The following is a 53,404-nucleotide window of genomic DNA, read 5'->3' on the forward strand; positions in this document are numbered from 1 at the left end:
GTCTGCCGCAATCCGGTTGTCGGAAACCAGTTTGAAGTCGATTTTACTTTTGGGCTGGAGGTTATTGAGCACAAGGTTCAGGTTCTCACGGTCCGTTTCCAAAAAGCCCAACTCCGAAATGACGATACCGTTCATGTTGGACCGGGTGAAATGAAAGCACGAGTTGAGTTCATTGGCTTGCAAGCGTTTTGCTTCGTAGTATGCTCCCATTAAAACCAGCATAATGAAGAACACAACGCTTAAACCAATGGAATACATAACCGCCTTTTCGTCCGAGTATCCCAGTCCCCATAATACCGTCAAAAAAATTACCGTCAGGAAAATCCAAATAGATACGATCATGGAAGTATGGTTTCGAAGGATCCTGTAATAAAGCAGCTTCCTGATCCTTAAATCCAACAGGTATAAAATCTGCCCGGCTTTACGTATTAGTGCATCCATTTTCTGTTTTCTTTGTTTTCAACAGCCCTGGTGACGAAAGATTAAACTTAATAAATAAAACAAATGCTGTCAAATGAAAATTGCGCCGGTGGTGCGGGTTGGTGGATTTTGGGTTGAATTGGGTGGGGAAAAATTTGGAGAATGATGGAGAATAAAGAGAACTGAATGCATATTGGTTTTAGTTAACTAATTTATTTGCCGGGATATTTGTCAATTATTCAATATATCTCTTGAATCATTGAATTAAGAGATTATCTTTGTCGAAAATAAAACGAAGAAAATGAAAGGACGTGAATTCAAAGATGCCATGTACGATGGGCTTGCAAAATTGATGAAAGCCCTGGCCAACCCCGCTCGATTGGAAATCATCGAGATGCTTTCTCAAGGTGAAAAGAGCGTGGAAGGGGTTGTGGCAGCCACCAACCTGACAGTGGCCAACGCCTCGCAACATTTGCAAGTTCTAAAAAACAACAACATTGTAAAATCGAGAAAAGAAGGACATTACGTTTATTATTCCCTTGTGAATAGCGAATTTCTGGCGCTTTACCAGCACATTACGAAATATGCCACTACCGAAATTGCCGAACTGGAAAAAACGTTGAACCGGCAGCGTGAAGACAATAAAGCACTCAACTCGGTAAGCCTTGACGAACTGGAAACGATGATTCACAACAAAAATGTGTTGCTGATGGATGTCAGGCCCTCGACAGAATATGAGTTCGACCACATTACCGGGGCGGTTTCCGTGCCGATGAAAGAGTTGTTGTGCTGCCTGAAAGATTTTTCGAAAGAGCAGGAAATTATTGCTTATTGCCGCGGGCCATTTTGTGTTCTGGCCGATGAGGCGGTGAGGGTACTTTCCGAAAACGGGTTTAAAGTCAGGAGATTGGACGAAGGTTATCCGGAATGGAAAATGAGGCAACTGGAAAAAGAAAACCGGTAAAATTCATCAAGCTAAAAATTTCTCACAATGAAAAAATGCCTGGCCATATTCGTTGTTGTTGTGTTCATTTCGCCCAATAAAGGTGAAGCTCAAAGTAAAATTGAAATTGGTTTTTGGACCCAGGCCTGTTACCAACAGGTTGAAAATGGAAAAGGAGACCACAACCTGAATGACTTCATGCTCCGCAGAGGCTATCTTTCAGTCAAAGGTCAGCCCACTGCCTACCTTAGCTTTTTTACCCACATTGCTGTTGACCGGTTTGGCCAAGATGGCTTGGACAATCCGTCAATGGGGCTTGGCACGGGTTTGACTTTCCGTGATTTGTGGATCACCCTGGACCTGGATGAAAGTTTCAAGGTTCAGGCAGGCAGAATGTACGTTCCACTTACCCGGAACTACGGTACCACGTCCACCAAGTCGCTTTTAACCACCGACCTTTCGTTTATGCAAGGTGGAATTCGAGGCGGGATTTTTTATACCAGCAAAGTGGGGAGGGATGATGGAGTCACTATCTGGGGCAATCCGTTCGATGGCTTATTTCAGTACCGGTTAATGGTTTCCGAAGGAGTGGAAAGCAGCATCAACCCGGAAGATAATTTGCGTGTGGTTGCCCGAGGGGTTTTCAATCTGCTGGAACCCGAAACAGGCTGGTTTAACCAGGGGACTTACCTTGGGCAGAAAAAAGTGATGAGTATTGGCGCTGCTTTCGATTCGCAAAACAACCTTACCCTGAATAACGAGCCGGGACAGGACAATTTTATATGGACCATGGATGCGTTTTTTGACCATCCCGCCGGCAATGGTGCGGTAACAGCAGAAAGTGCTTACATCAACCTTAAAAACAGTACCCAGGCGAACAATTTTGCGCAGCTTGCCCCTTCCGATGATGCCGATTTTTTTTACATCCAGGCCGGCTATTATTTTAATACGCCGGTTGCTGTGGGAAACATCCAACCCTATTTCCGATACGAAACAGTTTCAATAGAACAAAAGGATAATACCAGCATTTTCAGCGGCGGGCTCAATTATTATCTCAAAGGGCACAATGCTAAACTCAGTCTGGATTATACAATGATTGATTATTCAGAATTTGAAAACCAAAATATTTTTACCGTCCAATTGGCAGTAGGAATCTAAATTCAAAAAGAATGAGCGTACCAATTTATCTTGATTACAACGCCACCACGCCCATCGCTCCGGAAGTGGCAAACGAAATATTACCTTACATTCACTCGCATTTTGGAAACCCTTCGAGCAGTTATGCCATTGGAAGGAACAACAGGGAAGCCATTGAAAAGGCGCGAAGGCAGGTGGCAAATCTTATCGGCGCGTTGCCCGAAGAAATTATTTTTACCAGTGGTGGCACCGAATCGAACAATCACGCCATCCGGGGAGCTGTTTTGGCAAATCAGCAAAAAGGCAAACACATGATCACATCGCAGGTGGAGCACCCGGCAGTGACGGAGGTTTGCAAATCCCTGGAAAAACAGGGTTGCGAAATTACCTGGCTCCCGGTTGATGCCTTCGGGAAAATAAATCCGGCAGACGTTGAAAACGCGGTGCGTCCTGATACCGTGCTGATTTCCATCATGCACGCCAACAATGAAGTGGGCACCATTCAGCCTTTAAAAGAAATTGGAGAACTGGCCAAAAAGCATGGCGTGATTTTCCATACCGATGCTGCCCAATCGCTTGGAAAAATTGAAACCGATGTCAATGAACTGAATGTTGATTTGCTCTCGATTGCGGGACATAAATTGTATGCACCAAAAGGAATCGGTGCTCTGTATATCCGGAATGGAGTGAAACTGGAAAACCTGATTTTTGGAGCAGGACAGGAACGTGGATTGCGCCCCGGAACCGAAAATGTACCTTATAGCGTTGCACTGGGCAAAGCCTGTGAATTGGCCAACAAAAATCTGGATGGGAACAAACAGCATCTGTTTCAAATGAGGCAGCGCCTGTTGGATGGGTTAAAAGACAAAGTGCGGACCGGAATAAAGCTGAATGCCGACCTGGATAATTGCCTGCCCAATACCTTGAGCATTGCCTTTGAAGGAGTGGAAGCACACACGCTGGCGTCATTTATCAGCAGCCGGGTGAGTTTTTCCACCGGTTCGGCCTGCCATGCCGATTCTGTTGAAATATCGTCGGTGTTAAAAGCCATGCAAACCGACCGGAAAACAGCGGCCGGAACAGTACGAATTTCAACGGGAAAATTCACCACAAAAAAAGAAATAGACCACGCTATTGAAGCCATTTCAACAGCTGTAAATCAACTTAGTCACGCAAAATAACCTTTAAATGATACATGCAATGAAAAAAATAATTTTCTCTCTCGCCATCGTTTTACTGTTTCTGTCAAACGGCTTTTCGGCATCGGGTAATTCGAAACCTGAGCAGTATTCTCCCACATCCATCGGAATGGTGATTTATTCCAACGATATTGAAACCGTATGGAATGCTTTCAGGCTCGCCAATCACTCAATAAATCAGGGTGACACGGTTCAGGTTTTCCTCCTTGCAAAAGGGGTGGAAGTTGATAATCTGGTGAAAGAAAACGAAGATTTGGAAGAACAGGTGGACAAGTTCCTGGAAAAAGGAGGAAAGATTCAAGGCTGCGGGACTTGTTTGCAAAGCCGCAATATGGATGGACCCCAAATTTGCACTTTTTCATCGATGGCCGACTTATACGGAATCGTGAGAAAAAATAAAATCGTATTAACTTTTTAAAAGCAAATTATGCTACAAAAATTGATGAAGGCAGCCATGCCAGCGGAAAAAATGATTGAGATGTTTACCCATAATATTTCAAGTAAACAACCCATAGAAAAAGTAACGGAAAAAGTACAGGCAGCGTGTGAAGAAAATAAATTCGCATTGCTTCAAACTTATATTTATCACGAAATAGTTGAAAGCAAAGGTTTTCCAATCAACCGCAAAGTTTGGGTGTATGAAATCTGCCAGGCTAAAACAGCTGCAGCAATGTTAACCGGATTTCCCCATTTCTCCATTTTCATGCCGTGCAAACTGGCTATTTATGAAAACAACGGGGAAACCATAATCTCAACCATGAATATGGGAATTATGCTCGATGCAATAAAATCCAATCCTGAACTATTTGCTGATGCCAACACCATGTTCAGAAAATTAAAAGAATTGATGGAATCCATCTCATAGAATATTATTTATACATCATTTAAAAATACATTAAAATGCAGAAAATTTTGATTTTAATTAACGACGGACCTTACGGAACAGAAAAAGCTTATAACGGAATCCGCTTGGCGAACCAACTGAACAAAGCCCACGAAGATGTGGAAGTTCGGATTTTCCTGATGGCCGATGCAGCGTCCTGCGCCGTAGCCGGGCATACTACGCCCAACGGCTACTACAACATCGAACGAATGATGAAGTACTCCATTAAAAAAGGCGCCAAAGTAAAAATTTGCGGTTCTTGCGCCGATGCCCGTGGATTAAAGAATGCTGAGCTTATTGAAGGAACTGAAATCAGCACCATGGCCGAATTAACTGAATGGGTAGCAGATAGCGACAAAGTGATTACCTTTTAAAAACTTGGTGATGAAGCAAAATCCGTTCGACACGCTTACTTCAGAATACGAAGCCTGGTTTGTTGAAAATAAAGTCCTTTTTCAATCGGAGCTGCTCGCCTTGAAGCAAGTGGTTCCGGCTGATAAAAAAGGAGTTGAAATTGGTATTGGCAGCGGCATTTTTGCCGAACAACTCGGTATCCGGTTTGGCATTGACCCATCAGAAAAAATGTTGGAATATGCCCGGCAAAGAGGGTTGGAGGCGCAAAAAGGTGTTGCCGAAAACCTGCCTTACGAAAACGACTCCTTCGACTTTGCTTTGTTTATTACCTCCATGTGCTTTATTGATAATCCAGACTTGGCTGTGAGAGAGGCATACCGAATTCTGAAAAACGAGGGGGAAATAATTATAGCAAGCCTGGATAAGGAAACCCGTTTTGGAAGATTTTTGGAAAGCGAGCAGAAAAACAGCCAGTTTTACAAACATGCCCACTTTTTCTCTGTCCCCGAAGTCATCGAGCTCCTGGAGAATAACAAATTTAGGGTTACCCAAACCGTTCAAACCCTTGAAGATCCGGCGACACAACGAGTCGAAAATCCGGTAGAAGGTTATGGGAAAGGCAGTTTTGTTGTCATTAAAGGGGTGAAAGAACAGTCAGGAATCAGCATGCTCACAATTTTTTGATGAAACTCGAATTGCTCCATCGCAAATTTCGACCAGTGGGAGGTAACCAGTAAGGAAGTAATAAGCTTTTAATTCTCTCTGGCGACTTTATGTGTGAGAATACATTTTTTCGCATGACTTTGTGCCTATAGCCGAATTTCTTTGCATTTTAAAAACGTTAACCCACCCAATACAGTTATTTGCATTTGTAAAATATGCAGCATCATGACAATGAGTCACGGATAGGCTGTTGAATAGTGTCTTCCTGTAGATAACGGGGATAGAAGTATTTTTTTGGAAAAGCTGGTTGAACAGGCTTAAACTTACGCGAATCTTCGGACGGTCTAACAGCTTTCACCTACAGTCCAATTTTGTTGTACCCATGTTGTACCCGGGCCAAAAAAAAAGGAGCTAGATATTGGTCTAACTCCTTGATTTTCAATCTGTCGGGATACCAGGATTCGAACCTGGGACCCCCTGCTCCCAAAGCGTCTGGTCGACCTTTGTAATTGGCTGTATGCATGATAGTTGAAAAATACATAATTAGTTGTTCAAAGATATTTCAAGTACGACTCGTATTTTTGTGGTCTCCGATGATCCGTTTTAACCGGATTATTTCATTCTCCTGCAATGCAATTTCCTGCTCCATTGCGCTATTCTTTTGTAATGCTTCCTGCAGTTGTTTTCTCAGTGAAGCAATCATGATATCTTTAGAATCGACTGTATTTCGACTGTTCATTTAATTCAGTATTAATACATTATTCATCTTCGATTCCAGGTCGTAGAAATAGACCCTTCTTATTTCTTTGATCTGATCAACAACCGAACACATATGATTCTGCTTATTATCCTGCAAGGCATAAAAAATACGAGTTTTATCACAGTGCGATTGATACCGTTGGCCATCGAACTCAACAGCTGAACCCCGCCAATCTACAACTCGCCAAAAAAGAAGATTGAAATACTCCCACTTTTCTAAGAGCTCCTCTTCCCTCTCGATTGATAAAACATTTGGATTACCCGGCTTGAAGTTTTCAAACTCACGAGCAAGATTCAAAACCCGTCTAAAGTATTTCGACCGACTTTGAGGAAATAATATCTTGATTTGAAAGCTATCCATCTTTCTCCTTGTTCTTTTCAAATGTTTCTATGAGCCGATCAGGGATCTTTACCTTAGGCCGCTTATAAAAATAAGCCTCATCCAATAGATCAAACATATCCTCAGGCATTAACCTGAAAAGATCAGTCTGGTAGTATTCGGAAACTGACACTCTCATCGCACCCTGATTATAACTTCTAATTAATTAATTCAATGGCCAGACCACTTATTTCAAAGTCTGTAGAGCCACTATGCCCGGTACTTGTCAACCTTATATTAATGACGCCGTCTGCTCCAATTTCTTTAGCTTCGTCGTATAAAAGGTCAAGCACTTCTTGAACCTCCCACTGCTTATATTTTCCCTTCTTAATAGTGTATGAAGAATAAATAGGATTTTCATCCGATCCGACTCCTGGATTATCTATCTGATTTGGAGATTTACCATCTTTGGTTGTATAGCCTGATTCGCATTCAATCATAATATCACCAAGTGCTTTGTATGATTCCCCAATTGTAGTTGTACTCATCAAAAAACCTTGATCAGCATAAGGTCTGAAATCAAGGAGATAAGTATTTTTCGAATAATATTTAGTTGTTGTGCAACTTGTAATAGTTATAAAAACTGTAAAGAAAAATAGTAAAAATAGTTTCATAGTAATTTTGGTTATTTATATGTTTTAAAGTTGCTTTCTGGTAATCTTTCCTTTTATTGTATAAAGGTTAAGAATTGATTCTTTCGGAATAACAGTGTCCCCTTTGAAGTTCGGATTGGATGCTCTAAGGATAATTTTGTCCTCATCATCATGAGGATAAAGCAATTTTACTGTCTTCATATTATTAGCAATCTCGTTTGTGATTATCAAATAAGCTTCACCCCAAAGTATTATATCTGGATTATCTACCTTTTTAACTGCAACAATTTCACCGCTAGCGTAAGTTGGGAACATGCTGTCTCCCCATACAGGGAGGTAGGCAGTACAATCATTAAATGGCTTAAAATCTACGTAAAACTCTGGCTCTTCCATAACGTCGGTAAAGCTTTCTTTTATTGATGCTGTAATGTCTATATCATAATAGGGAACAGCCTTTATAGTTGTGGTATGCAGAAGTTCAGGTGGTAGTTTGTCAATATCAGGTAAATAATCTTCATTTATCATTTTACCCTTCCCGGTGACAAGCCAACCTGAATTTAGTTCTTCAAACGCGTTTGATATATCCTGAATTATATCATAGGAAGGTTTGGCTCCATCTTTCTTCAACCGATTAATTTTTTCAGGCGAATCATATCCAAGGTTCTTTTTTGCAAATTCAGACACATTCTTAATGTTGTAGAATTCAATTATTTGCAAAATTCTTTCAAAGAAGTTTGAGTTATTTTTCAATTTTGTTTGCATTTATCAAACTTGTTTGTTTATCTTTACACCAAGTAAAAACCAAGAGCGCACCGCTCAATAGTTTTTACAAGATCAAAAAACGGGAGGCAATCCACGACGGCAATCTGAAAATTGCCTCCCTACTTGATTATTCAATCAATAAGATTCAATAACCAATATTCAAATATAATGAATAAACAGAATGTAAATCCAAAAATCCGCCCAAATGTTGAAAATCTACCATTTGTGGAGTATTACAATGCGCTAAAGGATGAGCCAAAAACAAACCCCAACAATCCATTAACACCGCTTGACGAGTTTCTTTTTGTTGCTGCTCAAAAAACAGGGAAACACCCCGGGAGCATTCGTAGGTGGGCATATGGCACAGCTAAACCTAACCTTCTGGAAAAACAGGCAGTGGCCAGGCTCCTCAAGTGTGATGTAGAACCTCTTTTCCCTGAAAATTAGGCATTATGAAACCACAAAACAGATCAACTGATGCAAGCCTAACCTCTAAAAGGAGTCAATTCATCAAGTCTATGGGCGAAGAGGCTTATTTGAAATCGTTCGAAAATCATCTCAAAGAGCAGCAGCTGACCAACGAGCAAAAATTTGAAGAGTACTACAGAACCAGACAAACAATCATCAGCTGACATGAAAAACATTGAATTTTACATTACCCCAAAAGGAGACGTTATGATTCACTCTGAGAAAGGCGTTAGACAGCTCAAAGTAAGCGATAGGCAGTTCATCTCATCAATGATGAACATTATAGATGAATTCTATCCCCAATCATTAACAGCTTTATCAAAAGTTTATGAGAAGCTGAAGTCAGTACCTGGGTTTTATGAATTTCACATCGCTCGCAGATTCATCAAATGCAATTTTGGAAAGTATGACAGTATATTGGATATTGACCAGTTCGGGAGCCTGAATTTTGAGGAAATAGAGTGTCCGCTTAGGGGAGAATGTCCGGTTGAAGGAATCGTTTGTAAGCCGAAGTTCAACTCTAAGCTTACAGATAGAGAACTTGATGTAATGCAGCTCTATTATGAAGGAATTAAACCGGAGGAAATAGCTGAACAAACATGCCTCTCAGTATCAACAGTCAAAACCCACAAACGAAATGCATTCCGAAGAGTGAATGTTCACTCAATAGCTGAATTCTTTTCCTACGCAAAACAGCACAATTTATTCGAACATTAACAGCACAGCCCTGCGAAGCGTCGCAATGGTGTTAAGAACATATTTTTTCAACTCGCTTATCTCAACTCAAATTAACAGTGCAAAATGGATGATAAAATTGACAAAAAGGTAGAAAAGGCTTTTGCAATTGGAATACAAGTAGGAGTCATCAATCTAGCCAAAGAGCTTGGGCTCATAGAAGAAAACATTAGTGAAAAACAAGCAAATACAATCTATGGAGAAAAACAAGTGAAAGAATGGCGCAGAAAGCGCTGGATAGTCGGTTATCCATCCGGCAATAAAACAAGAGCAAAGTATTACTACAAACGATCTGAATTAGAAACCGCAAGCCGGATGCTTGACATGCAAAATGTTATACCGGCCACAAAAATCAAGCAAATTATAGAAAACAGATAGTCTCAGTAAAAATCAAAAGAATCAAATCATGAAACAGGTAAAAATTAAAAAGCTGATCCTTCACAATTTCAAAGGGATCAAGGATTTCGAGACCGTTTTTAACGGTACCACCAAGATTTTTGGTGACAATGCCACCGGAAAAACAACCCTTGTTGATGCCTTTACATGGCTTCTATTTGGGAAAGACTCAACAGGGAGGAAAGATTTCTCTATCAAAACATTTGATGCGAACAACCAACCGATTCACAAGCTAGACCACGAAGTTGTCTGTGAATTTGATGTAGATGGTGAGGATATGATCCTTAAACGTGTTTATCGCGAGAAATGGGTTACCCGTCGCGGATCAAGCGAACCGGAGCTCCAAGGCCATGAAACGCTATTCTACTGGAACGATGTGCCAATGCAGGCCGGTGAATTTCAAAAGAAAGTCGATCAGGTTATTTCGGAGGATACTTTCAAAATGCTTACATCTCCTTTCTACTTTAACACCCTAAAATGGCAGGACAGAAGAAGCATTTTAACGACCATTGCCGGAGATGTGTCCGATCAGGATATCGCATCAGGAAACCTTGAGTTTTCGGCTCTCATTGAAAATATGGGAAATAAAACCCTTGACGAATTCAAAAAGGAGCTGGCAGCCAAAAAGAAAAAGCTGAAAGACGAACTGAAGCAAATTCCTGCTCGAATTGACGAGGTTACCAGAAACACGCCTGAAGCTAAAGACTGGGCTTGGATTGAGGACGAAATTAAAACGGTTGAGAAAAACATCGCTATCATCGATGAGCAGCTTCAGGATTCATCAAAAATTTTTGACGATTTCTACAAAAAGAAACAGGAGCGCCAACAAAAGATCCATGTAATAAAATCAAAAATCTCTGACATTGAACATGAAGGCCGGTTGAAATTCAATAATCAGGTCAAAGAGAAAAATGAATCAATTGAAAATGCGAAATCAGAAATCCAAAGGATCAACAGAAAAATTGAAACCGGAGCCAAAGAAATCAAAGATCTGCAGGAAAGGATTAAGACCTATCAGGATGAGCAGAACCGATTGCGCCAAGAATGGGGAAAAGTAAATGAAGAGGAATTTCCAGGGTTCGGCGATGAAGGCAATTTCAAATGTCCCACATGTCAGCAAGACCTTCCAACTGAAACTATCGAAAGCAAAAAAGCTGAAATTAAAGTGAACTTCAATGCTGAAAAAGAAAGAAAGCTTGCCGATATATCAGCTCAAGGAGTAGGCTACAAGATAAAAATTGAGAATACACAAAAGGATATTGGACAGCTTCAGTCTGTAGACTATGAATCACAAATTAAAGCTCATGAGGCTGTCATTAAAGAATGGCAGGAAAAACACCTTGAGTCTGTTCAAGCATTGATTTCTGGAAATGTTGACTACGAGCGATTGAAGAAGGAACTTGAAGAATTCGAGAAAGAACCAGTTGAAGAAGAAGCTCCGAAGGTTGACAACTCAGGCCTGAAAGAAAAAAAGACAGCTCTCAATTCTACTCTTGACGGATTAAAAAAGAACCTAAACTCAAAGTCACAGATTGAAACCGCTGACAAACGGAAGAAACAGCTTCTGGATGAGGAAAGAAAATACTCTCAGCAGCTGGCAGAATTGGAACAATCCGAATTCACAATACAGGAGTTCACGAAAGCCAAGGTTGATCTACTTGAAGCAAAAATCAACAGTCTATTTGAAGGTGTGAGATTTCGGATGTTCGACACACAGCTGAATGGGGGACTGATTGAGTGCTGCGATACGATTATTGATGGCGTGCCTTGGCTTGATGCGAATAACGCTGCAAAGATTAACGCAGGAATAGAAATCATCAACGTGCTTTCAAAACACTACGAACAAGTCGCTCCTATATGGATCGACAATGCGGAAAGTATCACCAAAATTACGGACTCAGAGGCTCAAAAGATCGAACTATACGTCTCAGAAGCTCACAAAGAATTAGAAGTCGCATAATTAAAAATCAAATCAAATGAAAGCTGAAAGTAATGAAGTGGCGGTAAGACAACAATCCGCCCCAGTACAATTTAATTTTTTTGACAATAACCACTTCGCAACAATGCAAAGGGTTTGTGGTATGTTCTCTTCAAGCGAACTGGTACCTAAAATGTATCAAACAAGTGAGGTTGGCAAGGAAAAAGCAGTGGCAAATTGCATGATCGCAGTTGAGACCGCTCAACGCATCGGCGCCAGTCCACTAATGGTCATGCAGAATATGTATATAGTACATGGCCAGCCAGCATGGAGTGCAAAATTCTTAACGGCTACGGTTAACGGTTGCGGTCGGTACAACTCCATTAAATACAAATGGGAGAATCTCGGAAAACTTGGGAAGGTTGAATATACAGATTATGAGTATAAAAACAACCGAAGAGTGCCAGTTACCAAGCATTTTGACGCATCCGGACTGGATAATTGGCAATGCATTGCTTATACGACCGAAAAAGGAACCAATGAAAAATTGGATTCAATTCCTGTTTCTCTTGAAATGGCCATTAAAGAAGGTTGGTATACAAAATCCGGTAGTAAATGGCAAACCATGCCAAAACTGATGCTTCAATATCGGTCTGTTACTTTTTGGACTCGTGCATACGCACCGGAGCTTTCCATGGGAATACGAACAGAAGATGAAGTTAAGGATATTATCGATGTTCCTTATGAAGAAGTCAAGGAAACCGAAAAAAAGAAGAACGCTAACCAAAAGGAGGTTTCTATTCCTGTAAATGAACCAGAATCCAGTAAGTCTGGAAAGGCGGAAGATACAAAAGAATCTCTCTCTCAAGTCACCGTGAAGTCAATTGATGAAGCGAAAAAATTCTTAGTGGATGATTTGGGAGTGTCACAGACTGCAATCGGTGATGAAGCTTCTATTTTATCAATAGCCAAGGAACATGACATTGAGTTAACAATCGAAAAACAAACCGGCCCCGGATTTTAAGCTATGGAATATCATTTTAAAGTTGAAACCAAAGAAGCTGGGCAAAGACGCCCATATGGTGATTCTTATTATCACTATATCGTCAAGAACGAAAGTAAAACCCAATATCATGAATCTATAATTAAGAATTTCTGTGTTGGCTTTTTGAAGCCTGCTATATCAGAAAAACTTAGAAGAGAGCGTATGGAAAAAGAGGGTTTTGGATCAGCGACATTTGCCTCCTACTGGACTGTTTTTAGACAGATTGATGATAGAACATTTGAATACAAAGTTACTCAACCTTCAACGCATTAATAAGCTATGGAAAAGAAGTTTTCACAAGGATTGTGGGAAAGGATTGGAAACACAATAGTTGTCGGTAAAAAGACAATTGCTGTAGCTACTAAATGTGATCCTAAATCAAATTATGCAAGGGATGGCAAATACCCCTATAATTTCGATGAGGTGGAAGCCAATGCAAAACTACTTTATTCAGCTCCTGAACTTCTAGAGTGTTGTTTGACTGCCAAAGCAATGTATGAAGCTCAAGGAATAACTGAAGATAGTAGAATTGGTGGATCACAACTCAAAGAATTGAATTTAGTCATCAAAAAAGCGACAGAATGAAACTCAAAGTACTCGGAAGCTCCAGCAAGGGCAATAGCTATCTACTTGAATCTTCATCTGGTCAAATACTGGTCCTTGAGGCCGGTATTCGGCTGGCGGAGATAAAAAAGCAAATTGAATTTAAAATCATGGACATTATCGGTTGCCTGATAACTCACGAACACGGCGATCATGCCGCATACGCCAATCAGTTCACCGAAGCTGCGATTGATGTTTATTGTTCGAAAGGAACAGCGACCAAATTCAAGCCACATCACAGGATTAATACAATTACGGCTTTGGATTCCGTGCGCATAGGAGAGTTCAAGGTAGTCCCTTTTAACGTGATACATGATGCTGCTGAGCCTTTCGGGTACTTAATCAATCACCCGGAATGTGGTACGACCCTATTCCTTACTGACACTTTCTATTCTGAGTTCACATTCAAGGGCTTAAACAACATCATTCTTGAAGTGAATTACGATGTGGATATTCTTGATGCAAATATAGAATCAGGACGCTTAGCTCCATCGATTAAGAGTAGAATAATTACCAGCCACATGAGCATTCAAACAGCTCTGGAATTGCTAGAAGCAAATGACCTTTCAAAGGTTAACAACATCGTCCTAATCCATCTCTCTGACGGCAACAGCCATGAAATCAACTTCAAAAAAGAAATCGAAGTTGCGACGGCTAAAACTGTAACTGTTGCTGATACCGGAACTGAAGTATTACTCAATAAGACACCATTTTGATCATGATGTACAGATTCTCACTAAGAAATCAAGCAAAAATTGCAAAGGCTTTGGGTGAAGACTATTTAAAGCTATTACTCGACTCTTTAGAGGCGTACTTCTGTGATAGAACTTCTCCTATTGATGAAGTAGGAGAAGTAAAAGACAACAAGACAACAGGCCGCATTTACATCTTTATTCCATCTGTTGCAAGCAATTCTGAAATAGAGTTTCAGTTCGCAGTGATACGAAAAACTTTCGACGTGTATAACCTAGCTTATTATAGTTCAGTGGGCTAAACCAAATATATTATGGACAAACTTATCAAATTACAAAGCAGAATATTCTCATTACTATTCTTAGTTCTAGGTATCGCCGAGTTTATCGGATTCCTTTTAGAGGGGAAAAAGCATTGCCTATATGCCTTCTTGTTCATGATGATGCTGGCACTAATATTACATATTGACTACAAAAGAAATTAATAAATGCCCACGGACGGCTCAAACCCGGAGTTCTAACAATTCATAGCTAATGTACTTTACGGTTGTTAAGTCATTGGCATATCGACAAGACAGCCTCCCAGGACCATGGGAGGCAAACGGAGTGGTGGCGAAATTGGTAGCCGCTGAAGCAATATGCTGCAATCACCCATGATGAGAGGGGAACTTGTTTGGGACTTTCATAAGTAGAACAACCCTCGTGCTGGTTCAAGTCCAGCCCACTCCACAATCACATTAACCAAAAAACTATGAGCAATTTCAAAACTATTGATGTGCACGGCAAAAAGCACGTGGTAAAGAACGCGAAAAGGGTTACATCACATTTCACAAGTAACGGTGAAAAGACTGAGTTAATACCCGAGGCCAATTACAGAGGAACCGGCATGTGTCTTTGTGGTATTCTAGGCGCAAAGCAAAAACTATCCGACTTCATATACAACTACAAATACAAAGGGAAAAAGCAGATAGTATGAAGCTAACAATTACACCTCCACAGCAAATCATTGAAGAGCTCACATCTATTGACAGCTTTCTTAACATCACTCAAAGTGAGGATGCTGAAGAAGCACAGGAAAGAGGTAATCAACTGTCTACCTACATGGCCAGAACAGGCAAACTATTGGCCGATGCGAAACATCATTTGAATACAGCCTTAAAAAGTGACTTGATGGAAGTTCTACGCGATAATGCAAAACGGGCTAACGTCAGCCATAAGGCAACAAACACGCTCATTGACTGCCTGTGTAAGGATCAGCGATATCTCGTTGACTGGGCAGAAAGAAACAACCGCTCAGCAACACATCAGCTCGACTGGTGTCGGACAGTAATCAGTAAAGCAAAAGAAGAAATGCGCCTTGCAGGAATGCAACGGACTTAATACTAAAATTTATGATACGAGTAAAGAAAGTGATCCTTCGCAATACTTCTATTATGCTGAAGGACGAAAAAAACTTAGAAGAATTCAGGGGGCAGCTGGCGGAGTTGCTTGATGTTGATTTAACTCAAGTAACATTCACTCACGATGAACTGGCAGGATACCTGGAGGAAGATGATCCTTGTTTGAAAACAATCAAAAAGCTTAAAGAAGCGCCTGTTAATAAAAATGTCTCATAATCAATTAATAGAAATTAATATGGAAAACGTACGTAACGAAATTAAAAAAGTAAGCCTCAAGAATGAGAGGCTTGATGTCACCTTCTCGCAAGAGTTTTTGGAAGATAACTATTCCGATGAAGTCACCAGAAAATGCAGCCAAATAGTGCATGCTGACTTTAAAGCGGCACTAGACACGCTTAAAAAGCACCTTGTAATAATCTGTGAGCAGCCAGAGGCTAACGATATTCTTGATGCTGGAGTCGATAACTACGATGTCGAAAAGCTGGATAATTATGTTGTTACAGGTTATTCAACCGGCGGATCTGATGAAGATGCCGGAGTTACTATCATCGGACAAAAGCTCCTTAAATCCGGCAAAGTAGTAAATATCAATGCTCCATTCACTAAATATGAGGACTTTGACACATACAAACACGGAACTGAATTGAGTGGGGATATTTATTCCTGTAACAATGAAGTTGTCGAATATCTTTTCAAAGGGAAATGGGGAATTAAACAGCAGGAGTTTGACTTTGACGTTCCCGATGAAGCCATGACCGAAACGACTTCAGATACAGAAGCTGCCTAAATCAAAAAATCATGGATATTAAACTCGAATCAACAGGCAACTATACAGTCAGCTTTAATTATAAGCCAGGATTGGTTAATATGGTTAAACAGATTCCGGGAAGATCTTTCAATCCAAAAACTAAAAATTGGATTGTACCAAGAACTTCAAAACCTCACTTAGAGGCCATGGCAAACCGGATAGTAAGCTTCGAGAGAGTAAGGTGGGTGAATGGTAGGGTCGTGGAGCAATTGCCAGGAAGGGATCTCAAGATTCCAGAAATGCCAAAACTGAATATTGACCATGGGCTTAAAATTGAGCCCTATCCTTATCAACTAGAAGGAATAGCCCGAGGACTTGAGTTAAAAAGGTTCATGAATACTGATGAACCAGGCTTGGGAAAGACTTTGCAGAGTATTGCAACGGTAAACATAGCAGATGCTTTCCCCTGCCTGGTTATTTGTCCAAGCTCTTTAAAGATAAACTGGGAACGCGAGTGGCATAAATTCACAGACAAAAAAGCGATGGTGCTGACAGATAAGGTCCGTGATAACTGGCCTTTCTTCTGGAAGACAGGATTACACCAAGTGTTTATCGTAAACTATGAAAGTTTGAAAAAATATTTCGTTAGTTATATCAAACCATCAAAGCGGTTCACCCTGCGCGATGTTGTGTTCAACGAGTCAGTAAAGCTATTCAATTCTGTTGTTATCGATGAGAGCCATCGCTGCAAATCTACTTCCACCCAACAAGCGAAGTTTGTCAAAGGTATAACGAAAGACAAAGAGATGGTCATCGAATTAACGGGCACCCCTGTTGTAAACAAACCTAAGGATCTAGTATCACAATTATCGATCTTAAACAAATTGGAAGAGTTTGGCGGATATAGATACTTCGTACAACGTTATTGCTCCGGGCCAAACGAGGCATCAAATCTCAAAGAGCTTAACGCTCTGCTTTGGCAAAAATGCTTCTTTCGCAGAGAAAAGTCAGCTGTATTGAAAGACCTCCCGGATAAGATCAGACAAGTGCTTACGAATGACATAACAAACCGAAGAGAATATAAGGAGGCTGAACGCGACCTTATTCAATACCTCAGGAAATATAAGGAGGCTGATGATGACAAAATCCAGAAAGCGCTCAAGGGTGAGGTTATGGTTCGAATTAACATCCTCCGTCAAATTTCTGCCAGAGGAAAGGTTAAAGCTGTTTCCGAATTCGTGAAGGACTTCATGGAAGAAGGACAAAAAATTGTACTATTCGCGTCACTACATGAGGTGGTTGATCAACTGAAGAGTATTTTCCCAAGTGCAGTATCTGTAACAGGCCGAGAGACATCAGAACAGAAGCAAATGGCTGTAGACGCATTTCAGCGCAATCCAAAAACAAATATCATTATTTGCTCCATTCGTGCAGCCGGTGTTGGCTTAACTCTTACGGCTGCTTCAAACGTCGCTTTTGTTGAATTCCCTTGGACTTATGCCGACTGCTGTCAATGTGAGGATAGATGTCATCGGATCGGCCAGAAAGATAGTGTTACCGCTTATTATTTCCTTGGAAAGAATACTATTGATGAAAAGGTCTACAAGATTATCCAGATAAAGAAAAACATTGCAAATGCTGTAATGGGAGCGACAGACAACATTGATGAAAACATTGTTGACATGGTCGCCAATATGTTTAATGACGAAATTGAGGAATAAAAATGGATAAAAAACAAAACACAGATCATATTACTGTCTCCATCCACATGAAAGTAGATGGAAAACTCATGAATATGAAGGAAGTCACCTACGAACGTGGCCGTGAAACAGGTGGCTTTACCCTTGATAGTTTAGCGAGGCTGCTATTTATGTGGGAGCATAGATTTAGTTCAGGATCAACCTACCTAATGGATGGGCTACTACAGGAAGCAGAAAAAAAGCTTCCCAAGGAGGATAACGAAACAGCCCAGTCCGTATTTGAAAAATACTGGATTAATTGGGAAAAGACAATGAATGAAGAATTTGAAAAACTAAATCAAGGCGATAATGAATCTGAATTTCCCTTATGGCCAGAAAAGAACGATTTTCTAATATTTGAGATTTGGCAGCTACTACACAACTTCTCTCGTAATACAATGCCTGTGAAATATGGTTTCCTCTATTGGTTTCACAAATATATCATGCACTCTGACATCAATGAGTATTTATCCGACTTAAACAATATACCCGACTTTATAAAAGAAATTGTGGATGAAAAAATCATAGATCAAAAAAAGAAATGAAATCAATCTACATCAATATCCTCTCTTGGCTCTTATTTCATGCAAACCAGAAGCCGAGTCCAGAGTTCTACGAAATCAAAAACAGGATCCTGTCTAAGTATGGAAAGCACATCTGCTACGATGTTCAATTTATTGAAGGCAAAGAATGCTGGTCTTGTGGAGGTACCGGAATCCACAAACATTACAGCTGGTACGATGGAAAAGTAACAGACATTGATGCTTGCTGGAACTGTAACGATGGATGGTATAAACTTCCCGTTTGGAATATCCTTTCCCGGGTTCAATTTGGAAAATACGACAGCTTTCATCAACCATGGAAACGAGTATATGAAAAGCCTGATATCACTAATCAAATCATTGAAGGCTACATCGAGAAAACTCCCGACAAATACAGTTCGTTTGCATTAACAATCCTCTTTCTGACCTATGAAAAAGGATATCTGAAACGATGGTATAAGTCGCAAGGATTAGGCTATTACAGCAGCTGGAAATCTCCGTCCAAATTCATTAATAACATCATTCACATCTTAAAGAAAAAAGGCGATGCTATCCCATTCATGGACAGGAGACGAAATATTGAGCGACGCCGGATTGAAAGGCAAATAAAGCACCCGAACTATTATCCGAATACAGAAACAGATGACTTACCATTCTAAAAATCAAATCATGAGTAAAACAGTGAACACCGTGAACGTGGGTGATCAGATTTATCATCCAATAGTCGACGAAATTGAAGAAATACCTATCTCTGAAATCAGAAAAACTTCTGAAGGTATATTGATTGGGACTAAAACGTATGGATTAAAAATTAATGACTCCTCATCTAATGCGGCAATATCCCGAGAGGTGAAATTCGAATCCTATAAGAGCGGGCGATACTTTTTGAATATAGAAGATGCTAAAAAGTACCAGAAACACCTCCAAGAAAGGCGTCTAAAATATCTGCAAGAAGAGGCAAATAAAGCTTTGCAAACATTGAACGAATTCACACTTAAATATTTTACAAATGAAAACAATCATTAAATGTCCTAACTGTACAAAAGTGCAAGCAGTTAAACCCGGAATGGTTAACTGCTCAACATGTAATTTCCGTTTCAATACGGAGAGTCGACAACCTCTTAGAGCGCTTTCAATTCAACAGCCTTGGGCTTGGGCAATCCTTAACGGGTTGAAAGATATAGAAAACCGGAAATGGACAACAACATTCACTGGTCAAATACTCATCCATGCCGGCCAGAAATTCGACAATGAAGGCCTTAAGTTCATTAAAGATATGAATCCGGATATTGAGATCCCGACAGAAAAAGAGTTCAAAAAAATGATGGGTGGCATTGTTGGCAAGGCTGTTATTACAGGATGCGTCGAAGAAAGCGATTCTCCCTGGTTTTTTGGTCCTTTTGGATTTACGCTGGCTAATGCTAAAGCGATCGATCTGATTCCCTGCAAAGGACAGCTTAAATTTTTCACACCTAAAATCGACTAACCATGTGTGACGGAAATTTAGCTATGGCAAATGTGCTCGAATATGATAATGACTATCTAGAATCAATATTTGAAAATAAACTAATGAAACGAAGTGAAATAATAGACAACTATAAAGCATTCTTCGGGCTTGAGGATATGCCCTTAGGAGAAAACGACAATCTAATGATTGCTTGGGCTGAAAACCTATTGGCTGATGTCAAAAAAGACAGAGGTGTAATGATCTTAGGTGACCACATGGACTACGAAGCATTAAAACGAACCATTGAAATACTCGACATCCAAAAAGAAGATGGAAAAGGAATTGCAATCGTTGGTAGTCGTCAGGTTTATTCGAAGGCCATTGAGTTGGCACAAGATGAAGCTCATAGAGCTTTTAAAGAATCCAAACCAGAAGTTATGGAATTGCTACCGCGATTGATTGAACCAACAGTTTATGACTTAGAACGCCCAAGCAAACGTGAGAATAAAAACAAAAAAGGCCGTAACTCTCACCGCTATGGCCGCAGACCAAGTAAATTTTGAGCTATGCCACTAAATAAATCAAAAGGAAACATGTACGAATGGATTACCCACACTTGGAATCCATTAGCTGGTGAATGTCCTCACAGATGTAGTTACTGCAGTACTAATAAATTAATGCGATATCCAGCTATATTAGAAAAATACAGTGGAGATCCTCGCTTGTCCGGACACGAACTTCTATGCAGCCTGGGAGAGGGAAACTTTATATTTGTGGCTGCTCAAAACGATCTGTTTGCTGAAGCTATTCCGGACACCATAATCAAGAGGATTCTAAACCATTGCCGGAAGTTTAATAACAAGTACCTATTCCAGACAAAAAACCCAAGAAGATTATTCGACTTCGAATTTGAGCTTGCCGGGCTTGATTTTGTCCTGTGTACTACCATTGAGACAAACCGATTCGATCCAGAAATAATGAATAACTGCCCCGATCCAGAAATAAGAGCTGATATGATGAACGAGCTTTGGCATGAGTTCAGAGGGATTGAATTAAAAAACTATGTCACCATTGAACCGATAATGGATTTTGATATGGAAGAAATGGTTGAAATGATTGAAACCTGTTTGCCAGAACAAGTAAACATCGGCGCGGACAGCGGAAACAATAACCTTCCTGAGCCATCAAAGGAGAAGATTCAGGCACTTACAAAGAGGCTTGAGGTATTCACTACTGTGAAACTGAAAAGTAACCTTAAAAGGATAATGGATTAATGCCACTACTAAACGATTTTAGAGGGAATTACAGCCTTGGTTATTGCGAAGATACCATGCAAGCCAATGTTGAAAAATGGCTGTTGGATTATACTTTCTGGAGGTCAACGGAAGGGGGGTATTCCCGGGAGAAAGTTAACCCAAAAACATACAGAGAGGTGCATATTCCTGAAATCGGGCGACGATCGGATTTGATAGTATATTTTTCAAGTAGAAAAGTCTTCAATATTGAATGCAAATTGTTCAATGTCGAAGAAGTCGTTAAGCAGGCCAAAGATCATCTCTACTGGGCTGATTACTCATACATCTGTTTTCCTCACAATGTTTACATGCCAAACTATCAAAAAAAACAAATACTTGAGCACGGGATTGGTCTTCTGTATTGGATCCCTGAATTTGGATTGGTTGAATCTATCATGGCAGAGCATAATAAGAGTAAAAAAGACAAGCTGATACGCAAAAATGTACTTAGAAAGCTCAAAAAAATAGATATGCAAAATAGTCAACAACACATTAATTTTTAATTTATGAAAGCAAGAAAATTTAATGAAGCCAATACAGTAATTGGTTTCGGACAAGATGAGTATCAAGGAATTCCAGCACGTAAGGAAACACATCCTGAATTCAAAGGAATGGATGTATTTACCATGTGCTTTGAACTGGATGAAGAAGAGCGGAAACAAGTGGCAGAAACAGGCTGTATATGGCTTAAAAGGCTTCAGCCTAAAAACGTTGGATTTCACCCAATCGGTCCTGACGTATTGAAGCCAGAAAACTTTCAAAACGTTGATGAGGCCAACAAAGGAGAAGGATTCGACCCTGAAACATTCGATATCAAAACGCTCGATTTGGATAAGGTTAATTACTTCTATAAAAGACAAGCAGCTGCCCATTTGGAACTCAAGCCAAAGGGGAAAAAAGAGGAGGATTACGATGCTATTCTCATGGAAGCTAAAGAAGCTGCAATGTCAGGAACTTCTAGCCCTGGATTTTAAATCTGACAGCGGTATATTGTCGGTTTCCGATTGAACTTCCGGCTGATTTTATACGAGTAAATAACGTTGAGTGTTTGTGGAGTGCGTGAAATATCTACTACTGTTGATTAGAAAGAATAACTTTAAAATACATAAGTAATGAGCGAATTTGAAAAAGAACATTTAGAACTTATACAAAGTAATTGCTTTTGGGCTGGTTACTTGATTGATTTACCGAAAGATGAAGCGTGGAGATTAGCTAATGGAATAGTGGATGAAATAAAGTTTGCAATACAGCAAGCGAATGGGGCTGAACAAAGCACCGACCAAGCATTACATAAACATAGTGTTATGCCCTCGTTGCATCTTTTTAAAGAGCGTAGGGATAAATTGAACTTAACACTAAGACAAGTTGCTGAACAAACAAAAGTGAGTGCTGCCACTATAAGTAGAATTGAGAGAGGGGAGGGAGAATGTAGCTACCATAATGTAGTACAGTTAGATGATTATTATTGCCGCAACGGGGCATAACGAAAAATGTATGTTTTGTAGCGTGAAATATGCACTACCGTTTATTCGAAGCACAAAATAAAAAACAGAAGGGAAGGAATTTTTAAATTTTAAATATATGACTTGTATAGTAGGTTTAATTGATAACAAAAATAAAAGTGTTTTGATTGGTGGCGATTCAGCCGCTGTTTCTGATTCAAATATTTTTATAAGAAAAGATGCGAAAGTATTTAAAAACTGTGATTTTGTGATTGGATGCACTTCTTCATTTAGAATGATTCAACTTCTAAGGTATTCATTTAAGCCACCAAAAGTTGAATCGAAAGACGTTTATGAATATATGTGTACCGATTTTATAAATGCAGTTAGAGAATGCTTTAAAGAAGGTGGATATTTGCAAAAATATACCGATGGAGACGAAAGGGGAGGAACTTTTTTAGTTGGCTATAAGAATAGACTATTTAAGGTTGAAAATGATTTTCAAGTTGCTGAAAATATGAACGGTATTGATGCTTGCGGATGTGGTCAAGATTTTGCTCTTGGTGCTTTGTATTCATTAGTAAAACACAATATTTCGACAAATGATAAAATATTAAAAGCATTGGAAGCGGCTGAGTTTTTAGGCAATGGTGTACGAAGACCATTTACGCTACTTGGAACTTAACAAAACGGTTTTGAAAAAACCGAAGTGCGCAGGGGTTTTTTATTTCCTCAATTACGCAGAAACGTTGATTAAATGAACGATACAGCTATAAAATATACATGGTGTTATACCAACAAAACCTTTTTCGGTTTTGTGTGCGTTGCGCCATGTATTTAGCTTTCAAATTTATTTACAATTGTTTTGGCGCAATGAGGTATAACGTGTGCGTATAAAAATCTAGCTTGAAAATCAATCATTTAAATCAAATATAATGAATAAATTTTTACAGAAATATGAAATGGAGTTACGGCTTCGAAATTACAGTCAAAACACGATTAACAGCTACATGAGCGAGGCTAAACTGTTTTTGAGGCATTTCAACCATCCGCCTGGAGAAATATCCGAAACGGAAATCAAGAAATACCTGAAAGCTTCTAAGTCAACCTCGCAATTAAAACAGCGAATCGGAGCGCTTAAACGCTTCTATCAGTTAGTCGTTAAACAACCTCTAAAGTTTAAGTACATCGACTATCCGCGTAGGGAGGAGCATTTGCCGGTTGTACTTTCACAGGATGAAGTAAGGCGGCTGTTTACCGTTTGTAAATACCCAAAGCACAGGGCAATTTTGTTTCTATTTTACTCAACGGGGATGCGCGAAGGAGAGCTGATCAATCTGAAGATCACCGACATTGACAGCGACCGGATGGTGATTCACATCCGGCAAGGCAAAGGCAATAAAGACCGACTGGTACCGCTTTCCGAAAAGACGCTCGACGCGCTTCGGAAATACTACAAAAAGGACTGTCCGACCAACTATTTATTTAACGGGCAATTCCGGGATCAATACTCCGCCACCTCAATTTACAATATGGTGAAAGACTATGCCCGCAAAGCAGGCATAAAAAAGCGCGTTTACCCGCACCTGATACGCCACTGCGCCGGCACACACCTTTACGAAGAGGGCACGGATATGTCGAAAATTCAGGAAATTTTTGGACATAAGCAACAAAAGACAACCAGGCGTTACGCCCGCATGTCCACTCGCATGATTTCTCAAGTTAAGACACCAGATTCATATTTATAAAAACCCCGGATCAACACGTGATCCGGGGCAACTAACCTTAATCCATAAAACTAAACTGAAGTATCTGACCTAATCCTAATCTGGCCGACTAATTCTTTATTTTTTGGTAATAAATTCACTTCTTTTGTTCGGAATCTATGCCTATCATACTTCCGATTTTGACAATGAACATAGGCGCTTTCTGTAGTATTCATCACTCCAACTCTATTAAAGTATAATGGCTGTTCTGCAACCGCTGATTGCGTATGAACTCCACCTCCTTCCTTTTGAATGAATTGCGGTTCAACACAACTAACTACTACATACTGTACATCTACAGCCTGAATGGCAGCAAATGACAATGTTGGTCCATTGTCGGCTACAAAGCATACCTGATCGGCAGCTGTAGCCTGAACCTGGCTCCCGGGCGGCATGGCCACGAGTAACCCAATCGCGAGAGCAAATAATGCTAGAAAAATTTTCATTTGATTGAATTTAAGTTAAACATATATACAACAGGCAAAAGCCTATCTCTTCAATATTAATTTCAGGATATTAATTATTGGGCTCCTGAATCGATAAACAAAGGCCAGCACAACTAACAGGATAAGAATATAAAAGACATATTTTATCCTTGATGGTCTGGTCTTCTCAATTTCCTTTTTATCGGTATCAGCAGTTTCCTTTATATCTTCATGAACCTGCTTTTCTTCCGTTTTTTCTACCTTAATTTCTGCCTTGCTTTCGGACTTCTTTCGAACGGTATAGGTTTCAATAGATTTGATATTGCCAGATTTCCGGGATGATTTTGGAGTACTTGAAATTTCTAATGAATCTGATTTGATACCTGTCATGGTTGAGTCATATTCATTAGAAATTGGGGCGAAATACTCGATCTTAGTATATGTGATCTCTGTGTCTGAAGTCTTGGAAGTATCGATTGTGATAGCTGACTTCACAGCGCTTACCTCTTCGTGCTCAATCCACTTTTTTGTAGTTGTCTGCTCCGTTGTGATCTTCTTAGTTGAAGAACATGAGAATGAAAATACGACCAATACCAGGCTCAGGAATTTTAAAAATGGTTTCATATTATGGTTTCTGTATGTCTTTGTTTAATACTTTGTCGATCAATTCCCGGGCTGCATCCTCCTTAAACCAAATGAGCACCATTGCTGCAAATGACATAAGTAGAAAATCCCAGGCGCAAAATGTTTCTTTTACATAGACCAGGTATGCTGCATAAGGAATGATGATCAATCCCATCAATGTTGTCGTTAGGTTGACGATGGCTTTCATGCATAAATCTTAACTGCATATCCTGACCATTTCCAACCTGATAATATAATTAAGCCAATACAAATGATAGATGTGATTGTGATCATGACAATTCATTTTGAACATTGAAGCAGGGGCAGGCTTTTTGTTTATTTAGTTGGTTGTGGCCAACTACTGCAGCAGACGGGTAGCGTTCGCGAAGCTCGGCAACTAGGCTAATGATAGCTGCTTTCTGTTCTATTGTTCGGTTATCTTCAGGGGTATTATTGTCTCCCTTGCCTCCAGCATAGCAGATACCAATTGAAGTATCATTGTGCCCGTACGCATGAGCTCCAATTACCGTTTCCGGACGACCCTTTTCAATGATTCCATTTCTACGAATCACGTAGTGATATCCGATGCCATCCCATCCACGTTGTTTGTGCCATTCATCAATTTCCCTTACTCCAATATCCATCCGAGAATAGGTATCGGCGCAATGAATAACGATTAATTCAATCTTCCTCATTTCGTTTGTTTTTGTGAAATCTTGCATAAATTCGGTTGTGCAAGGCCTTCCCGGCTGCGGCTAATAATCCACCGAAAAAGGCGATTAGTAAGCTGACGAAAATATTTTCCCACGTTTCCCAGCTAGCTATTGAGAGGACAAATCCAATTACGAATTCTTTAGCGTGTTGCATATTGGTTTTCTGTTAAAAAAAAACTGGTGCAATCACTCGGACTGCACCAGCTAAAAATCAAATCATTCTCAAATTACAGTCTCTGAATTAAAATATAGGAAGACTGAAATATTTACTACTTATTGTAATTGCAAACATTAGCCGGGGGCTTCTTTCATCCCCACGGCTAATAAAAAAATCAGTCTATCGTAAACGTCAAACTTCCTGCTGAAATTCGAAAAGTCTTTCCTGCGACCATCGTTATCGTTTGGCTAAGTTGACAGTGCGAAATGCGTTTGCTTTCAGTACTCGAACTGTTATCAAGCCATAATTCGGCAAACTTTACGTCTTCAGATCCACCATAACCTGCATCAGCGACTACCTCAATGTTGTTTGCATTTGAAACAACATTGGTGGTAACGTCTAGGTCGTTCCCTGATCCGCGAGCCAAGGCAATCCCTCCCGACGTATATCCAGTAAATGCGCACTCGGTGCCAATTGTATCATCGTCGACTACGACCGCATCGGTGCAAAGTCGCAGGTATAAATTGCCTTCCGCTGCGGATGGTTGCAACCCGCTTGCATCTCCAAATCCTGCTATTGCCTCATTGTGTGCCAATAGCTTTGCCAATTCGTTTTTAAATGTTGTGGATAGTTGTGTCATAATTTATAAAATTTTACCAGCATTTTCCTTCATTATAGTCGCATACAGCTTCTTCGTCGTTTATTGCATGATCGTATATCTTCAAGTCGTCAATGTAGAATTCCTGAAAATCATGGTATGCCCCAGAATAATATCTGCAACCAATATTTAAAAATTTAGCCCATGCATTAGCCTGAAAAGAAGATGAATAATCATAAACTAAAAGATAACTGTCAACAAATTTAGCCCCATTTCTGTACGCTGAAACATAGATAGTTGATTTATCAACTCCATTGTCAACTCTTGTATATGTAGCTGCAATTCTATGCCATGTGTCAAAATTAAATGGATCAGAATATACAGATGCTCCATACGTGCCAGTGCCAACTCCAAGGTCAAAATCGCCAGCACCACCAGGAGGAGTTATTGTTATAACAGGGCCATACTCAACCGGATAGCCATCATGGTGAACTCCAAAAATGTATTTAAATTCTGCAAGTGACGCACCACTTGGTATCATTACCCAAAATGCTATCGTAAATTCATCTCCGGCAAAAGTGTCAAATGGCAACTGTGCCCGTGCGTTCGAGCCATTGAAGTAGTATGAATAACTGCAATCCGCTACTGATGCTTGCTCTTTTGTTACATTTATTTCTGTGCCGTTATTTGAATTTTCTTCAACCAGAGAGCCGGAAATATTATCATCCATCTTAAACCAACGATCAAGCGAGTTAAGCATTGAAACAAAATCACAGCTCTCCACCTCCTCCGCTTCTGCACCCATTCCAACACCGATACCCATAACTGCGAAGGTATCTTCAACGAGCGTACCCGCAGCACTCATGTCGACGCCTAATCCCATTTGCCCAGTTGTTGCCTCTGCACGTTGAGCCAACACACATCTTTCAAAGCAAAAGTGAATGCGCTTAGCATCAGAGGCGGTTTCTACGGTCGCATATAGTCTTTTACTGGCATCGATGCCAAGTACAAGCGTTGTGATTGCCTCGGTGATAATGTCGTTTTGAATGCTTAGCTCAGCTGCGGGGTCGGTGTAGTCGAAAGAAAGTACAGACATGACCGTGTGCATCGTGTCGTCATCTTTATCTCGCACGGTGACGGTTGCCTTGTATTCGCCCATCAGCTCGTTATAGGCAATTACCGACCAGCTAGATAGCTGTGTCTCTGCGGCATTTGTGGTGTGCTCGATTATAAAGCTCTCTTTGTAACCACCCTTACTATTATTAATTAGGTTCGTGATCGCCTCAATGATCGTAGTGTTATTTTCAACCTGATCAACGATTTCCTTTTGCACCTGAGACATCGAAGGTGTTCGGGTATTACCCCAAAGCATCGCCGCATAGCGGGGTGAGGCTTTGTCGCTGATATGCCCTAGCTTATATTTGATGTACCCGGTTTCAACCTGGAGTTTTACCTCTTTGTGATCTTCATACACTTCAAGAGTGCACTCGCTCGAACCATCGGCCATGTTCAATTTGGCGTAAATCCAGTATCCTGAGGCTGTTGGTAGGTTGAACTCTGTTTGTTCAATTACCCACGTTCGGGTTGGGTCGTAATCGATCAGCTGATCCTTTAGCTTTTTAATACCAAAACGGTCGCGTGTATTATCAGCATAATTGTGCATGACCAGGTGGCCTGCGCCCACCACTACCTTATCTGGGTCATCGTCCACGTTTGTCTCAACAAGTGCATTTCTTAAAGAGAACTGAGGCACTCCGGCATCGTAGGAAAGCATGCGCGGATCAATACTCTCATCACGCACATTGCGATCTGCATTAAACTTATCGTCGGTTGGGTCAAGCAGGCGGTTGCGAAGTTCGTTGGTGGTTTCTTTTTCCTTCCGCATGCTCTCAACGGTGTCCTTTTTCGTGTCAGCCACAGCGCGCTCAACAGCTGCCAGTCGTGCCTCTGTTTTCTTTCGGTTCGATAAGATCACAACATCCGACAAGGTAAACTCATACCGCTGTTTGTATACGTCGTACACCAGCGCACTGATCCGAAACAAGCCACTAATATTGTAATCTGTATCGACAACCGTAAGTCGGTCGCCTACTTCGAAGCCTGTCGGGTTGGCTTTCAGGTATGCCGGATCGGTAACCACCCGATATGGAAACTTGGGCGACGAAAACTCATTGATGTAATCGGTCGCTGCGGCCTCCAGTGCGGTTTCAGCTGTGGTAACATATGTACCGGGCTGGTCGATATCAACAAGCGTGTACTCGTCTCCAATGGCAGGCTGAAAGGTGTCGTTTGGCCACAATCTGCCACGCTCATCCTTGTAAGGTATCAGGTAAATCTGCTTTGTGTCGTCGTAATATCGGGCTATTTCAAGTTCAACACCCGCCAAGTCGCCTGTCTTTATTCTTATTTTAGCCGTCAGACCGCCCATAAGGTAGTCGTTTAGGTCAAAGTCGAGTGTTGAGTCGGTTATGATGTATAAGCCTTCGGGGGTCGATGCTTTTTCAGCAACGCTTAGCTCATCTGGCAATTTCTGGTAGTAGTCGGTAACGGTAGCTGTGCGGTTTGGGTAAATCTCGTCGAAGTACACGGTCTTTTCGCGCACTCCCCACTCGCCATCAGCGTATGTGAAACCATAATTTTTAGTTAGTGGGTTGTTGGTAAACGAAAGGCGTTTCAATCCACCACGATAGTCGGGTTTTAAGTTACGAGCTGCTCCATAGGCATGGAGCACGGTACACAACTCATCCTTGAGCATGGCACCCCTTGTAATTTCGTACAGGCCATTGCCTTTGCCATATTGCAAGGTAATTGCCTTGTCGTTTGCTACCTGGTCTTTGATGTTGATATCGAACAAGAAAATCAGCCCATCGTGAAACTGAAATTCGTATTCCAGCTCGTATTCTTGACAGATACGGCGTAATACACTCAGGCAGTTCTCGCCTGAAAACTTATGATTTCTCCTTTCTGTTGCCGCGATCGAACCTTTAAAAAAAGTCTGCCCCGGGTACTTGCGGTTATGATTCCACAGTATTAAATCAAAAATCTCCTCTAAATTGGCGAAATAATAAAAGTCGGCCTCTTTATTCAGATTTAAAAACTGAGAGTGGGAAAACCAATTACTGATGTGCTCGGCGCGAATATTATAAACATACTTATTGGTCGACACTTTCTTGAACTCAGGCTCGGTCTCCAGATAATAACGCTCAATGCCTACTCCGTTTGAGTTGATATCTATCTCATCAAAAAATTGAATGTCGAGCTTCTTGTTAGACTCAAAACTAAAAGTGGCGTAGAAGTCGCCTTGCAGGGTTTTACTGATTTTTAAATCCCGCGTTAGCACCGTTGCAATGGTGTTGTAGGTGTAGTATCGGTTGATATTTAGGCTTAGAAAGTCTGGATCGCCCGGAACTGTAAGAGTTAGAATAAACACCCCCGCTTGCTTGCTCCCAATGTACCTTGTTTTACGATCAAGACTGATTCCTTTTTCTAGATAACATTCAATGTTTGAAGTTGTATAAGGAGTTGAAAGCAACCTCTTGTTCTCTGACATCAACGCGTCATAGAAAGATTTTATCTGGGTGATAAAGCCGGCATAAGTATCGTTAAGAATGAAGCAGTTGAGATTTATAATTTGTTTATCATACTTCTGATCCGTAATGTCATGCCAATAATCTTCTCCATCTTCGTCCAACCACTTGTTTGGTTCATTTAGAACTCTAGGAAGATCAAATAAACCTGAGGCCTTTGATACATAAACGCCGTAAGTAGAAAAATCAATATTATCTAGTTTCCAACTCATCTCAACTTGCTACCCATTTAGAATTTGCAACTGTTATTTTCATCGTTATTTCTGCAACTGTTCGGATTACTTGAACTTTATACCCATCCTTGAAAGTTGCCTCGCTAAAAGCTGGCAAATTATACTCATCAAGCTCAATAGTGTGTTTCACACTGCTATTTATCAATGCTTGTAGGTTATTCAGCCCAATCTCAAGCTCTGCAGGAGTTGCCCAATCTCCAAAGAGCACAATTGTTCCTTTAGCGGAGTCGTATTTAGCATCATTAGTAGTAAACTTTTGTACATCAAGTATGTCCTTCCGTTTTGGAAAATCTAAAAAACCCGTTGCTTTCAAGAGGATAAGACCATACACATTGATATTTACGCCGTCTATAATCATAGAACTTCTTTTAGGTTTCTGTTCATCGTTTGCAACTCTTCATAAATTGGCTTCAGGTTTTTGTTGTAAGATGTATTATCAGCTATCTGCTGCTGAATAGCCACGCTTTGCATTAGATAGTCAGTTGACTGAGTTGTGTTCTCATCTATTGATTTCAGATCAACTCTCATGGCAGTGAATTGCCCGGCAATTAGGCTTCCTGTTTCTTCTGTAATTCCACGGATTGCACCGGTCAATCCCTGACTATCCGCTGCACTCCCGAAATCAAAACCATATTCTGAAAAAGAATCGATCATGACTTGAAAGGCGGGTTTAGCGGTGTCGTAAATATCCTGTATTGATTCTCTAAAGTTCGCAGCCTCTTCAGGGGTTAATCCAATGTTTATCTCTTCTGAAGAACCTCCTCTCCCTGTTTTCTCTCCGTCGCTACTATCTTTTACGAGCTGCTTCACGGCATTTTGGATTGGCGCTGTAAGCAGATCGGCAGTAAGCTGTTTTATAATGACATTTTTTATTATACCATCAATCTTTTCTCCCCAAGCCACAGCTGCATCTTCACCAGCCAAAAAAGCATCAGCTAATGATTCTGATAAATCTTTTACTGTAGTACCAGTTACCTCCTGTGTTATCGTATCTATTTGAGCCATTAACTCATTATAGCTTGACAAAACGGCCTCTATTGCTTCGCGTTGTTCATCTGATAAATTACCACCTAACAGCCGTTCTCCCAATTTCTCAATTTCTTCGTTTAAAGAAACTGCTTTATCGACCATATCTCCATAGTATTGTATATAACTGGGAGAACGACGCCTACCGTATGAAGATCCTCCCAACTCATCGTTTAACCGCTTGGCTTCATCTCCTAAATCAGACATACGACGCTGTATGGAAAATAACGATTGAGATACGGCACTGCTCCCCATGTTAGCTAACGACTGGGTGGCAATGTCAATTGAGGAAAGCATGGTGTCGATTTGTTCCTGCACATTTTTGAAATGTTCACTTAGTTTTTCTGGTGCTTGCAAAAACAGGCTTAGTGATGCATCCAGCAACTTTGCCGCTCCCTGTATTACATTACCGCTTGCTATATCTGCAATCCCGCTCATGGCCTGCAATCCATCCTGCAAAAGCTGACCCTGTTCCTCTGTTAAACCTAATTGTTCAGCATATTTGTCTGTAATGCCCTGAACATGAAAAAGAATCTCCTGAGTGACTTCAAGTGTCTTCTTGAACTTCTCAGCATCAATGGCGTTTTGCATTTGCTCAGCCTTTTTCTTTGCCTGTTCAATCTTTTTATTTAGCTTATCAAATTCAGCATTGACTTTTTTGATAGGATCTATGTTCCCTTCAAAGATATTCTGCTGAATAGGTTTGGTTTTCCCGGGAACAAATTCATTTCGCACCGCTTTCACCGCTGTTTCTGCAATTTTCTCCCGGAGCAATAATTCCTGCTGGAGTACTAAAATCCTTGCAGCTATAATCTGCCTGTCTGATTCATCAGCAGTTTCGAGGTCTTTATACAGCTTGTCAATTTGCTGTTTCAGGTCATCGACTTCTTTGGATGATTTCTTCTTAACACCTGTTAATAGTTCAAGCTTTTTGGTCAGTTCTTCAACAACCTTTTTCTGATCTTCAATGTCTTTTTCTGCACTTCCTGATCTACGGGAAGGATCCATTAATTCATCCAGCTTCTTTTGAGCTTCGGAAATGTCTTTTATTAATTTTTCAATCTTTTCCTTATTTGTTGGCTCTCCTAACTGTGCAGCAATGTCATCTATTTGCTCCTTAATCTTGGTTTCAGCATCTACCCCCAACCCTTCACCTAATAGCCCCGTCAGCTTGGCCTTGGTGTCATATAACTGCTTTGTAGTGTATTCGCTTAAATCTTTAAAAAGCTCTTTGTATGGCTTTAATGCTTCCTCTGCGGTAACAGACCCGAGTTCGAGTAATTTCCTTTGACTTTCGGTTAACTTTGAGGCAAGTCCGTCAATATCTTTGATGACACTATCAAGATCTTCTTTGTTTTGTGAAAGCTCTGTTTTGTTCAGCTCTACGGTCTTTTTAGTAGTCCCTCCTGCCAAGCCGCCTGTTCCATAGCTCCGCTCTCCGTATCCTGTATTGATTTCCTTAACAAGCCTGTCCCTTGTTGATATAAGTTCATTTAGCTTTTTCTGAGCCTCATCAATTTCTTGCTTGGTTGAATTTTCAAGAAACTTTTGCAATTCGGCGTTGCTGCCAACGAGTTTTTCCCTCACAACATCAACGGCCTTCCCGTATTGATCGATCCTGCTAATCGCCTCCGGAAATATAGTTGACAACTGCCTGATTGTATCATTCAGTTCTTTTTGCTCGTCATCGGTAAGTTTGGTCTTACCTTTCAGTTCATCATACTTCTTGATAAGTCCATTGATCTCTTGCTGCTTTCCAATTTGAGATATGGAGTCGTTCAAGTCATCAGCCATTTCCTGTGCTGTTTTTGCCTTTTTTGTGAATGCCACTAAAGCGGTCACTAAGGCAGTCAGTCCAAGTGCAACCAAAACATAAGGATTGTTGAGCATCGTTTTGTTCAGGAAGCTTTGAGCCCGTGCTGCTCTGATTTCTGCCGCAGTTGCCGTTTGTGATGAAATAAGCTTTTTCCTGTCTGCGGCTATCCCAGCTTGCTTGGCAGCTACTTTTTCAGCTTCTGATTTGGCGACGGCTTGAGATTCCAATCTTGCATTGATAACTGTTTCTGCAGTGATTGTCTTTTCCACTGTTGCATTTGCTTTTGAAGCTGTTACCCGTGCTTTTTCAACTACTGCCAGATCCTTCTTAAGATCCGATGCTTGCTTAGTTGTCAAAGCCCCGGCCATGTATGCAGCATTGGTTTCTGTTACAGTAATTGCATAGGCTTTCTCTGCGGCTATAAGTTCTGCATTTGCAACAGTAGCTGCCTGTTTAGCAGCTACTGTTTTGGCGGCGGCGGCTTGTTTGGTGGCTGCGTTTGTTGCCGCCATGGAGGCGGCGGCTTGTTCCTTTTTTGCTGCGGCTGCGGCTGCGGCTGTTGCGGCTTCTTCAGCAATAATGGCCTGCTTAATGGCAGCTACCTTTGATTCTATGATTCCGGTCCTGATAGCTTCATTTTTCGCCGCAATCGATTCAGATATAGTGACCGCAATTGTTGCGGCTTTGTAAGTTCCAAGTCCAACAGCAAGATATTTCAATACCTCCAATACTTCTTCGTAATTCGCTACCAGGTTACTTAATCCTGATATACCCCCATAAATCACCCCTTCATTAGCTTCTCCGATAGAATTCAGCATCACTTGAATCTTATCCTGAAGGTTTGATATCTGCCCGGTAACAGAGGCATTCTGTTTTTCCATGAGGTTGTAAAACTTGCCACCCTCACTAGCCATGCTTTGGAATGCTTTTTCAACAGCTGGGAATCCAATTTGTCCAGCTTCAACCATATCTTGAATTTCAGCTGATGTTTTACCAAATTGAGTTGCGAGTTGTTCTACAATTGGGATACCTGCCATCGCAAAATCTCTAATCTCTCGCTGTTGCAATCTACCTAGTGCAGCAACTTGACCGTAGTTAATCGCTATCCTTGAAATTGGTACTGAAACGCCTGCAGCAACATCACCCAGCGATTTCATTGTATCCATGACCTTTTCAGTCTCGATACCCATAGCCATCAACTGCTTGACATTTGATGCAACATCGGTAAGAGTGAAGGGTGTTTTCTGAGCAAATACAATAGCCTCTTGCATTAATCGGTCAGCTCTGGCTTTGCTGCCCAACATCGTTTCAAATGCAATTCCAAGCTGTTGGAATTCGCCCCTGACCGATATAATCTCTTTACCAATCTGACTTGCAAAACGCAATGATACGTATGCGGCAGCAGCCTCCGTAACCCTCCGAAAAGTACGTTCTACTGTCATTCCGCTCTTTTCGGCATTTCTTGCCCATTCAGAAACGGTTTGATTAGAACGTCTTAATCCTGAAGTTAATTTACTATCGTTGTATGTTGATTCGAAATGTATGGCACTCATTTCTTTTTCTTCTTAAATTTGTTCAGGATAGATCTTGCTTGCTCTCTATCAGTAACCTTAATTACTTCTTCTTCAGCCTTATTATCATAGTCCCACCAGGGCAAATCACCCATTTTTAGATTCAGGCTTATCCAAGGTTCTGACATTGCTTCTTTGGTGGAAATACCAAGTGTTTTCTGGATTACAGCTATGCGTCCCCAGATGGTTTCGCCGCCGACAAGTTTTCCCTTGGTTTTAGTTTGTCTAGCCCCTTGGCCAACTTTATACCTAAAAAAAAAGCCTCCGGATCGGACTTCTCTTTTATAATTTCAAGTAATTGCCTTATGTCTTTTGGTTTTCCTTTGCCAATTAATCTGCTTAAAAATGGGAACCAGGATCCAGTTGCAATTGCAATAGCCCTACATTCAAATTTTAAATTTTTAGCTGTACGCATCATTTCAGTAAACATATCAGCGTCAACATTCGGACTCTCGACTTTTGACAGTTCTCTGGATATCCGAACAATGGTATTGGCATCTAAATAGGGTATCGATAAGTTCAATTTTAAATATTTCCAGAATCTAACCTGAAACTTATCGGATTCTCCTGTTTCGCCCAAAATGAGATTTGCGGCTTCAATAGAAATATTATTTTTTTTCATAGAAATAAAAATTCCCCGGAGAATCCCGGGGAGTTTATTATGCTGGAATATCTACATCTTTAATTTCATAATCTCCTGACAAATCAGCTGCTAATTGAGCTGTCGCCTTCATTTCTACAGCAATCATTCCGTCGCGGCTTCCGCTACCGTTGATTTTTGTTTCAATGTAAGCATTGTACATCAGTATTTTTTGTCCTGAATCAAGCTCCAATTCAAGGGCTTTTTCGATGTCCTCAAATGATGCTCCATTTTGCCAAGCTGCAGGAGAAGTGGCTGGAACAGCAGCAACTGATGTTCCCCCCTTAATGGCTTCAAGAACATCATAGGTCATGTCATAAAACTGCATTGTTACTGAAAACTCACCATCTTCTGTTTTTACAACTCGGATTGGTGCTTTCTTCTGATCAGTGCGAAATTTTGACACTTGTGGATCACTCTCGTTTAGAGATACGGATCCCTTTACGGTATCTGGCAGTGCTGTCATACTACCAGCATCTGGCATTGTGTTTAACCCCGTAGGAGCACCGTACTTTGTGCTTTTCAGCGAAAATAAGTATTTAGCCATTTTAATTCTTTTTAATAGTTGATAATGTTTACTTTAAATCTCAAATTCATATAATGCTCATCAAATTGTTCTTCTCTGAATAACTCAGATTTCTCAAAGTCAACGAGCATATCAGTTAATGTTACCTTCTCAAGAATGGACAAAGCAGCGTTGGCCATTGCATCGATTTTAGACCTGTTAGGAATACCTGTCATATTTGTGGCCCGTATATCCTTCGCATGGCAGTTGACATTCACATAAGTCCCTTGCATTACTCCAGCTGGTACAGGTAGAGAATTAACAACAATGTATTCGTCCTGTTCTAAACCTGTTGGTTTGCTGTGTAAATGCTTTGGTGTCTCAATTCCTTCAAGCAATGAATAAACCTGATCAGCCGAATAAGTTGATAACTTCATTTGTTCTTCCTTTCAATTGCATTGAAAAAACTTGTCAGATCAACGATAGCAGCATCAGCTTGAAACGAGATAACATTATACCCTCTGCTTTCAACTGCAGAAGCATAGTTCATTCCAGCAACCCCGATAAGCTTCAATTCAGAGCTTGATCCAACTAAATTCAAAACAGCCATAGCAGCTTCTTTTGCTATTTGGCGCTGATCTTCAAATTTCTGTTCAACTATTCGACCATTCTTCATGATGAAGTAGCCAATGCTTGCCCGGAGATTTCCTGTGACATCTCCAAATCCTCCAGCTTCCTTTGTCATTGATCTGGCATCGGTAACAAACTTTTCACCAGCATATCGCATCGCTTGTATGACATCGTTCTCAATTCGCTGAACAACTTTCATCTGCTCAGCTATCGAAGCGTTTTTATCAAATCTTGCTTTTAAAGCCATATTCTGGAATTTAATTGTCCGTTGTTTGCACCTTTAACCTTGCCCTTATGACTGCCATTTAACTCGTAATCGGCACCGTATGGTATTCCAACAGTAGTAAGGGGCATGTACACCAAGTAAGAATAGTAAATCATCGATCCATCAGCTCCGGGTATTGTTCTGGCCTTAGTATTGGCCTCTTTGCGACACTTAAACGTGTGACTTACGTCTTCACCTGGTGTCCATTGGCCACCTGCTCCTTTTACCGGATCAGTTTTCCATCTGACAATTATTGAATCCGGATATTGCATACTACCAACTTTTTGAAGCTCTACCTCTTGGGACTTTTATCTGACCGACAACGGGTTCATTATACTTTCGATAAATATCGTTAGCGAGCTTTCTAAGCTCTTTTTTCTCAGTTATAGAGATTCGATATCCACCCTCAGAAATATTCGGAACAGTGATAAGAGTTATATAAACATCAGCTTTAGCGAGCTCAAACTCTTCAGAAGAATCGCCATAGTCAGCCGCAGCAGAAAGCCCTCGATCTGTTAGAATACGTTCAAATGTGTTCGCATCCAAATGATCTTGCAAGTGCTTTGCTACGGTTGACTTTATGGCTTCAAGTACTGTCATGTTCTGCAAACTTCGCCTACTCCTCTGTTACCTCTTCTCCTAAGAAGTATGCAGGAACATTATCAGTACCTTCTGTATCTTCGGTTCCACTCCATGCTACACCATCAGCCTTGATGATCCACATGGATTCTGGATCATTGATCACCGGAATCGCATTAGCTTCAGCCATGGTCCATTCTTTGAACGGATCCAGTGTTGACCACTTCTGAAGAAAAACAAAGTCTCTCTTAGTGGTAATAGCTTTCTTCTTAACAGCCTCGGAAGTTTCCGCGGCAATAGGACCATGCTGCACATCGCCAATACTCAAGTCAGGAACCAGAGTAACCCTACGAGATTCCCAAGGATTAACGGTAGTACGCTTGTGGCTCTTGTCCTCAATGCGAACGGAAGGTCTAACGATCACAATTGTTGGTAGCCCCTCAGCTTCCAGGTATTGATTGATCGTTTCCTTGTTGGCAACTACATTACTGGTAAGCTGCTTCCAGCCCTTAATTCGTGCGATAGTTGCTGCTTGCTTTTTGAGTTTCAAAAACTCATCATTACGCATGATGGCGTATTTCAGCTCAATACCTTTTGCATCAGCAGCTTCAACAGCAGCTTCAATATCAGCAATACCATCTGCGGTTGCAGAAGTATCCCAGTTAGTATCAGCAACCAACTTATTCTCTGATGGCATTCCACATCCTACAAACTCAGCAGTAACAACACCGGCGTTATTGGCGGCATTCAACAAGAAACCACCACGGCTCATCAACTGCATTGACCACCACTCGAAACGACCTCGAACAGCGTTATAAACGAAGTCCTGATCTTTGAATGCCAGGTTAAGGATTTCCAATTGATCAGAATCATTCTGAGCATCACGTACCAACTGCTTATATTCGTTGTACTCACTTTCGTTCATACCACGCTTCACAGCTGTTTTAGGGATATCCCCAGACATTTTAGAGATTACTTCGCGGGTTTTTTGAGGAGCTGAAGCGTCAAAGCTGATCACATCAGCAATAACAGGAGCACCTTTTTCACCAACAAGAGTTTCCCATTTCAGGGAAGTCTTTTTCTTCATACCAAAGAAGTTTGGGTAGTACACAGGCTTAACCTTATTGGTTCTAAGCCGTGCTGTCATATTCTTTTGGTTTACTTGTTTGATTAACGATCTTTCCATTTATCTAAGAATTAATAGATTACACAAAGCGAATTCCATCGAGTTTAGCTTTCAAGGCCGTATCGATTGGAAAGGGCATTACTGACTCATTAACCTTTCCGGCTTCCAGCAACCCTGATTGCTGATTGGCAACGGTAAGATCAACCTTGTTCATCGTGATACACTCTGGAGTGTATTTGTAGGCAGCACTTCCTGCAGCAGCATCAGCATTGGCAAGAACAAGAACATCACCTTCTGAAACAGCATCAAGAGTAGAAGCAACCGTAATTACATCGTAATCAGCATTGCTTTTGTCGATAGCCGAAATTGTGTTAGCAATCTCTGCCAATCCAGAAGCGGTAATTTTATCACCGACTTTAAAAAGGTGGTTCTTCTTCACCGGATAGTCCGTATCAGCGTCAGCAGCATCAGCATGAACCTTTGCTGTTTTCACGACATGGTAGACACCAGTACCGGAGTCCTTGCCAACAATTGTCAGAGGTGGAAGCTCCTTCAACTGTACTCCTAAAAATGATACATCAAGATCTGAACGATCGATAGTACCACCACCAATTACATCCATCAAGACTTTTTCGATCCCGGGATGGTATTGGAATTCCTTTTCAGTTTTTCTGTACATAACTTACTATTTTTGATTATTACTTAATTCCCAAGTCAACCACACCCGGGTCGCTTGATTCTTCGCTCTCGTCCATTAATTTGGCCCATTCTTCTTCAGAGCGTTCCTTTGGCTGCTGGAAACTTGGCGAATATTCACCTGATTCAACCTTGGCATTGATTGCTGTTTGTTGGATTTCGGTGTATTCAGTTTTCAGAGCCTCGACTTGATCTTCCAGAGGTGTCTCAGAAGTCAGATCAACACGACCAACCCATGATTCTGGAAGCTTTGCACCACCGATCAACTTAACTGCTTCAGATTTTCTTTCAGCAGTGACAGCTTCTGTCTTGCCGGTTTTGATTTCTTTCTTCAGATCTTCAATCTCCTGATCCTTTTGCTCACGATAAGTCTTAAACCAAGACGGTTCATCTTCGCCTGGCTTTGGATCTTCTTTTTTCACCGGCTTTCCATCCTCTTCAAGACCATGTTTTTCTCTCCAAGCTTTTACAGCTTCTTTTGATGCTGTCTTTTTAGCTTCTTTTTCAGCATCCTTCTTTGCAGTAGCCTCAGCTTCTTCAATCACCGGGAGAATATTTTCTTTGAAATTGTCGACAGCAGTTTCAACGTCTTCGGCCTTTGTGACCTTCAATGTTTTTTCAATCCTCGCGGCGTGTTTAGCATCTACACCTTTGGTTTTGCAGTTCTTTTGGAGTAATTCAAGTATTGTCATTCTTAAAAGTTTTAATTTGACTTTACTTAAAATATAAAGTGGAGGTATTTTTACCGATTTTGATAATTGGCAGGGAATATTGTATCTTTGTGGTCTCGATGCTACGGCTTCGATGAACCACAGGGCTTGACACATTGTGCCAGGCTTCTGTTTTTAATAGACCTTGTTTAATTCACCCTTCGCAGACAAAAGCCATACTTCATCTATTTTCTGTCCACTCTTAATCCTGGCTATAATATTGTTTTTCATATAGCGCGTAGATATACCACAATCTTCTATGACTATCCGTGAACTTTGCTTTAATCCTCGATTCATCATGTTACTGTAGTTCCTTTTGGGATTCTTAGTTCTAAAGCCTTCGTGCTCAAAAAATTTCCCATCAACGGTGAAGTCAGGGCTTTTACCTTGATACTTTGTACCATTTAATTTTCCAAATATTTGCTGGTACCGTTTATCTTTCGGATGGACTCGCGGTAGTATCTCAACAGACCTACCTGACTCGGAAAACCCTTTACATGCTTTTAACACGCTATTGTAATCCGGAGATGATTTGTCCACACCATGAAGAATATTGAGAGAACCGTTACCCTTGATGGGTATTGCATTATCGAAATACTTAGCATTGTCAACAAACAGATATGACTTTGTTGAAACGTTTTTCTTTGCAAGCATATCCTCGAGATAGCTCCTCGGTCCTTTTGGTATGTCCTGAATATATTGTGCTGAAGAAAAATCATCATTAACAAGCGAATCGATAAATGCATCTTCCTCCATCAAAATTGGAGTGGCGATACAGATACACCAGGGGTGCCAACCTTTAAAAAGGAAGCTTTTAGGGTATTTACCAACCATTGCATCACAGATAGGACATGCTCCTCTATTTGATGGAGATCGGCGTATATCTACCCCCTTAATAAATGGCATGTTTTGCCACCGTTCATGATCAGTAATGCGATATATTTCGTTAGTATTGGTTACAGCAAGTCGCAAGGCGTTTTTGTAACTCGATCGGTAAATTCCCCGCCCCGGCTTGTATGCTTCCATAGGAGCAGAAGGAACGAGCTTACCATCTGCATTCCTTATTCTGTGGAATCTTCTGTCAGGCTCTTTCAAAAGCTGCCTTACATCCTGACTAATTAATGTTGCTGGCCGACCGGTTGATAATCCTGAAGAAAGATAATGTTCAATGTTATCTTTTGCAGTTCCAGTGATATTCCAGATTCGATCAGAAAGGCTTAATCCTTCAACCTTCCGATTTAGAAAGGTTTTAAGCACCTCTTCATTTCTGGCAAACATACCCTTCCTTGCTACCTCTCCAATGGATAAGTCCTTAATGAATGAAGTTACGAGATCATCAGCTTTGACATTACTTCTGTTCCATGCGTCCGAAGAAAATCTATTTACGTTTTCAATAATATCATCGCGCAATTGAGAAAGCTCTTCTTCAATTGCTTTTTCAACATTAGCATTCCTTATCCAAACACCTTCACTGCCCGAATCAGACCATCCGGTCATGTGCACCCCAATTCTACGAACAAAAGCATCGAATATATATTTGATGCTTGATTGTTGCTGGAGGAGCTTCTCCAAGTGTTTACGTTCATGGAATGATAGGCTTGATTTCATTTTTCAAGCTTCTTTTGGTTGTATAGAAAGAAGAATGTAGGACCTGATATCGTTGTAAATAATCCGCCAGTAACCCCAAGTATACCGACTGCTTTGTCTGCGTGGATAAAGCAAAAAAAGACCATAGCGAACACCACTACCAAAGCTGAAAAAATAACAACCACGGCTATTAACCGACTTATACTTGTTTTACCTTGATGATCTTGTAATGCTGTTGTTTTCATTTTACTCTTTTTTACTTAGCAGCACGAACAACCGGGGGTCAACACCCCCGGTCTCCGTACTACTTTATCGTGAAATTGAACGTGTGTGCTTATTTTCCTAACCACGGATTATCCCACATTCGTTTGCGGGATGAATCTTTAAATAGTAATTTCTTTCGCTGAGGCACGTTTTTAACGCCTTTTAGATTGACTGTAAGTGATCCTGCAAATGCAAAAACTTCATTGACCTTGCAATATCCATAAAGCTTGTTATCCCACATCTTGATGCGTATAATTCCGGAATCATTAACAGAAATTAAATCCCCTTGAATATTCGCAATCTGTATCCCGTTCTTTTTATAAGAGAAAAAATTCAAACGGATCTGAAATCCATTTGCAGCTGATTCTAAAGTATCCTTGCCTTCGACCAGTGTTGCATTGTCAAACAAATTCAATAAAAACACATCTGTAGTATACACTCGGCCTGTTTTTATCGAGTAAAACTCTGCATATACATTTTCATTATTTCCTCCTCGAAAATCATACGACTGCGAAAAGCATACAGCCGAAGTAGTAATCAATATCAATGTGAACAAGAGTTTTTTCATGCTAATTTCTAGTTTTTATAAATTGAGGTGTGTTCGTCCCTTCATCATTCTGCTCTAATCAACAACATCGTTCAACACCACACCTCAAATTATTATTTTTAGTTTTAAAAAAAATAGAATAGTTCAACAAGCCCCAAATGAAAACTATTTCAATTAGACGTTCAGTAGATTTATTTTGCCTAAAGCCAATTGGGCGGAAACTAAATCTCCCCCATCAGGAGTAAGATGCAATCCATCTGAATAATAGGTTGTGTTTGTAGGATCGTCTAACTCTGAAACAGTGTCTGTGTCTAAAATATAAACCCCATTAAGCAATGATAAATCATCCCGTAAATTATCATTGAAGATATGGCGTTCAACTGTTTCAAACTGACTTCCAGCACCACGTCCACTAAGAGTTGCTGGGGTGCATGTATATACTAAGATTTTATCCCAACCTGCCGTTAAACGAGCTTGGATATAAGGTTTAAGTGCATCGTATGCCGCTTGTCCGCTACCAACTGTGTTGTCAATCTCGTTTACGCCCAGCCACACAACCAAATAGTTATCGTGACTAGCATCAAGCATAGCATCAAGTGCAGCCGAGCGCGAAACAGCCCCTGCTATTGTGCTACCATTGACGGCGTTATTGTTATTTTGAACAATATTAAGAGAATCAGCTATTTTATGTCCTATCCTAGTATAAGAATTGCTGATGGTCATAAAAGAATGTCCCTCTATTGCTAAGTTAATTCGAGGAGTTGCTACTAAACCTGTTCCAACAGCTTGCAAATACTCTTCCATTATGTCCATCACAGCACGAACCTCAGCTGGCGTTAAATAACTACAGACTATTGCATACCGCAAATGCTTATTGTTATAATTTGACGGGCTACCTAGATATCCAAACGCACAAGCATACATGTCTGTTCCAAGTCCAGAACTGACTGTATTTGTAGCGTGCTCTACATTAAACTTAGAACGATTTATATAAATATCATAATTAGCACCATTGTTTCTAGAAATAGCATAATGTTTTTTTGTGTTTGAGTTCCAATTACCATTTGTATAGAACTCTGACAAGCTTGTCTCATAACCATTTACTGAAGTCTTTTTTGCATTAATTCTGAATCGTGTAGAGCCAAAATCTACAGCATTTTCTTCATCTAAATCATCCCCAACTCCAATGATAGCGCAAGCGTCATCTTGCCCAACTTTCGTAGCCTGTGTTGAAGGATTAAAATTTAATTTCAAACATGAGTTAGTTGCCGAAACACCTTTGAACCCCTCATAAGCATCGAATACAGGAGTATTTACTTCGGTAGGATCGAATGTACCTGGGTTTACCCAATTTAGTTTTGCTGATTGCCTATCGTGCGTAGCCCAAACATCCACAAATTCACATCTGGATAAAACATTTAAACTATCCAAACCAGACATCATTTTATTTTGTGCAACTTGATCAGATTCAGAAGGCTTAACGGTCATTGCTTCCAGCACTGCTGCATATGCTGGCAAAATTGGAAGTTGGTAGTTCAACACTGCCGCTTTTCGAACCTTCCCAATTCCTATATTCAGTCCTAATCTCATAGCTTATGATTCTTGAACATTAACAGGAGCTCCCCAGTAGACATCATAAGTAGTCAAGTCGATTGCGTCCGCTGATATCTCTTGAATAGCGGCTTCGGTCCATTGATTAAATAGTACTGGAAAATCAGAACTATCATCGTCCTGATATAACTTGCAATCGACCATCAAACCGGCATTATCCGGAACGCCAATTACTCCGGCCGTTACATTTGCCTTCGGTACAATAAACAGAGTAAAATGTGTTCCATTTTCCAACTTAAAACCATTTGTCAGGTCTGTAATTTTTTTATGAGACGATATGCGCCCTGCGGCCATTTCTGATGATACAAATCCTTTATTCATAATATTTTTGCTTTAGTTACTACTCTCCTCCAAATGCATTCAATCCAATCTGATTATTCCGATCAGATTCCTTCTTTTCATCTTCCTCTATTCTTTTGATCTCATCTTCAACATCACCTGCGGCAGTAAGTGGTGACTTAGCAACAATTGTTTCTCGAGAGTTGAAAGCCTTGCCGCCACCTGCGATATTGAGCACATGAGCGTCTTCAACAGGATCTTTAGGAAGAATAGAATCGAAGGTTACTGATATCCAATTGTTAACAAGCTGGCTTCTGTACTTGATATTTGTGATGTTTGAGATTCCGGCCATAACAACTGAAACGCATCGTTGTACTGCCGGCTCAAAGGTTTCTAAGTTCTCAGATGCCTTAATTTGAGCATCAAGCGTCATGAATCTACGGGCAACACCGGATAGATTACCCATACCTTTTAAGTTATCAAATGAAAGGTCGGGAGTTGAAGAACCACTGAACAGCTCGTTCTTAGTCTCCTCAAGCTCTTTCTTAACTGAATCAATAGATTGTTGCCAGTCTAGAAAATCAGCATCACCATGAATCGGTTTGCCTGTGTCCTCATCATATTCAACCGGGAATTGTAATTCTTTTCCCACCGTCCCCTTGCTTGGCAAATTAGATTCACCGAACACCTTCATAATCGGCTCAGCAAAATAATCATTGGTATCAGCTGTTCTTGAAAGTCTCATTTCCCGGGCATCCATTACCGGGGCAACTTCATCCCATTCCGGAGCAAGGATATCGGCATAGACAACAGGTATTAATCCAAACGGATTTACAGATTCAGTGATTTGCCAATCTGAATAGCTTTTCAAAGCTATTATCATCTTTTCCCTGGTCCAAATGACAATCTTATCTCTAAGGATATTATCAATTCGGATTTGGGTTTTATGAATAAAACCATCCATGTCCTCATTGTCATCGAAGTGAGGGAAGAAATCAGACTCAATATCTTGCTGTTCGGGGAGCTTGAGGAGTTTAGCACTAAGCGTTATTGTTTTTGTTCCAGACCAATGCACTGATGCTCTTGGATAAAAGACAATAGCTGCTTTTGTTTCGGAGAGAACAGTCCTGGCAAACTGTTTTAACAAGGAGTGCATTTTTAGTTTCTTTTCCCATAGCTCCTTGAATTCTTCCACGCCATCATTGAGATCATCTGCGTTGATGTGCATTCGACCTCCAAACATGAATGCCACAGAGGTACGAACTATCTTCTTGGGAAAGTTGGTGATAATCTTAGCTACTTCAACAACCTTATCTTCAAGCTTTAAAGCATTACCATCCTTATCAGTAAGTGTGTCAGAGAATACCTCCATTTTTTTCGGCTCCCGCCAACCAACAGAAGTAGTTCTCCTGGTCCGTTCACCTTTGTATTCGTCAAGATATTCGCGAGGCTCCCGTCCTTCTATCGTATCAACACACAACTCAGTAACAACCTGATTGAAGTCTTCATTTTCGAGAATAGAATATATATCCGGCATATTCTTTCTCTTAAAATATAAGAGATTTCAAATAGTTATTAAAATATAAAAGCCCCACTAAAGTGAGGCCTATTTCTTTTGGTACAATGCGTTTCTAATGGGGTCTTCGATGTCTAGCGATCTTGTCATAATAGCCTAAAATACGCTTAGCAGTATCTCTTGCTTCTTCATCTGACATTCGCTTAATTGTTGCATGTATTTTACCTTCTTCCCCATCAGGATTCCCACTTGTTAAATCTTCGATTAATGACATAACATCATCCTTTACATCCTCAGGGATTGTTTGATGTTTCAGCGCAATGATAGACTGTGCTGCATATTCCAAACGAGCCCTTAATGGTAATTCACCTACCAATGACATCATCGCGCCAAAGAACTTTTCCCAAACATAACTGTATTCCATAAAATTTGATTTTTAATTAAACAGAATGCAATTTACGCTATTGGTATAATTAATGAAAGACATCGGGATAGAATTTAACGTGCACCTGTAGACTTTGCCACTTGACGTTTTTTCTTTTTACCAGTTCGTCCCAATATATTGTACCAAACCCAATATCGGATAGCATCCATAGCGTGGTTCCAGTCATCAATTGGTTCATTTATGTACTTTCCATCTTTATCAGTATCCCATGTGTAATGTTTACGCTCCTTAAGTATGTTGTTTGAGTTTTCGGTTATCTTAAGATTTAACTCAAGCATCTTATCAATACCGGCTTTTACCGAACCTTTGGGCTTGTCTACAGGATGTATTTTAATACCACCATTTCGAATTTCAGTTATCAACCTAGGATCGGCGCTTTCAGATATAACCTTAAAGTGGTTATGTGGCTTCAGTTCCTTAATAATGTCCTTGCCTAACATCTGTGTGCGATAGGCTAGCTCATCAACATACAGGTCATTATTCAGAGGATCGTAAGCACATTCTATAATAGCTGTAGGGTCGATTGTGAATCCAAAATCCATACCCAAACCACGCTTTTTAACCCAGTCCGGAATGCATGGTACTATTTCATAAGAAGTGAATATTACTCCTTCGCTATTCTCGGCCCATCTACCAATAATCTTTTGAGCATACTTCGATTTGTTGAACTTGTGCTTATCAATAGTGCCATCGGCTTTTGTAGAATCTTTAATGGCTTTGTCTCGAATCTGCTTAACTTCTGATTTGAACTCTTCTGATAAGTGTTCTTCATTGTCGAAGTAGGTTGTATGAATATGCAAGACATTCGGGTGAGTACTTACCTGGACTTCAACTCCATCAATCTCAACAATCTTATGCGTGTCCTTGAGATATTTTTCATAAATGAAGTGGTTAACATCTGACGGGTTCATAATAATAACCACCCGGTTCTGGATACCTTTCTTACGAATGGATAGAACTATCTTATCATAGTCCTCTTCATTAACCCATTCCTCACCTTCATCTACAACAAATGTTGTTAATCCCTGTATCGATTTAAGATTCGCGGTTTGGTTCCCGGAAGATGTTTTTATTCCCCGGAACATGATCTCGCTGCCTGAGAATTTATTTACAATGTCTTTTTTGTTAATTGCAAAATGTTCCTCGGCTCCGTCTAGAATTATCTTCTCATTAAATTCGGGAATAATAGAAACCTCGGCAGAAGTAAGCGTATACCTTGAGAATAGAATTTTATGTAGTTCTTCAAATGAAAGTCTTTCCAGAAAAGTAGAGGCATTAAACGACTTCCCGGAACCACGGCCCCCGGTTACAAGTATGATGAATTTATCCTTGTTCTCATACAGAGGTTCGTAGACCGGTTGAACTTCTATCATTCTTCATCTGAGTTGGGTGATTTGTTTTTCTTCAGCCAGGCAGTGATTGGAACAGACCCTTTTTCTGATACTTGAAGCTGATCTGGCTCATCGTAGCCAAGCATTTTACAAATCCTCTCAATTGTCCAGGATTTGCCGTGTAACTTTAATTCAATCCCGTGAGCATTCTGTTTAATGCCCTCAATAGCCTTTGCTTGCTTGTCAGTTAGCTTACTAAAATCCTTGAATGTTATTTTTGTTCCATCAAAATCAACGTAATCCCGAATGTCAGAAAATGCGACACATGAAAGTTCTTCTAAAATGTCCTCTTTTCGTATATCAGAGTTTTTTTTTAATTCAGAACGCAGTAGCCGTATAGTTGCCGAAATCTTATTATGATCGATTAGTTCTTTTGCTTTTCGCTTTATCGTGTTAGGTTTCATTTTGGCGCATGAATAAGCATGACGATAAGCTTCAGATGCATTACCGGCCTCAATGTATTTATGACAAAAAGCCTCTTGTTTAGGTGTTAATTTAACTATGGCCATGCTTTAAAATATAAAACGACGAAATATTTTTATAGTAACACCCACCCGTCTCTTTGCCACTATTAATAGCTCTAGGCCAATTTTTGTGAATTTAAAAACTTATTCACAAAATATATCTGACCTTTTCCGGTCACTTTCGATGTTGTACTAATCAACACAGTACCATCTGGTTTATTGATCGTGGTTTTTTTCATTTCAAATAAACCTAATTCCATTGCTTTTTGTGTTGGCTGGTTGTAATATTCGCCTCTTGATCCAAGATATCCCTTTGCCCGAAGCCACTTAAACATACGATTTTGCCCCATATCAATGCCATTTTGCTTTAAAACTTTTGCTAGTTCTCCAACCAAGCAGCTTCTATCGCTGGTAGCAACTGCATCTGCAAATAAAGCTTTGGGTTTCATTTTACGGTTATGTTCCGCTAAAACGAGTGCTTTCTCTTCGGCTTCAATGCGTTTTTCCTGTTCTTCCTTCCAGTTCTGGGCAAGTCTTAGAACAGTTGTAGGGTCTGAGAAATCAACCTCTTTAGCTGAAATTGCCTTGGCCTTCATTTCCATGTCAATAAAGTACCTCCGAGCCTGACGTCCTTTATCATTATTCTCAACCATGCATAATTCTTTGGCCATATCTAGGGTGAGGCCGTATTCTTTAGAGGGTCTACCTCCTTGGGGTTTTACTAAATTTTCAGTAAAACATATAAAGTCCTGATTTTCTTCGAACCCAAACTTATCGATTCGATTTATAACCCAATCGTTGAACCGTGTTTGTACTTCCAAAAACTCGTGAAGTTCACGTGCATCTACAAGCTGCCGGCCTTGGTGTTGTTTTATTTTAATAATTTCATTCATGATTTTTAATTTAGGTGAATAAAAAAAGCGGTAAAGTTTCGGAAGCCTAATATGGACGACAGCTTCTTACTCCTTTCCGCTTAAATTCTTTTTTTACCGGGCGTCCATTCCACGGGTTGAAACGTTTCAGGATTAAAATATAAACCGCTTTCAGTTTTCTGAGAATTCAGGCTTGTAGCTACTAAACTCAGACATTAACCCCTTATCTACCAGATAGAAATAAGCCTTATTTTTTAAATTTATCTCGCTATAAAGCAAGCGTATAAGATCATCTTTGCTACTGTTTAGCATTCTTACTAATGCATCTGGGCCCGAACGTTTTGTAAATTCTTTAATTTCTGCATCTGTTAACATGGTATTTATTTTTAGTTGTATTTATAATTCTTCTGCATTTCGTAAATGGTGCTCCAGCGTACCCGATTCATTTCTTTCTGAATTTCGTGGTGTCTTAACCATTGGGTGTTTAAATAGCACTCGTACGAGTTTAAATACTCTTGTAAACCTTCTTCGTTTACTATCCGCATTTTGGCTGCATTTAAATTTTTGCCGCTTCGTTCTGGGAATTCTGATGTGAGTATGTCTTTCATGATTCAAGTATTAACTGAATTATTATACAACAAATATAAGCAGAACCTAAATACCATACAAGCAAAACCTAAATTATTTTTATTTTTATTCAACTTAAACCTAAATTTTAGTATATTTGCTTCATAAAATTTTAAAATATGGGAGTACTAAGATTAAAAGAACTGTTACAGGACAAAGGTGTGACAGGAAAGGATTTAGCAGGAAAAGTAGGAATTTCAACAACTGGGATGTCAGCAATTGTCAGCGGAAAAACATTCCCGAGACAGGAAGTATTAATAGAGATAGCGAATGTTTTGGATGTAGATATCCGAGATTTGTTTGAGCCAACGAAAGAAGGGGCAAGCGATTTTGATTTCACTTGCCCCAATTGTGGGGTTAAACTAAAGGTTGATAAAAAAGGTTAGATGTATGTGCCTATTAATGAAGGCAAGTACATCAATAGTCGTCGTTTACTTTTTTAATCTCATATCCTTCGTGCTCGGATTTCTGCTCTGCTATTTTTCTCATAAACAGAAGATGTTCCAGCGCCTTAGATACCACCAGAAACATCAACAACCACAGAATACTCATAATAAGTATTTTAAAAGCGTCTAAAACGATTTCATCCCTGTGCCAACTTTCGGTACTAAAAATAAAGAATAAGTCGCCAATAACACCAAAGACGAAAAACAGCCAACCAATAACTTTTGTTGTTTTAACTAGGCTTCCAGAATAATCTACATTGATTTTTTTTAAATTTTCACTCATAACTATATTCAAGGGTTAAAGATTAAAGCCTTGAATATAAAAATTTTCAGCTACATATATGTTTATTGTTCTTTGTTTATTTATACTACTAATGCTTTATCATGTGCTTTATACTATGCTTTGTACCGTGCTTTGTTAAAATTTGACAGGGCAGATTATTTGCTCTATCAAGTGCTTTATTAAAATTTGATAGAGCAAAATTAATAATTACCTCTTTAGGCTAATTTGCAAAATTGATTTTAAGGCTGTTTTTAGCCACTTAAATTTTGCGCATGATAGTTTTGTCATCTTTGAGATAAAAATTGAAATACGGTCAATTATGGGCTACCAAAATGCAAATAACGTTTGCATTTCTATCATATCAATGTCTTCCCGTTCAATTTTTGCTTAATCAGGTTTACAACCTTGTTATAGGTTTCATAAAGCTCTTTCTTCTGTTCCGGACCATCCCACTCACTTAAAGGCAACCCAAGTATAAACCGGTGTTTAAATATCCGCTTAGCCTTATCAGAAAGGTTCAATTCATCGGCAATAGTCCTGACCTGATTTATTTGATCAAATATTCTAGCCGGTTTGTCATCATCATCATCATCATCATCAAAATCAACAAGCTTAATACAAGAAAGCTCAACCTCTTCTTTTGGGATAGGCTTATATCGATTCTGGTAAGGAGATGTCGGAGAGTAGATGTTCAACTTGATCATCCGAAGCACATAAAAATCGAGTTCGCGATATTGTCCTTTTTTAGTGTTATAGAGCGTCAGTAGCTTGCATTCATTCTTCTCAAGAAGATACAAAACCACCTCATTAAGAACGTCACTGGCCTCATCAGATATCCCAGCCTGCGTGCAATGGAAAAGAGAATAATCGAGCCACCTGGCGTATCGATGTTCGATGTATCTGGTAATTTCTTTGTCCATATATTAAAATAGATCAGCTGAGAATAATTCCATCTGTTGTTTTTCCAATCCACATCCTCCACAGGCCATCCCAAGCATGCTGAAGCCGAACATCGGATTAACGGTACATGGAAGGCCAAAATCCTTACACCAGGCATTGTCCAAATCCAAATGGATACATCCATGACATGCTTGCGTGTCTATCCAGTACTTCACAGTGCTTTGCGAGTTGGCTTTTTTCCACTGCTCCCATCGTTCTTTTCTTTCTTCTTCAGTATAGGCGTTTGAATAATCGCCGAATATTTCCTCAAATGTTGATTTGGCTGTTATCATGGTTCTATTTTAAAAGGGTTGATCATCTTTACCGTTTGAAAAATCTTCATTTGCTGGCACAAGATCAAAAGGTAATTCTTCAGCTGGGTTCTTATCTGAAAACTTGGTCTTTTCTGAGTTTGCCCAGAATTCCGGATGACCTTTTTTGCCTCTTCTGTTTTTTGATATCTTCAGTTTAATCTCACCAGAAATTTCATAAAGGAAAATAACCACGTCTGAATCCTGTTCGATTGCTCCGGATTCTCGTAAATCAGAAAGATTAGGCTCTTTGTCTGTTCGTTTATCAATGTCTCTATTCAATTGCGATAGTTCGAGAATTGGTATCTCTTCACGCAAAGCTGCCTGCTTCAACTTTCTGGTAATATCTGCTATTTGTTGCTCCCTGATAGCCTTTTTATCGGATGGAGCTGCAAGCTGCAAATAATCAATAATGATCATATCACACTTACCGGCTTTTCTGTTTCGACGTGTATTTGCAACAATTTGATTGATATTCATATCTGGGTTATCATTCCAAAGAATAGGTAGCGTTTCTAGTTCCCCAACAGCAATATTGATCTTTGCCCAATCTGGTTCCTCAATCCTTCCATCCCTGATATCGGAGCGATCGATATCAGTTTCACCTGATAGTAGAATCCTGAATAGATCTGAACTTTTCATTTCTAATCCGTAAAAATTAACCCACTTGCCTTGCCTTGCAGCTGTAACTGCCAGGTGCAATGCAAACGACGTTTTCCCAACGCCAGGGCGGGCAGCTATGGTGATAAGATTTGTATCCCTCCAGCCTCCGGTGGCAGCATCCAATGTGGGGATTCCGGTCGTAATACCAGGAGACAATCCATTTTTGAACGCTTCAACATCTGCCTCAAGCTCATCAACGGCCTCTTTTGCAACTATTTTTGTTGTTTTGCCCGGGTTGCTACCAGCCATAAAATTGTCGATATCACTCAGCTTACCTCTCGCTTCCGATAGTAAATCTTCAATGTCGATATTATCATCATATGCGCTGGTCTGGATTTCAGAAGACACCCGAATCAATTCACGTTGAATATATTTCTGAGCAATGATACGTGCGTGAAATTCGATATGAGCTGCCGAGGCCACCCGACTTGTCAACTGCGTAATATAAAGTGGACCTCCCACTGCGTCCAGTGTTTCAATATCTTTCAGTTGCTGAGTCACCATCATCAGATCGACAGGTTTCTCATGTGTGGAAAGGTATTTTATTGCTTCAAATATCTTACGGTGCTCTTGCTTATAGAAACTCTCGGTATCAACAATAGCTGAAACAATTTGGTAAGCATCACGCTCTAACATCAAGGCGCCCAAAACAGCCTCTTCAACATCAATAGCCTGAGGAGGCAATTTCCCGTATTTGGAATTTATATCCTCTGTTTTATCGCGTTGATTTCTATTATTTTTCTTGTCTACCATTTGTCTGGTTTGTAGGGTTCTTTACTTGCTGTAACCTCACCATCTTTTGGCTTATAAACCTTATTCATGTCGATCGCATTGGTCAGCGTGGTTTTCCAATTAATGTCCTTGGATCGCTTTTTCTTTTTGTGCGTCCACCCGGCATCAGTCGCCCAAAAATTAGTGCAAGCTTTTTCA

The 53,404-nt window shown here is 40.2% G+C and carries 76 protein-coding genes and 1 tRNA gene (1 of these 77 cut by a window edge); 35 read left to right on the top strand and 42 right to left on the bottom strand.

The genetic code is table 11. The annotated features are described in order from the left end of the window. Positions 1-441 (bottom strand): hypothetical protein (locus ACTB00_RS12915; protein ID WP_463300335.1); only part of this gene is annotated, 441 nt, incomplete at its 3' end. Positions 442-721: 280 nt separating this feature from the next. Between ACTB00_RS12915 and ACTB00_RS12920 the strand changes: the two genes are divergently transcribed. Genes ACTB00_RS12920 through ACTB00_RS12950 form a run of 7 tightly spaced genes read left to right on the top strand, consistent with a single transcriptional unit; the run spans position 722 to position 5,620 of the window. After that, positions 722-1,384 (top strand): metalloregulator ArsR/SmtB family transcription factor, encoded by a 663-nt coding sequence (locus ACTB00_RS12920; RefSeq protein WP_463300336.1) that lies wholly within the window; start codon positions 722-724, stop codon positions 1,382-1,384. A 27-nt stretch (positions 1,385-1,411) separates the two neighbouring features. Continuing rightward, complete coding sequence (locus tag ACTB00_RS12925; RefSeq protein ID WP_463300337.1) at positions 1,412-2,521, top strand: porin; 1,110 nt, start codon at positions 1,412-1,414, stop codon at positions 2,519-2,521. 11 nt (positions 2,522-2,532) lie between these two features. Further along, on the top strand, positions 2,533-3,681 hold the full coding sequence (locus tag ACTB00_RS12930) for a cysteine desulfurase family protein (protein WP_463300338.1): 1,149 nt from the start codon (positions 2,533-2,535) through the stop codon (positions 3,679-3,681). Between the two features lie 19 nt (positions 3,682-3,700). Then, entirely contained in the window at positions 3,701-4,117 is a 417-nt protein-coding gene (locus tag ACTB00_RS12935) for a DsrE family protein (RefSeq protein WP_463300339.1), read from the top strand. A 9-nt stretch (positions 4,118-4,126) separates the two neighbouring features. After that, positions 4,127-4,564: a DUF302 domain-containing protein gene (locus ACTB00_RS12940; protein WP_463300340.1), complete on the top strand. Its 438-nt coding sequence runs from the start codon at positions 4,127-4,129 to the stop codon at positions 4,562-4,564. Positions 4,565-4,599: 35 nt separating this feature from the next. Then, positions 4,600-4,956: a DsrE/DsrF/TusD sulfur relay family protein gene (locus ACTB00_RS12945; protein ID WP_463300341.1), complete on the top strand. Its 357-nt coding sequence runs from the start codon at positions 4,600-4,602 to the stop codon at positions 4,954-4,956. A 10-nt stretch (positions 4,957-4,966) separates the two neighbouring features. Beyond that, positions 4,967-5,620, top strand: coding sequence for a class I SAM-dependent methyltransferase (locus ACTB00_RS12950; RefSeq protein ID WP_463300342.1), 654 nt, complete (start codon positions 4,967-4,969; stop codon positions 5,618-5,620). Between the two features lie 541 nt (positions 5,621-6,161). Here the strand turns inward: ACTB00_RS12950 and ACTB00_RS12955 are convergent. From ACTB00_RS12955 to ACTB00_RS12975, 5 genes are read right to left on the bottom strand one after another with little or no spacing between them, the layout of a single operon-like run. Continuing rightward, entirely contained in the window at positions 6,162-6,338 is a 177-nt protein-coding gene (locus tag ACTB00_RS12955; protein WP_463300343.1) for a hypothetical protein, read from the bottom strand. Continuing rightward, positions 6,339-6,719 carry a hypothetical protein gene (locus ACTB00_RS12960; RefSeq protein ID WP_463300344.1) on the bottom strand — a complete coding sequence of 127 codons (381 nt, stop codon included), beginning with the start codon at positions 6,717-6,719 and terminating at the stop codon, positions 6,339-6,341. After that, the gene (locus ACTB00_RS12965) at positions 6,712-6,876 is read right to left on the bottom strand and encodes a hypothetical protein (RefSeq protein WP_463300345.1); all 165 of its coding nucleotides are present in this window, start codon (positions 6,874-6,876) and stop codon (positions 6,712-6,714) included. The genes ACTB00_RS12960 and ACTB00_RS12965 overlap by 8 nt, the downstream gene beginning before the upstream one ends. A 19-nt stretch (positions 6,877-6,895) precedes the next feature. Then, positions 6,896-7,351: a hypothetical protein gene (locus ACTB00_RS12970; RefSeq protein ID WP_463300346.1), complete on the bottom strand. Its 456-nt coding sequence runs from the start codon at positions 7,349-7,351 to the stop codon at positions 6,896-6,898. Positions 7,352-7,375: 24 nt separating this feature from the next. After that, positions 7,376-8,092 (bottom strand): S24 family peptidase, encoded by a 717-nt coding sequence (locus tag ACTB00_RS12975; protein WP_463300347.1) that lies wholly within the window; start codon positions 8,090-8,092, stop codon positions 7,376-7,378. 168 nt (positions 8,093-8,260) lie between these two features. On the opposite strand from ACTB00_RS12975, the gene ACTB00_RS12980 reads away from it, so the two are divergent. The 27 genes from ACTB00_RS12980 (at position 8,261) to xerA (ending at position 24,310) form a co-directional block, all read left to right on the top strand. Further along, positions 8,261-8,539 carry a helix-turn-helix domain-containing protein gene (locus ACTB00_RS12980; RefSeq protein ID WP_463300348.1) on the top strand — a complete coding sequence of 93 codons (279 nt, stop codon included), beginning with the start codon at positions 8,261-8,263 and terminating at the stop codon, positions 8,537-8,539. A gap of 5 nt (positions 8,540-8,544) precedes the next feature. After that, positions 8,545-8,724: a hypothetical protein gene (locus ACTB00_RS12985; protein WP_463300349.1), complete on the top strand. Its 180-nt coding sequence runs from the start codon at positions 8,545-8,547 to the stop codon at positions 8,722-8,724. A 1-nt stretch (position 8,725) separates the two neighbouring features. Continuing rightward, on the top strand, positions 8,726-9,277 hold the full coding sequence (locus ACTB00_RS12990; protein ID WP_463300350.1) for a response regulator transcription factor: 552 nt from the start codon (positions 8,726-8,728) through the stop codon (positions 9,275-9,277). Between the two features lie 84 nt (positions 9,278-9,361). Next, a complete protein-coding gene (locus ACTB00_RS12995) occupies positions 9,362-9,673 on the top strand; it encodes a hypothetical protein (RefSeq protein ID WP_463300351.1) in 312 nt (103 codons plus the stop codon). 28 nt (positions 9,674-9,701) lie between these two features. Next, positions 9,702-11,651: an AAA family ATPase gene (locus ACTB00_RS13000; RefSeq protein WP_463300352.1), complete on the top strand. Its 1,950-nt coding sequence runs from the start codon at positions 9,702-9,704 to the stop codon at positions 11,649-11,651. A 16-nt stretch (positions 11,652-11,667) separates the two neighbouring features. Next, complete coding sequence (locus tag ACTB00_RS13005; protein WP_463300353.1) at positions 11,668-12,633, top strand: hypothetical protein; 966 nt, start codon at positions 11,668-11,670, stop codon at positions 12,631-12,633. Positions 12,634-12,636: 3 nt separating this feature from the next. Continuing rightward, positions 12,637-12,927, top strand: a complete 291-nt coding sequence (locus ACTB00_RS13010; RefSeq protein WP_463300354.1) for a hypothetical protein — start codon at positions 12,637-12,639, stop codon at positions 12,925-12,927. Between the two features lie 6 nt (positions 12,928-12,933). Further along, positions 12,934-13,239, top strand: coding sequence for a hypothetical protein (locus tag ACTB00_RS13015; protein ID WP_463300355.1), 306 nt, complete (start codon positions 12,934-12,936; stop codon positions 13,237-13,239). Continuing rightward, entirely contained in the window at positions 13,236-13,973 is a 738-nt protein-coding gene (locus tag ACTB00_RS13020) for an MBL fold metallo-hydrolase (protein ID WP_463300356.1), read from the top strand. Before ACTB00_RS13015 ends, ACTB00_RS13020 begins: the two co-directional genes overlap by 4 nt. A 2-nt stretch (positions 13,974-13,975) precedes the next feature. Further along, complete coding sequence (locus ACTB00_RS13025; protein ID WP_463300357.1) at positions 13,976-14,251, top strand: hypothetical protein; 276 nt, start codon at positions 13,976-13,978, stop codon at positions 14,249-14,251. 301 nt (positions 14,252-14,552) lie between these two features. Next, positions 14,553-14,678 (top strand) — tRNA-OTHER (locus ACTB00_RS13030). A 22-nt stretch (positions 14,679-14,700) separates the two neighbouring features. Further along, positions 14,701-14,925: a hypothetical protein gene (locus tag ACTB00_RS13035; RefSeq protein WP_463300358.1), complete on the top strand. Its 225-nt coding sequence runs from the start codon at positions 14,701-14,703 to the stop codon at positions 14,923-14,925. Beyond that, complete coding sequence (locus tag ACTB00_RS13040; protein ID WP_463300359.1) at positions 14,922-15,329, top strand: hypothetical protein; 408 nt, start codon at positions 14,922-14,924, stop codon at positions 15,327-15,329. Before ACTB00_RS13035 ends, ACTB00_RS13040 begins: the two co-directional genes overlap by 4 nt. An 11-nt stretch (positions 15,330-15,340) precedes the next feature. After that, positions 15,341-15,565 carry a hypothetical protein gene (locus tag ACTB00_RS13045; RefSeq protein ID WP_463300360.1) on the top strand — a complete coding sequence of 75 codons (225 nt, stop codon included), beginning with the start codon at positions 15,341-15,343 and terminating at the stop codon, positions 15,563-15,565. 19 nt (positions 15,566-15,584) lie between these two features. Further along, positions 15,585-16,136, top strand: coding sequence for a hypothetical protein (locus ACTB00_RS13050; protein WP_463300361.1), 552 nt, complete (start codon positions 15,585-15,587; stop codon positions 16,134-16,136). A gap of 11 nt (positions 16,137-16,147) precedes the next feature. Then, positions 16,148-17,818 (top strand): SNF2-related protein, encoded by a 1,671-nt coding sequence (locus ACTB00_RS13055; protein ID WP_463300362.1) that lies wholly within the window; start codon positions 16,148-16,150, stop codon positions 17,816-17,818. A gap of 2 nt (positions 17,819-17,820) precedes the next feature. After that, positions 17,821-18,381: a hypothetical protein gene (locus ACTB00_RS13060; protein ID WP_463300363.1), complete on the top strand. Its 561-nt coding sequence runs from the start codon at positions 17,821-17,823 to the stop codon at positions 18,379-18,381. Beyond that, the gene (locus tag ACTB00_RS13065; RefSeq protein WP_463300364.1) at positions 18,378-19,037 is read left to right on the top strand and encodes a hypothetical protein; all 660 of its coding nucleotides are present in this window, start codon (positions 18,378-18,380) and stop codon (positions 19,035-19,037) included. Before ACTB00_RS13060 ends, ACTB00_RS13065 begins: the two co-directional genes overlap by 4 nt. A 10-nt stretch (positions 19,038-19,047) precedes the next feature. Continuing rightward, positions 19,048-19,404, top strand: coding sequence for a hypothetical protein (locus ACTB00_RS13070; RefSeq protein WP_463300365.1), 357 nt, complete (start codon positions 19,048-19,050; stop codon positions 19,402-19,404). Next, on the top strand, positions 19,388-19,864 hold the full coding sequence (locus tag ACTB00_RS13075; RefSeq protein WP_463300366.1) for an ASCH domain-containing protein: 477 nt from the start codon (positions 19,388-19,390) through the stop codon (positions 19,862-19,864). Before ACTB00_RS13070 ends, ACTB00_RS13075 begins: the two co-directional genes overlap by 17 nt. Positions 19,865-19,866: 2 nt before the next feature. Then, positions 19,867-20,388: a hypothetical protein gene (locus ACTB00_RS13080; RefSeq protein WP_463300367.1), complete on the top strand. Its 522-nt coding sequence runs from the start codon at positions 19,867-19,869 to the stop codon at positions 20,386-20,388. A 3-nt stretch (positions 20,389-20,391) separates the two neighbouring features. Further along, positions 20,392-21,099 (top strand): hypothetical protein, encoded by a 708-nt coding sequence (locus ACTB00_RS13085; protein ID WP_463300368.1) that lies wholly within the window; start codon positions 20,392-20,394, stop codon positions 21,097-21,099. Continuing rightward, positions 21,099-21,623: a hypothetical protein gene (locus tag ACTB00_RS13090; RefSeq protein ID WP_463300369.1), complete on the top strand. Its 525-nt coding sequence runs from the start codon at positions 21,099-21,101 to the stop codon at positions 21,621-21,623. The genes ACTB00_RS13085 and ACTB00_RS13090 overlap by 1 nt, the downstream gene beginning before the upstream one ends. 3 nt (positions 21,624-21,626) lie before the next feature. Then, on the top strand, positions 21,627-22,094 hold the full coding sequence (locus ACTB00_RS13095) for a hypothetical protein (protein ID WP_463300370.1): 468 nt from the start codon (positions 21,627-21,629) through the stop codon (positions 22,092-22,094). A 138-nt stretch (positions 22,095-22,232) separates the two neighbouring features. Next, entirely contained in the window at positions 22,233-22,604 is a 372-nt protein-coding gene (locus ACTB00_RS13100; protein ID WP_463300371.1) for a helix-turn-helix domain-containing protein, read from the top strand. Positions 22,605-22,701: 97 nt separating this feature from the next. Further along, entirely contained in the window at positions 22,702-23,247 is a 546-nt protein-coding gene (locus ACTB00_RS13105) for a hypothetical protein (protein WP_463300372.1), read from the top strand. 250 nt (positions 23,248-23,497) lie between these two features. Continuing rightward, positions 23,498-24,310 (top strand): site-specific tyrosine recombinase/integron integrase, encoded by an 813-nt coding sequence (gene xerA, locus ACTB00_RS13110; protein WP_463300373.1) that lies wholly within the window; start codon positions 23,498-23,500, stop codon positions 24,308-24,310. A 50-nt stretch (positions 24,311-24,360) separates the two neighbouring features. Here xerA and ACTB00_RS13115 read toward each other — a convergent pair whose 3' ends face one another. The 31 genes from ACTB00_RS13115 to ACTB00_RS13265 form a co-directional block, all read right to left on the bottom strand. Next, positions 24,361-24,774: a hypothetical protein gene (locus ACTB00_RS13115; RefSeq protein WP_463300374.1), complete on the bottom strand. Its 414-nt coding sequence runs from the start codon at positions 24,772-24,774 to the stop codon at positions 24,361-24,363. Between the two features lie 42 nt (positions 24,775-24,816). Next, a complete protein-coding gene (locus ACTB00_RS13120) occupies positions 24,817-25,377 on the bottom strand; it encodes a hypothetical protein (RefSeq protein WP_463300375.1) in 561 nt (186 codons plus the stop codon). A gap of 1 nt (position 25,378) precedes the next feature. Next, on the bottom strand, positions 25,379-25,585 hold the full coding sequence (locus ACTB00_RS13125; RefSeq protein WP_463300376.1) for a hypothetical protein: 207 nt from the start codon (positions 25,583-25,585) through the stop codon (positions 25,379-25,381). Between the two features lie 82 nt (positions 25,586-25,667). Beyond that, on the bottom strand, positions 25,668-26,072 hold the full coding sequence (locus ACTB00_RS13130) for an N-acetylmuramoyl-L-alanine amidase (protein WP_463300377.1): 405 nt from the start codon (positions 26,070-26,072) through the stop codon (positions 25,668-25,670). Beyond that, a complete protein-coding gene (locus tag ACTB00_RS13135; RefSeq protein WP_463300378.1) occupies positions 26,059-26,244 on the bottom strand; it encodes a hypothetical protein in 186 nt (61 codons plus the stop codon). The genes ACTB00_RS13130 and ACTB00_RS13135 overlap by 14 nt, the downstream gene beginning before the upstream one ends. A gap of 178 nt (positions 26,245-26,422) precedes the next feature. Next, entirely contained in the window at positions 26,423-26,887 is a 465-nt protein-coding gene (locus ACTB00_RS13140; protein WP_463300379.1) for a hypothetical protein, read from the bottom strand. A gap of 13 nt (positions 26,888-26,900) precedes the next feature. Then, entirely contained in the window at positions 26,901-30,644 is a 3,744-nt protein-coding gene (locus tag ACTB00_RS13145) for a LamG domain-containing protein (protein WP_463300380.1), read from the bottom strand. 1 nt (position 30,645) lies between these two features. Then, positions 30,646-31,023, bottom strand: coding sequence for a hypothetical protein (locus ACTB00_RS13150; RefSeq protein ID WP_463300381.1), 378 nt, complete (start codon positions 31,021-31,023; stop codon positions 30,646-30,648). Beyond that, entirely contained in the window at positions 31,020-35,060 is a 4,041-nt protein-coding gene (locus ACTB00_RS13155; protein ID WP_463300382.1) for a tape measure protein, read from the bottom strand. The genes ACTB00_RS13150 and ACTB00_RS13155 overlap by 4 nt, the downstream gene beginning before the upstream one ends. Next, complete coding sequence (locus tag ACTB00_RS13160; RefSeq protein WP_463300383.1) at positions 35,057-35,206, bottom strand: hypothetical protein; 150 nt, start codon at positions 35,204-35,206, stop codon at positions 35,057-35,059. Before ACTB00_RS13160 ends, ACTB00_RS13155 begins: the two co-directional genes overlap by 4 nt. Before the next feature lie 41 nt (positions 35,207-35,247). After that, complete coding sequence (locus ACTB00_RS13165) at positions 35,248-35,700, bottom strand: hypothetical protein (protein ID WP_463300384.1); 453 nt, start codon at positions 35,698-35,700, stop codon at positions 35,248-35,250. A 37-nt stretch (positions 35,701-35,737) separates the two neighbouring features. After that, positions 35,738-36,265: a hypothetical protein gene (locus tag ACTB00_RS13170; protein WP_463300385.1), complete on the bottom strand. Its 528-nt coding sequence runs from the start codon at positions 36,263-36,265 to the stop codon at positions 35,738-35,740. Between the two features lie 11 nt (positions 36,266-36,276). Continuing rightward, complete coding sequence (locus tag ACTB00_RS13175) at positions 36,277-36,660, bottom strand: hypothetical protein (protein ID WP_463300386.1); 384 nt, start codon at positions 36,658-36,660, stop codon at positions 36,277-36,279. Next, positions 36,657-37,100, bottom strand: a complete 444-nt coding sequence (locus tag ACTB00_RS13180; RefSeq protein ID WP_463300387.1) for a hypothetical protein — start codon at positions 37,098-37,100, stop codon at positions 36,657-36,659. The genes ACTB00_RS13175 and ACTB00_RS13180 overlap by 4 nt, the downstream gene beginning before the upstream one ends. Next, positions 37,091-37,390, bottom strand: a complete 300-nt coding sequence (locus tag ACTB00_RS13185) for a hypothetical protein (RefSeq protein ID WP_463300388.1) — start codon at positions 37,388-37,390, stop codon at positions 37,091-37,093. Before ACTB00_RS13185 ends, ACTB00_RS13180 begins: the two co-directional genes overlap by 10 nt. Position 37,391: 1 nt before the next feature. After that, positions 37,392-37,718: a DUF6706 family protein gene (locus tag ACTB00_RS13190; protein ID WP_463300389.1), complete on the bottom strand. Its 327-nt coding sequence runs from the start codon at positions 37,716-37,718 to the stop codon at positions 37,392-37,394. Between the two features lie 16 nt (positions 37,719-37,734). Continuing rightward, positions 37,735-38,883, bottom strand: a complete 1,149-nt coding sequence (locus tag ACTB00_RS13195; RefSeq protein WP_463300390.1) for a major capsid protein — start codon at positions 38,881-38,883, stop codon at positions 37,735-37,737. 19 nt (positions 38,884-38,902) lie between these two features. Next, positions 38,903-39,502 carry a hypothetical protein gene (locus tag ACTB00_RS13200; RefSeq protein WP_463300391.1) on the bottom strand — a complete coding sequence of 200 codons (600 nt, stop codon included), beginning with the start codon at positions 39,500-39,502 and terminating at the stop codon, positions 38,903-38,905. A gap of 19 nt (positions 39,503-39,521) precedes the next feature. Beyond that, the gene (locus ACTB00_RS13205) at positions 39,522-40,211 is read right to left on the bottom strand and encodes a hypothetical protein (protein ID WP_463300392.1); all 690 of its coding nucleotides are present in this window, start codon (positions 40,209-40,211) and stop codon (positions 39,522-39,524) included. Positions 40,212-40,364: 153 nt separating this feature from the next. Then, positions 40,365-41,837 (bottom strand): hypothetical protein, encoded by a 1,473-nt coding sequence (locus tag ACTB00_RS13210; RefSeq protein WP_463300393.1) that lies wholly within the window; start codon positions 41,835-41,837, stop codon positions 40,365-40,367. Then, entirely contained in the window at positions 41,834-42,061 is a 228-nt protein-coding gene (locus ACTB00_RS13215) for a hypothetical protein (protein WP_463300394.1), read from the bottom strand. Before ACTB00_RS13215 ends, ACTB00_RS13210 begins: the two co-directional genes overlap by 4 nt. Positions 42,062-42,150: 89 nt before the next feature. Next, positions 42,151-42,648 carry a hypothetical protein gene (locus ACTB00_RS13220; protein ID WP_463300395.1) on the bottom strand — a complete coding sequence of 166 codons (498 nt, stop codon included), beginning with the start codon at positions 42,646-42,648 and terminating at the stop codon, positions 42,151-42,153. 153 nt (positions 42,649-42,801) lie between these two features. Beyond that, entirely contained in the window at positions 42,802-44,217 is a 1,416-nt protein-coding gene (locus tag ACTB00_RS13225) for an SGNH/GDSL hydrolase family protein (protein ID WP_463300396.1), read from the bottom strand. A 3-nt stretch (positions 44,218-44,220) separates the two neighbouring features. Beyond that, positions 44,221-44,559, bottom strand: coding sequence for a hypothetical protein (locus tag ACTB00_RS13230; protein ID WP_463300397.1), 339 nt, complete (start codon positions 44,557-44,559; stop codon positions 44,221-44,223). A 19-nt stretch (positions 44,560-44,578) separates the two neighbouring features. Further along, positions 44,579-46,054, bottom strand: a complete 1,476-nt coding sequence (locus ACTB00_RS13235; RefSeq protein WP_463300398.1) for a phage portal protein — start codon at positions 46,052-46,054, stop codon at positions 44,579-44,581. 94 nt (positions 46,055-46,148) lie between these two features. Next, complete coding sequence (locus ACTB00_RS13240; RefSeq protein ID WP_463300399.1) at positions 46,149-46,457, bottom strand: hypothetical protein; 309 nt, start codon at positions 46,455-46,457, stop codon at positions 46,149-46,151. Positions 46,458-46,531: 74 nt separating this feature from the next. Beyond that, a complete protein-coding gene (locus tag ACTB00_RS13245) occupies positions 46,532-47,851 on the bottom strand; it encodes a PBSX family phage terminase large subunit (protein WP_463300400.1) in 1,320 nt (439 codons plus the stop codon). Further along, positions 47,848-48,378, bottom strand: a complete 531-nt coding sequence (locus ACTB00_RS13250; RefSeq protein WP_463300401.1) for a terminase small subunit — start codon at positions 48,376-48,378, stop codon at positions 47,848-47,850. Before ACTB00_RS13250 ends, ACTB00_RS13245 begins: the two co-directional genes overlap by 4 nt. 71 nt (positions 48,379-48,449) lie before the next feature. Continuing rightward, entirely contained in the window at positions 48,450-49,226 is a 777-nt protein-coding gene (locus ACTB00_RS13255; protein WP_463300402.1) for a phage antirepressor KilAC domain-containing protein, read from the bottom strand. A gap of 150 nt (positions 49,227-49,376) precedes the next feature. After that, on the bottom strand, positions 49,377-49,580 hold the full coding sequence (locus ACTB00_RS13260; RefSeq protein ID WP_463300403.1) for a hypothetical protein: 204 nt from the start codon (positions 49,578-49,580) through the stop codon (positions 49,377-49,379). 11 nt (positions 49,581-49,591) lie between these two features. Beyond that, positions 49,592-49,813: a hypothetical protein gene (locus ACTB00_RS13265; protein WP_463300404.1), complete on the bottom strand. Its 222-nt coding sequence runs from the start codon at positions 49,811-49,813 to the stop codon at positions 49,592-49,594. A gap of 138 nt (positions 49,814-49,951) precedes the next feature. Here ACTB00_RS13265 and ACTB00_RS13270 point away from each other — a divergent pair, with 138 nt between their 5' ends. After that, complete coding sequence (locus tag ACTB00_RS13270; protein WP_463300405.1) at positions 49,952-50,218, top strand: helix-turn-helix domain-containing protein; 267 nt, start codon at positions 49,952-49,954, stop codon at positions 50,216-50,218. Between the two features lie 31 nt (positions 50,219-50,249). On the opposite strand, the gene ACTB00_RS13275 is transcribed toward ACTB00_RS13270, so the two are convergent. From ACTB00_RS13275 to ACTB00_RS13295, 5 genes are all read right to left on the bottom strand, one after another. Next, a complete protein-coding gene (locus tag ACTB00_RS13275; RefSeq protein ID WP_463300406.1) occupies positions 50,250-50,561 on the bottom strand; it encodes a hypothetical protein in 312 nt (103 codons plus the stop codon). 356 nt (positions 50,562-50,917) lie between these two features. After that, positions 50,918-51,481, bottom strand: coding sequence for a hypothetical protein (locus ACTB00_RS13280; protein ID WP_463300407.1), 564 nt, complete (start codon positions 51,479-51,481; stop codon positions 50,918-50,920). 3 nt (positions 51,482-51,484) lie between these two features. Continuing rightward, positions 51,485-51,793, bottom strand: coding sequence for a hypothetical protein (locus ACTB00_RS13285; RefSeq protein WP_463300408.1), 309 nt, complete (start codon positions 51,791-51,793; stop codon positions 51,485-51,487). A gap of 9 nt (positions 51,794-51,802) precedes the next feature. Continuing rightward, entirely contained in the window at positions 51,803-53,227 is a 1,425-nt protein-coding gene (locus ACTB00_RS13290; RefSeq protein WP_463300409.1) for a replicative DNA helicase, read from the bottom strand. Then, positions 53,221-53,404: the 3' end of a DUF4373 domain-containing protein gene (locus ACTB00_RS13295; protein ID WP_463300410.1), read on the bottom strand. It continues 629 nt past the right edge of the window; the window shows 184 of its 813 coding nt (coding positions 630-813); the start codon falls outside the window, past its right edge; it ends in the stop codon at positions 53,221-53,223. The genes ACTB00_RS13290 and ACTB00_RS13295 overlap by 7 nt, the downstream gene beginning before the upstream one ends.

This window comes from Sunxiuqinia sp. (assembly GCF_055140945.1).

Excerpts from the sequence above, each read along its gene's own strand:
- ACTB00_RS12920 (WP_463300336.1), top strand. The coding sequence starts at position 722 with ATGAAAGGACGTGAATTCAAAGATGCCATGTACGATGGGCTTGCAAAA.
- ACTB00_RS12925 (WP_463300337.1), top strand. The coding sequence starts at position 1,412 with ATGAAAAAATGCCTGGCCATATTCGTTGTTGTTGTGTTCATTTCGCCC.
- ACTB00_RS12930 (WP_463300338.1), top strand. The coding sequence starts at position 2,533 with ATGAGCGTACCAATTTATCTTGATTACAACGCCACCACGCCCATCGCT.
- ACTB00_RS12935 (WP_463300339.1), top strand. The coding sequence starts at position 3,701 with ATGAAAAAAATAATTTTCTCTCTCGCCATCGTTTTACTGTTTCTGTCA.
- ACTB00_RS12940 (WP_463300340.1), top strand. The coding sequence starts at position 4,127 with ATGCTACAAAAATTGATGAAGGCAGCCATGCCAGCGGAAAAAATGATT.
- ACTB00_RS12945 (WP_463300341.1), top strand. The coding sequence starts at position 4,600 with ATGCAGAAAATTTTGATTTTAATTAACGACGGACCTTACGGAACAGAA.
- ACTB00_RS12950 (WP_463300342.1), top strand. The coding sequence starts at position 4,967 with ATGAAGCAAAATCCGTTCGACACGCTTACTTCAGAATACGAAGCCTGG.
- ACTB00_RS12955 (WP_463300343.1), bottom strand. The coding sequence starts at position 6,338 with ATGAACAGTCGAAATACAGTCGATTCTAAAGATATCATGATTGCTTCA.
- ACTB00_RS12960 (WP_463300344.1), bottom strand. The coding sequence starts at position 6,719 with ATGGATAGCTTTCAAATCAAGATATTATTTCCTCAAAGTCGGTCGAAA.
- ACTB00_RS12965 (WP_463300345.1), bottom strand. The coding sequence starts at position 6,876 with ATGAGAGTGTCAGTTTCCGAATACTACCAGACTGATCTTTTCAGGTTA.
- ACTB00_RS12970 (WP_463300346.1), bottom strand. The coding sequence starts at position 7,351 with ATGAAACTATTTTTACTATTTTTCTTTACAGTTTTTATAACTATTACA.
- ACTB00_RS12975 (WP_463300347.1), bottom strand. The coding sequence starts at position 8,092 with ATGCAAACAAAATTGAAAAATAACTCAAACTTCTTTGAAAGAATTTTG.
- ACTB00_RS12980 (WP_463300348.1), top strand. The coding sequence starts at position 8,261 with ATGAATAAACAGAATGTAAATCCAAAAATCCGCCCAAATGTTGAAAAT.
- ACTB00_RS12985 (WP_463300349.1), top strand. The coding sequence starts at position 8,545 with ATGAAACCACAAAACAGATCAACTGATGCAAGCCTAACCTCTAAAAGG.
- ACTB00_RS12990 (WP_463300350.1), top strand. The coding sequence starts at position 8,726 with ATGAAAAACATTGAATTTTACATTACCCCAAAAGGAGACGTTATGATT.
- ACTB00_RS12995 (WP_463300351.1), top strand. The coding sequence starts at position 9,362 with ATGGATGATAAAATTGACAAAAAGGTAGAAAAGGCTTTTGCAATTGGA.
- ACTB00_RS13000 (WP_463300352.1), top strand. The coding sequence starts at position 9,702 with ATGAAACAGGTAAAAATTAAAAAGCTGATCCTTCACAATTTCAAAGGG.
- ACTB00_RS13005 (WP_463300353.1), top strand. The coding sequence starts at position 11,668 with ATGAAAGCTGAAAGTAATGAAGTGGCGGTAAGACAACAATCCGCCCCA.
- ACTB00_RS13010 (WP_463300354.1), top strand. The coding sequence starts at position 12,637 with ATGGAATATCATTTTAAAGTTGAAACCAAAGAAGCTGGGCAAAGACGC.
- ACTB00_RS13015 (WP_463300355.1), top strand. The coding sequence starts at position 12,934 with ATGGAAAAGAAGTTTTCACAAGGATTGTGGGAAAGGATTGGAAACACA.
- ACTB00_RS13020 (WP_463300356.1), top strand. The coding sequence starts at position 13,236 with ATGAAACTCAAAGTACTCGGAAGCTCCAGCAAGGGCAATAGCTATCTA.
- ACTB00_RS13025 (WP_463300357.1), top strand. The coding sequence starts at position 13,976 with ATGATGTACAGATTCTCACTAAGAAATCAAGCAAAAATTGCAAAGGCT.
- ACTB00_RS13035 (WP_463300358.1), top strand. The coding sequence starts at position 14,701 with ATGAGCAATTTCAAAACTATTGATGTGCACGGCAAAAAGCACGTGGTA.
- ACTB00_RS13040 (WP_463300359.1), top strand. The coding sequence starts at position 14,922 with ATGAAGCTAACAATTACACCTCCACAGCAAATCATTGAAGAGCTCACA.
- ACTB00_RS13045 (WP_463300360.1), top strand. The coding sequence starts at position 15,341 with ATGATACGAGTAAAGAAAGTGATCCTTCGCAATACTTCTATTATGCTG.
- ACTB00_RS13050 (WP_463300361.1), top strand. The coding sequence starts at position 15,585 with ATGGAAAACGTACGTAACGAAATTAAAAAAGTAAGCCTCAAGAATGAG.
- ACTB00_RS13055 (WP_463300362.1), top strand. The coding sequence starts at position 16,148 with ATGGATATTAAACTCGAATCAACAGGCAACTATACAGTCAGCTTTAAT.
- ACTB00_RS13060 (WP_463300363.1), top strand. The coding sequence starts at position 17,821 with ATGGATAAAAAACAAAACACAGATCATATTACTGTCTCCATCCACATG.
- ACTB00_RS13065 (WP_463300364.1), top strand. The coding sequence starts at position 18,378 with ATGAAATCAATCTACATCAATATCCTCTCTTGGCTCTTATTTCATGCA.
- ACTB00_RS13070 (WP_463300365.1), top strand. The coding sequence starts at position 19,048 with ATGAGTAAAACAGTGAACACCGTGAACGTGGGTGATCAGATTTATCAT.
- ACTB00_RS13075 (WP_463300366.1), top strand. The coding sequence starts at position 19,388 with ATGAAAACAATCATTAAATGTCCTAACTGTACAAAAGTGCAAGCAGTT.
- ACTB00_RS13080 (WP_463300367.1), top strand. The coding sequence starts at position 19,867 with ATGTGTGACGGAAATTTAGCTATGGCAAATGTGCTCGAATATGATAAT.
- ACTB00_RS13085 (WP_463300368.1), top strand. The coding sequence starts at position 20,392 with ATGCCACTAAATAAATCAAAAGGAAACATGTACGAATGGATTACCCAC.
- ACTB00_RS13090 (WP_463300369.1), top strand. The coding sequence starts at position 21,099 with ATGCCACTACTAAACGATTTTAGAGGGAATTACAGCCTTGGTTATTGC.
- ACTB00_RS13095 (WP_463300370.1), top strand. The coding sequence starts at position 21,627 with ATGAAAGCAAGAAAATTTAATGAAGCCAATACAGTAATTGGTTTCGGA.
- ACTB00_RS13100 (WP_463300371.1), top strand. The coding sequence starts at position 22,233 with ATGAGCGAATTTGAAAAAGAACATTTAGAACTTATACAAAGTAATTGC.
- ACTB00_RS13105 (WP_463300372.1), top strand. The coding sequence starts at position 22,702 with ATGACTTGTATAGTAGGTTTAATTGATAACAAAAATAAAAGTGTTTTG.
- xerA (WP_463300373.1), top strand. The coding sequence starts at position 23,498 with ATGAATAAATTTTTACAGAAATATGAAATGGAGTTACGGCTTCGAAAT.
- ACTB00_RS13115 (WP_463300374.1), bottom strand. The coding sequence starts at position 24,774 with ATGAAAATTTTTCTAGCATTATTTGCTCTCGCGATTGGGTTACTCGTG.
- ACTB00_RS13120 (WP_463300375.1), bottom strand. The coding sequence starts at position 25,377 with ATGAAACCATTTTTAAAATTCCTGAGCCTGGTATTGGTCGTATTTTCA.
- ACTB00_RS13125 (WP_463300376.1), bottom strand. The coding sequence starts at position 25,585 with ATGAAAGCCATCGTCAACCTAACGACAACATTGATGGGATTGATCATC.
- ACTB00_RS13130 (WP_463300377.1), bottom strand. The coding sequence starts at position 26,072 with ATGAGGAAGATTGAATTAATCGTTATTCATTGCGCCGATACCTATTCT.
- ACTB00_RS13135 (WP_463300378.1), bottom strand. The coding sequence starts at position 26,244 with ATGCAACACGCTAAAGAATTCGTAATTGGATTTGTCCTCTCAATAGCT.
- ACTB00_RS13140 (WP_463300379.1), bottom strand. The coding sequence starts at position 26,887 with ATGACACAACTATCCACAACATTTAAAAACGAATTGGCAAAGCTATTG.
- ACTB00_RS13145 (WP_463300380.1), bottom strand. The coding sequence starts at position 30,644 with ATGAGTTGGAAACTAGATAATATTGATTTTTCTACTTACGGCGTTTAT.
- ACTB00_RS13150 (WP_463300381.1), bottom strand. The coding sequence starts at position 31,023 with ATGATTATAGACGGCGTAAATATCAATGTGTATGGTCTTATCCTCTTG.
- ACTB00_RS13155 (WP_463300382.1), bottom strand. The coding sequence starts at position 35,060 with ATGAGTGCCATACATTTCGAATCAACATACAACGATAGTAAATTAACT.
- ACTB00_RS13160 (WP_463300383.1), bottom strand. The coding sequence starts at position 35,206 with ATGTCAGAACCTTGGATAAGCCTGAATCTAAAAATGGGTGATTTGCCC.
- ACTB00_RS13165 (WP_463300384.1), bottom strand. The coding sequence starts at position 35,700 with ATGAAAAAAAATAATATTTCTATTGAAGCCGCAAATCTCATTTTGGGC.
- ACTB00_RS13170 (WP_463300385.1), bottom strand. The coding sequence starts at position 36,265 with ATGGCTAAATACTTATTTTCGCTGAAAAGCACAAAGTACGGTGCTCCT.
- ACTB00_RS13175 (WP_463300386.1), bottom strand. The coding sequence starts at position 36,660 with ATGAAGTTATCAACTTATTCGGCTGATCAGGTTTATTCATTGCTTGAA.
- ACTB00_RS13180 (WP_463300387.1), bottom strand. The coding sequence starts at position 37,100 with ATGGCTTTAAAAGCAAGATTTGATAAAAACGCTTCGATAGCTGAGCAG.
- ACTB00_RS13185 (WP_463300388.1), bottom strand. The coding sequence starts at position 37,390 with ATGCAATATCCGGATTCAATAATTGTCAGATGGAAAACTGATCCGGTA.
- ACTB00_RS13190 (WP_463300389.1), bottom strand. The coding sequence starts at position 37,718 with ATGACAGTACTTGAAGCCATAAAGTCAACCGTAGCAAAGCACTTGCAA.
- ACTB00_RS13195 (WP_463300390.1), bottom strand. The coding sequence starts at position 38,883 with ATGGAAAGATCGTTAATCAAACAAGTAAACCAAAAGAATATGACAGCA.
- ACTB00_RS13200 (WP_463300391.1), bottom strand. The coding sequence starts at position 39,502 with ATGTACAGAAAAACTGAAAAGGAATTCCAATACCATCCCGGGATCGAA.
- ACTB00_RS13205 (WP_463300392.1), bottom strand. The coding sequence starts at position 40,211 with ATGACAATACTTGAATTACTCCAAAAGAACTGCAAAACCAAAGGTGTA.
- ACTB00_RS13210 (WP_463300393.1), bottom strand. The coding sequence starts at position 41,837 with ATGAAATCAAGCCTATCATTCCATGAACGTAAACACTTGGAGAAGCTC.
- ACTB00_RS13215 (WP_463300394.1), bottom strand. The coding sequence starts at position 42,061 with ATGAAAACAACAGCATTACAAGATCATCAAGGTAAAACAAGTATAAGT.
- ACTB00_RS13220 (WP_463300395.1), bottom strand. The coding sequence starts at position 42,648 with ATGAAAAAACTCTTGTTCACATTGATATTGATTACTACTTCGGCTGTA.
- ACTB00_RS13225 (WP_463300396.1), bottom strand. The coding sequence starts at position 44,217 with ATGAGATTAGGACTGAATATAGGAATTGGGAAGGTTCGAAAAGCGGCA.
- ACTB00_RS13230 (WP_463300397.1), bottom strand. The coding sequence starts at position 44,559 with ATGAATAAAGGATTTGTATCATCAGAAATGGCCGCAGGGCGCATATCG.
- ACTB00_RS13235 (WP_463300398.1), bottom strand. The coding sequence starts at position 46,054 with ATGCCGGATATATATTCTATTCTCGAAAATGAAGACTTCAATCAGGTT.
- ACTB00_RS13240 (WP_463300399.1), bottom strand. The coding sequence starts at position 46,457 with ATGGAATACAGTTATGTTTGGGAAAAGTTCTTTGGCGCGATGATGTCA.
- ACTB00_RS13245 (WP_463300400.1), bottom strand. The coding sequence starts at position 47,851 with ATGATAGAAGTTCAACCGGTCTACGAACCTCTGTATGAGAACAAGGAT.
- ACTB00_RS13250 (WP_463300401.1), bottom strand. The coding sequence starts at position 48,378 with ATGGCCATAGTTAAATTAACACCTAAACAAGAGGCTTTTTGTCATAAA.
- ACTB00_RS13255 (WP_463300402.1), bottom strand. The coding sequence starts at position 49,226 with ATGAATGAAATTATTAAAATAAAACAACACCAAGGCCGGCAGCTTGTA.
- ACTB00_RS13260 (WP_463300403.1), bottom strand. The coding sequence starts at position 49,580 with ATGTTAACAGATGCAGAAATTAAAGAATTTACAAAACGTTCGGGCCCA.
- ACTB00_RS13265 (WP_463300404.1), bottom strand. The coding sequence starts at position 49,813 with ATGAAAGACATACTCACATCAGAATTCCCAGAACGAAGCGGCAAAAAT.
- ACTB00_RS13270 (WP_463300405.1), top strand. The coding sequence starts at position 49,952 with ATGGGAGTACTAAGATTAAAAGAACTGTTACAGGACAAAGGTGTGACA.
- ACTB00_RS13275 (WP_463300406.1), bottom strand. The coding sequence starts at position 50,561 with ATGAGTGAAAATTTAAAAAAAATCAATGTAGATTATTCTGGAAGCCTA.
- ACTB00_RS13280 (WP_463300407.1), bottom strand. The coding sequence starts at position 51,481 with ATGGACAAAGAAATTACCAGATACATCGAACATCGATACGCCAGGTGG.
- ACTB00_RS13285 (WP_463300408.1), bottom strand. The coding sequence starts at position 51,793 with ATGATAACAGCCAAATCAACATTTGAGGAAATATTCGGCGATTATTCA.
- ACTB00_RS13290 (WP_463300409.1), bottom strand. The coding sequence starts at position 53,227 with ATGGTAGACAAGAAAAATAATAGAAATCAACGCGATAAAACAGAGGAT.